This window comes from Deinococcus sp. Arct2-2, assembly GCF_004801315.1.
GTDB lineage: Bacteria > Deinococcota > Deinococci > Deinococcales > Deinococcaceae > Deinococcus.
The window spans coordinates 1-54,601 of the sequence record NZ_SSNW01000028.1 but is presented as its reverse complement, the minus strand read 5'-3'; the positions used below and the strand labels follow the sequence as shown (position 1 = coordinate 54,601).

Annotated in this window: 41 protein-coding genes and 5 pseudogenes; 30 read left to right on the top strand and 16 right to left on the bottom strand. The window is 63.2% G+C overall.

Going from position 1 to position 54,601, the window contains the following annotated elements; translation table 11 throughout:
* Nucleotides 1-307 precede the first annotated feature (307 nt).
* From E7T06_RS21830 to E7T06_RS12615, 8 genes and pseudogenes are all read left to right on the top strand, one after another.
* Nucleotides 308-532 (top strand): hypothetical protein, encoded by a 225-nt coding sequence (locus E7T06_RS21830; protein ID WP_240741043.1) that lies wholly within the window; start codon nt 308-310, stop codon nt 530-532.
* A 498-nt stretch (nt 533-1,030) separates the two neighbouring features.
* Nucleotides 1,031-1,654, top strand: a complete 624-nt coding sequence (locus E7T06_RS12640) for a metallophosphatase domain-containing protein (protein WP_136366141.1) — start codon at nt 1,031-1,033, stop codon at nt 1,652-1,654.
* Nucleotides 1,655-1,707: 53 nt separating this feature from the next.
* Nucleotides 1,708-3,954 carry a 3'-5' exonuclease gene (locus E7T06_RS12635; RefSeq protein ID WP_136366140.1) on the top strand — a complete coding sequence of 749 codons (2,247 nt, stop codon included), beginning with the start codon at nt 1,708-1,710 and terminating at the stop codon, nt 3,952-3,954.
* A 452-nt stretch (nt 3,955-4,406) separates the two neighbouring features.
* Nucleotides 4,407-4,706 (top strand): annotated as a pseudogene (locus E7T06_RS21825) (endonuclease NucS); the annotation flags it as partial.
* A 299-nt stretch (nt 4,707-5,005) separates the two neighbouring features.
* Nucleotides 5,006-5,158 carry an endonuclease NucS domain-containing protein gene (locus E7T06_RS21820; RefSeq protein ID WP_346763208.1) on the top strand — a complete coding sequence of 51 codons (153 nt, stop codon included), beginning with the start codon at nt 5,006-5,008 and terminating at the stop codon, nt 5,156-5,158.
* 148 nt (nt 5,159-5,306) lie between these two features.
* Nucleotides 5,307-7,442 carry a protein kinase gene (locus E7T06_RS12625; RefSeq protein ID WP_136366139.1) on the top strand — a complete coding sequence of 712 codons (2,136 nt, stop codon included), beginning with the start codon at nt 5,307-5,309 and terminating at the stop codon, nt 7,440-7,442.
* Between the two features lie 606 nt (nt 7,443-8,048).
* The gene (locus tag E7T06_RS12620; RefSeq protein WP_136366138.1) at nt 8,049-10,349 is read left to right on the top strand and encodes a WG repeat-containing protein; all 2,301 of its coding nucleotides are present in this window, start codon (nt 8,049-8,051) and stop codon (nt 10,347-10,349) included.
* A gap of 196 nt (nt 10,350-10,545) precedes the next feature.
* A pseudogene (locus tag E7T06_RS12615) lies at nt 10,546-11,246 on the top strand (IS6 family transposase).
* A 302-nt stretch (nt 11,247-11,548) separates the two neighbouring features.
* Here E7T06_RS12615 and E7T06_RS12610 read toward each other — a convergent pair.
* The 4 genes from E7T06_RS12610 to E7T06_RS12595 all read right to left on the bottom strand — a co-directional run bounded on the left by E7T06_RS12610 (nt 11,549) and on the right by E7T06_RS12595 (nt 12,961).
* Nucleotides 11,549-12,013 carry a hypothetical protein gene (locus E7T06_RS12610; protein ID WP_136366137.1) on the bottom strand — a complete coding sequence of 155 codons (465 nt, stop codon included), beginning with the start codon at nt 12,011-12,013 and terminating at the stop codon, nt 11,549-11,551.
* Between the two features lie 172 nt (nt 12,014-12,185).
* Nucleotides 12,186-12,395 (bottom strand): hypothetical protein, encoded by a 210-nt coding sequence (locus E7T06_RS12605; protein WP_136366136.1) that lies wholly within the window; start codon nt 12,393-12,395, stop codon nt 12,186-12,188.
* A 63-nt stretch (nt 12,396-12,458) separates the two neighbouring features.
* A complete protein-coding gene (locus E7T06_RS12600; protein ID WP_136366135.1) occupies nt 12,459-12,656 on the bottom strand; it encodes a hypothetical protein in 198 nt (65 codons plus the stop codon).
* A 68-nt stretch (nt 12,657-12,724) separates the two neighbouring features.
* Complete coding sequence (locus E7T06_RS12595; RefSeq protein ID WP_136366134.1) at nt 12,725-12,961, bottom strand: hypothetical protein; 237 nt, start codon at nt 12,959-12,961, stop codon at nt 12,725-12,727.
* A gap of 558 nt (nt 12,962-13,519) precedes the next feature.
* Between E7T06_RS12595 and E7T06_RS12590 the strand changes: the two genes are divergently transcribed.
* Nucleotides 13,520-14,179, top strand: a complete 660-nt coding sequence (locus E7T06_RS12590; protein ID WP_168733519.1) for a hypothetical protein — start codon at nt 13,520-13,522, stop codon at nt 14,177-14,179.
* 269 nt (nt 14,180-14,448) lie between these two features.
* Here the strand turns inward: E7T06_RS12590 and E7T06_RS12585 are convergent, their stop codons facing one another.
* From E7T06_RS12585 to E7T06_RS21810, 11 genes and pseudogenes are all read right to left on the bottom strand, one after another.
* The gene (locus tag E7T06_RS12585) at nt 14,449-14,697 is read right to left on the bottom strand and encodes a hypothetical protein (protein ID WP_136366132.1); all 249 of its coding nucleotides are present in this window, start codon (nt 14,695-14,697) and stop codon (nt 14,449-14,451) included.
* A 122-nt stretch (nt 14,698-14,819) separates the two neighbouring features.
* Nucleotides 14,820-15,935: a hypothetical protein gene (locus E7T06_RS12580; protein ID WP_136366131.1), complete on the bottom strand. Its 1,116-nt coding sequence runs from the start codon at nt 15,933-15,935 to the stop codon at nt 14,820-14,822.
* 103 nt (nt 15,936-16,038) lie between these two features.
* Nucleotides 16,039-17,145 (bottom strand): hypothetical protein, encoded by a 1,107-nt coding sequence (locus E7T06_RS12575; protein WP_136366130.1) that lies wholly within the window; start codon nt 17,143-17,145, stop codon nt 16,039-16,041.
* Between the two features lie 98 nt (nt 17,146-17,243).
* A complete protein-coding gene (locus tag E7T06_RS12570; protein WP_168733518.1) occupies nt 17,244-19,034 on the bottom strand; it encodes an HSP90 family protein in 1,791 nt (596 codons plus the stop codon).
* Between the two features lie 503 nt (nt 19,035-19,537).
* Nucleotides 19,538-19,702 (bottom strand): annotated as a pseudogene (locus tag E7T06_RS21815) (transposase); the annotation flags it as partial.
* Nucleotides 19,703-19,870: 168 nt separating this feature from the next.
* On the bottom strand, nt 19,871-20,155 hold the full coding sequence (locus E7T06_RS12560) for a DUF72 domain-containing protein (RefSeq protein WP_240741042.1): 285 nt from the start codon (nt 20,153-20,155) through the stop codon (nt 19,871-19,873).
* 19 nt (nt 20,156-20,174) lie between these two features.
* The gene (locus tag E7T06_RS12555; RefSeq protein ID WP_136366128.1) at nt 20,175-20,603 is read right to left on the bottom strand and encodes a hypothetical protein; all 429 of its coding nucleotides are present in this window, start codon (nt 20,601-20,603) and stop codon (nt 20,175-20,177) included.
* Between the two features lie 8 nt (nt 20,604-20,611).
* Nucleotides 20,612-23,491, bottom strand: coding sequence for a DUF4157 domain-containing protein (locus E7T06_RS12550; protein WP_240741041.1), 2,880 nt, complete (start codon nt 23,489-23,491; stop codon nt 20,612-20,614).
* 1,504 nt (nt 23,492-24,995) lie between these two features.
* A complete protein-coding gene (locus tag E7T06_RS12545) occupies nt 24,996-25,295 on the bottom strand; it encodes a hypothetical protein (RefSeq protein ID WP_136366126.1) in 300 nt (99 codons plus the stop codon).
* A complete protein-coding gene (locus tag E7T06_RS12540) occupies nt 25,295-25,888 on the bottom strand; it encodes a ParA family protein (RefSeq protein WP_136366125.1) in 594 nt (197 codons plus the stop codon). The genes E7T06_RS12545 and E7T06_RS12540 overlap by 1 nt, the downstream gene beginning before the upstream one ends.
* 752 nt (nt 25,889-26,640) lie before the next feature.
* Nucleotides 26,641-26,859 (bottom strand): annotated as a pseudogene (locus E7T06_RS21810) (alpha/beta hydrolase); the annotation flags it as partial.
* Nucleotides 26,860-27,152: 293 nt separating this feature from the next.
* On the opposite strand from E7T06_RS21810, the gene E7T06_RS12530 reads away from it, so the two are divergent.
* The 11 genes and pseudogenes from E7T06_RS12530 (at nt 27,153) to E7T06_RS12480 (ending at nt 43,215) form a co-directional block, all read left to right on the top strand.
* Complete coding sequence (locus E7T06_RS12530) at nt 27,153-28,511, top strand: SWIM zinc finger family protein (RefSeq protein ID WP_136366124.1); 1,359 nt, start codon at nt 27,153-27,155, stop codon at nt 28,509-28,511.
* Entirely contained in the window at nt 28,508-30,004 is a 1,497-nt protein-coding gene (locus E7T06_RS12525; RefSeq protein ID WP_136366123.1) for a DUF5691 domain-containing protein, read from the top strand. The genes E7T06_RS12530 and E7T06_RS12525 overlap by 4 nt, the downstream gene beginning before the upstream one ends.
* Nucleotides 30,001-31,083, top strand: a complete 1,083-nt coding sequence (locus E7T06_RS12520) for an AAA family ATPase (RefSeq protein WP_136366122.1) — start codon at nt 30,001-30,003, stop codon at nt 31,081-31,083. The genes E7T06_RS12525 and E7T06_RS12520 overlap by 4 nt, the downstream gene beginning before the upstream one ends.
* Entirely contained in the window at nt 31,084-31,464 is a 381-nt protein-coding gene (locus E7T06_RS12515) for a hypothetical protein (RefSeq protein WP_136366121.1), read from the top strand.
* Entirely contained in the window at nt 31,461-33,716 is a 2,256-nt protein-coding gene (locus E7T06_RS12510) for a DUF5682 family protein (protein ID WP_168733516.1), read from the top strand. The genes E7T06_RS12515 and E7T06_RS12510 overlap by 4 nt, the downstream gene beginning before the upstream one ends.
* On the top strand, nt 33,716-34,978 hold the full coding sequence (locus tag E7T06_RS12505) for a VWA domain-containing protein (RefSeq protein ID WP_136366120.1): 1,263 nt from the start codon (nt 33,716-33,718) through the stop codon (nt 34,976-34,978). The genes E7T06_RS12510 and E7T06_RS12505 overlap by 1 nt, the downstream gene beginning before the upstream one ends.
* Before the next feature lie 257 nt (nt 34,979-35,235).
* Nucleotides 35,236-35,920 (top strand): annotated as a pseudogene (locus tag E7T06_RS12500) (DDE-type integrase/transposase/recombinase).
* Between the two features lie 244 nt (nt 35,921-36,164).
* Nucleotides 36,165-39,320 carry a hypothetical protein gene (locus tag E7T06_RS12495; RefSeq protein WP_136366119.1) on the top strand — a complete coding sequence of 1,052 codons (3,156 nt, stop codon included), beginning with the start codon at nt 36,165-36,167 and terminating at the stop codon, nt 39,318-39,320.
* A gap of 206 nt (nt 39,321-39,526) precedes the next feature.
* The gene (locus E7T06_RS12490) at nt 39,527-40,777 is read left to right on the top strand and encodes a styrene monooxygenase/indole monooxygenase family protein (RefSeq protein WP_205750919.1); all 1,251 of its coding nucleotides are present in this window, start codon (nt 39,527-39,529) and stop codon (nt 40,775-40,777) included.
* 30 nt (nt 40,778-40,807) lie between these two features.
* A complete protein-coding gene (locus E7T06_RS12485; RefSeq protein WP_136366117.1) occupies nt 40,808-41,857 on the top strand; it encodes a M23 family metallopeptidase in 1,050 nt (349 codons plus the stop codon).
* Nucleotides 41,858-42,807: 950 nt separating this feature from the next.
* Nucleotides 42,808-43,215 carry a site-specific integrase gene (locus E7T06_RS12480; RefSeq protein WP_136366116.1) on the top strand — a complete coding sequence of 136 codons (408 nt, stop codon included), beginning with the start codon at nt 42,808-42,810 and terminating at the stop codon, nt 43,213-43,215.
* Nucleotides 43,216-43,741: 526 nt separating this feature from the next.
* On the opposite strand, the gene E7T06_RS12475 is transcribed toward E7T06_RS12480, so the two are convergent.
* Nucleotides 43,742-44,473 carry a hypothetical protein gene (locus E7T06_RS12475; RefSeq protein ID WP_240741040.1) on the bottom strand — a complete coding sequence of 244 codons (732 nt, stop codon included), beginning with the start codon at nt 44,471-44,473 and terminating at the stop codon, nt 43,742-43,744.
* Between the two features lie 281 nt (nt 44,474-44,754).
* Here E7T06_RS12475 and E7T06_RS12470 point away from each other — a divergent pair, with 281 nt between their 5' ends.
* From E7T06_RS12470 to E7T06_RS12425, 10 genes are all read left to right on the top strand, one after another.
* On the top strand, nt 44,755-45,420 hold the full coding sequence (locus tag E7T06_RS12470) for a phosphatase PAP2 family protein (protein ID WP_240741039.1): 666 nt from the start codon (nt 44,755-44,757) through the stop codon (nt 45,418-45,420).
* On the top strand, nt 45,417-46,097 hold the full coding sequence (locus E7T06_RS12465) for a response regulator transcription factor (protein ID WP_136366114.1): 681 nt from the start codon (nt 45,417-45,419) through the stop codon (nt 46,095-46,097). Before E7T06_RS12470 ends, E7T06_RS12465 begins: the two co-directional genes overlap by 4 nt.
* Nucleotides 46,094-47,407 carry a HAMP domain-containing sensor histidine kinase gene (locus E7T06_RS12460; RefSeq protein ID WP_240741038.1) on the top strand — a complete coding sequence of 438 codons (1,314 nt, stop codon included), beginning with the start codon at nt 46,094-46,096 and terminating at the stop codon, nt 47,405-47,407. Before E7T06_RS12465 ends, E7T06_RS12460 begins: the two co-directional genes overlap by 4 nt.
* 186 nt (nt 47,408-47,593) lie before the next feature.
* Nucleotides 47,594-48,385 (top strand): alkaline phosphatase family protein, encoded by a 792-nt coding sequence (locus E7T06_RS12455; RefSeq protein ID WP_168733515.1) that lies wholly within the window; start codon nt 47,594-47,596, stop codon nt 48,383-48,385.
* A 172-nt stretch (nt 48,386-48,557) separates the two neighbouring features.
* On the top strand, nt 48,558-48,947 hold the full coding sequence (locus tag E7T06_RS12450; RefSeq protein WP_136366112.1) for a hypothetical protein: 390 nt from the start codon (nt 48,558-48,560) through the stop codon (nt 48,945-48,947).
* A gap of 252 nt (nt 48,948-49,199) precedes the next feature.
* A complete protein-coding gene (locus E7T06_RS12445) occupies nt 49,200-49,862 on the top strand; it encodes an ATP-binding cassette domain-containing protein (protein ID WP_136366111.1) in 663 nt (220 codons plus the stop codon).
* On the top strand, nt 49,859-50,653 hold the full coding sequence (gene fetB, locus E7T06_RS12440; protein ID WP_136366110.1) for an iron export ABC transporter permease subunit FetB: 795 nt from the start codon (nt 49,859-49,861) through the stop codon (nt 50,651-50,653). The genes E7T06_RS12445 and fetB overlap by 4 nt, the downstream gene beginning before the upstream one ends.
* Nucleotides 50,654-50,747: 94 nt before the next feature.
* Complete coding sequence (locus tag E7T06_RS12435) at nt 50,748-51,746, top strand: HD-GYP domain-containing protein (protein WP_136366109.1); 999 nt, start codon at nt 50,748-50,750, stop codon at nt 51,744-51,746.
* Between the two features lie 431 nt (nt 51,747-52,177).
* A complete protein-coding gene (locus E7T06_RS12430) occupies nt 52,178-53,287 on the top strand; it encodes an EAL domain-containing protein (protein WP_240741037.1) in 1,110 nt (369 codons plus the stop codon).
* Nucleotides 53,284-54,129 (top strand): GGDEF domain-containing protein, encoded by an 846-nt coding sequence (locus tag E7T06_RS12425; RefSeq protein ID WP_136366108.1) that lies wholly within the window; start codon nt 53,284-53,286, stop codon nt 54,127-54,129. Before E7T06_RS12430 ends, E7T06_RS12425 begins: the two co-directional genes overlap by 4 nt.
* The last annotated feature ends 472 nt before the right edge of the window (nt 54,130-54,601 follow it).

Sequence of the window (54,601 nt, the reverse complement as noted above, 5' to 3'; positions counted from 1 at the left end):
CGCTGACTGGGGCGAAGTGTCTTGGCCTGTGGTTCTGTCAGAGGGGGTCACTCCATTGTTGAAAGGGATGGAGCGATACTTCTGAGGGATTGGCGAGATAGAACTGAGGTGTTGAGGAGACACAACTGAGGGATTGGCGAGATAGAACTGAGGTGTTGGCGAGATAGAACTGAGAAGAATCTGGCGTGTAAAAGCTTGACATTCGTGCGCTTCCTTGACCCTCTTTCAGGGCTGCGCCATGCTGAAGGGGATGACGGCCGTCTCCCAACCTCCCCCTTCCAGTTGCACAACCAGCAGGCCTTCGAGAATGGCGACGACGTTGCAAGTGCTGTCGGCGGTGAAATTTATACCAGCGCTGCACCATACGCAGCCGACTCTGGAGACGTTATTGGCGTTGAGCATCGAACTGGATCGGCATCCGGGGGAGATTGCAGCGCTGGCGGGGGAACGATTCTTGGACTTGCCTGCTTTGGGGCAAGGCTGGTACGAGCGCCTAGCCGCCGAACGGAATGAACCGCTGCAAGCGGCGTAGCACGCGCTGCACTCGGCGGCGTATTTGGGCCTGGCGGGTGGGTCAACAACGGCGCTGCTGCTCTCAGAGGTGAGCTATGCGCTTCGGTGCTGGCGCAGCAGCAAGACCGACTCATAATTGAGCTGCAGAACCTCTCCCCTCCTGCCATCAAAGGCATCTAATCTCGAAAGACAAGTAATGATTAACCACATGTTCCGCTCAACAGTGCTGCTGACCTTCACGGGTCATCGGCTCAGGCGGAAGCAGTTCAGCTTCCTCGAAAAGTTCTGATCGGAGTGAGCATTCCTGAGTTGTGCGCGCCCCCAGCACAGGGAGAATGGTGAGTAGGATATGGCGCATCGGGGAGCCTCCAAACACGTAGATTTGCGACCATGGTAGGACAGATGGCCCGAGCAGATGGACAAGATTACACGGAGACGGTTTTCCCTCTCGCTCTCCTCCTGGCCTACGGGCCCTAACCAGCACAGATTCAGAGCAGCATCTTGAACAGGAGTTCTCTTGAAGATCGTCTGCATTTCCGATACCCATAATCTTCATGACACCGTGGTTGTCCCTGACGGTGACGTCCTCGTCCACGCGGGCGACTATTCGATGCAGGGTCACGTCGCTGAGACGCAAGCCTTCCTGACTTGGTTCGCCTCCCAACCGCACCGGCACAAGGTGTTCGTGGCAGGAAACCACGATTTTATCTTCGAAAAGCGGGAGCAACAAGCCCGGGCCATGGTGCCGCCGGGAGTGATCTATCTCGACGACGAGGGGATGACCCTCGAAGGGGTGCGCTTCTGGGGCAGTCCTGTCACGCCGTTCTTTCACCACTGGGCCTTCAACCGCCATCCAAGCTCCATCGGCAGGTCGTGGGACCTCATTCCGGACGACACGGACGTATTGATCACCCACGGACCACCCTCCGGGAGGCTCGACCGGTTGGCCTCTGGTCAGACCGTCGGCTGTCCCCAGTTGTGGGAGGCACTCGAGACCCGGCTGCGCCCCAGGCTGCATGTGTTTGGGCACATTCATGAGGGGTACGGGCAGGTCAGTGGGGGCGGACGCACCTCGGTCAACGCCTCCATTGTGGACGAGTACTACCGGCCAGCGAATGCCCCGGTGGTGGTGACCCTGTAGAGCGGAGGCGAGATCACCGCGTTCCCTCCCGGCCCTTACACTGAGGCCCCGACATGACCGTCCCGGATCCCCTGCTCTTCGGCCACGATGCCACCCCCGGCATCGTGGCAGTCCATGCCGACCTCTCTGGCCGCGCCCTGGTGTGGCGCCGAGCAGGGGACGACGTGACGCTGGAACAGGCCCGCTTCCGGTCGTGGCTGTATGCCCGTGATCTCGCTGACGTCGAACACTTGGGGGGTCGCCTCGCTTGGGACAATGATCAAGCGCCACTCGGCGTGCGGGAGCTGTCGGGCGCGCCTGGAAGCCTCCGCTATCTCCTCACGGCTGCTGACGGGCGACAGCTGCGTCACAGCGTGTTGAGGGGCGCGTCGCACCGTCTGGGGCGTCCCATCACCAGCCTGCATGACCTGCGCGGCTACTACAGCGTGGGGGCCGTGGAGCAGTACCTGATGGCGTCTGGCCGGACCTACTTCGGCGGCATGGCCTTCAACGACCCCCACCGCCTGCAGTTCGACCTCGAAACCACCAGTCTTACCCCGGACACTGGCCGCATCTTCATGGTTGCCCTCCGGGACAACCGTGGGTTTGAACAGGTGCTGGAAGCCCGGCAGGCCCATCAAGAACCGGCCCTGATCCACGGGCTGCTGGCGGTGATCGCCGCGCGGGATCCGGACATCCTGGAAAACCACAACCTGATGGGTTTTGACCTGCCCTTCCTGATGGGCCGCGCTGAGAAGCATAGGATCGCTCTGACTCTGGGCCGTTCAGGCGGCCCCCCCGGGGTCTGGCGGGTTCAGGACGGCCGATCCTCGCCCCATTGGGCCTGTGCCGGGCGGGAGTTGGTCGACACCATCGACGCGGTGCGGCGCCTGGATCTGCCCAGCGCCAGTCTGAAAGTCGTGTCCCAGCTGTTCGGCATTGCGCCGGAAGGGCGGGTGTACATCGAGGGCGCGCAGGTGGCCGAGACCTACCGGACGAATCCAGCGCTGGTGCGCCGCTACGCCCTCCAAGATGTCGAGGAAGTCGAAGCCCTGGCCCGGCGGGTGCTGGCCCCGTCGTTTGCCCTGGCGAAAATGGCTCCCCGGCCCTACCACCGACTGCCCTATGCAGGCACCGCGACCGGCATGCTCGAACCCATGCTGGTGCGGGCCTACCTGCAGGCTGGGCACGCGTTGCCGGGTGAGATCGCTGGGCATGACGTCCCCCACCAGGGCGGCACAGTGCACCTGTACGCTCAGGGGGTGATTCCCCGGGTGGTGAAAGCCGACGTGGCGAGCATGTACCCCAGCCTGATCCGCCATGACCGCATCGGCCCGGCCTGTGATCCACTGGGCGTGTTCCTGCACCTGATGGATCAGTTGACGGCCCTGAGGTTGCATCACAAGGCGGCCGCCAAACGGGGCGACCCAGGGGAGCATGAGGCCATGCAGAGCGCCATGAAACTGGTCGTGAACTCGGGCTACGGCTACCTGGGGGCTGGGCGAATGGCGCTGTTCCAAGACCGGGACGCGGCCGACCGGGTCACCCGCCGGGGCCGGGAAGTGCTGGCGCAGGTGGTCGGTGCCCTGCGGGGCCGGGGCATGACCTTGATCGAAGCGGACACGGACGGCGTGTTCTTCTCCACCCCCGAAGGCTGGACGGAAGTGCAGGAACGTCAGCTGATCGCGGAGGTGGACGCATTGCTTCCCGAAGGGGTCTCGCTGGAGTTCGATGGACGGGCCCAGGCCATGCTCAGTCATGAGATCAAAAACTACGTCTTGCTGCGTGGTGACGGCCGGCTGGAACTGCGCGGGGCGGCCTTCGAGTCCAGCCGCACCGAGGCGTATGGCCGGGAATTTTTGCAGCGGGCCCTGCGGTGTTTGCTCTCTGGGGACGTGCCGGGCGTCCGTGACGCGTACCTGCAGTCCCTCCACGCTCTCGATACCCGGAAATGCACCAACGCGGAGGTGGCCAGCCGGGTGCGCCTCACGAAATCGCCCGAACAGTACGAAGCCACACGCCCGGCGCGTCAGGAAGCAGCATATGAAGCACTGCACCGGTTGGGCCGGAGCTGGCGGGCTGGAGAAAAGGTCTGGCTCTACCAGCGGGCGGGACAGGGCCTGACGCCGCTCGACGTGAACCCGGACGGGCGGGACTACGACGTGAAGCATTACGCCGCGGCGCTGGTGAGTGGCTACGCGTCGCGGCTGCGCAAGGGCCTGACCCCGGAAGATTTCCGGCAAGTCTTTGACCGCTCCCAGCAACCTGGACTGTTTGACCGGCCGTTCGGGGCCATGCAACCGGTGTGGGAGCCAGTCTGAAGTCCTGCATGATGCGTCCAGGGGCAGCGCGTACAGGAAGACATCGAGCTATTAAGACATCAAGCTATTCATGGGCGAGATTCTCGCGCGGTGACAGCGCGCCTGACGCACTCACGGCCGTCTCCAAGGTGGTAAATACTTATATGAGCCAATACTTATTTACGCCGTCGAGGAGGTAAGCGCTGGCTGACCCGCTCAGCTAAAACAGGGTCAACCTGCAGCTCGGCCATCAGCACCCGCATGACTCCGGCCTTGCTGACCTACCGTCAAAATAATTGAGAACTCTACTTGTGGGTCATCCAGACCCACGGACAGACGGGTCATGCCGCCTTCGCTGCTCGTTGTTCTGGCGTGATGGGGTGAGGACTTCTGCCCGGCGAACCCCTGGGACGACTTGGACGGTTCGCCTCCTGGACGGCGCGCCGCGCCGTGCACTTCCCTATGCTGCGCCCATGATCCGCGAGCAGCTTCTCTCGCTGCCTGCTCTGGACGTGCGGGCGTTCCTCATGCGTGTCCTGCGCCCCCGCGACTGCTTGGTGATGGTCGGCGGGCTGGCGGAAGTGAACTACCGGGGCCGGGCAGCCAGTACCGACGTCGGGTCTTACCTGGTGATGATCAAGCAGGACGGCAGCCTGCAAGTTCACGCGTCCAAAGACGTCAAACCCATCAACTGGCAGCCCAAGACCGACGAGATCACGGCCGTGCTGGAAGACAACCTGCGCGTGCTGCTGGCCTCGCGCCGCAGTCCGTCCGAACTGATCCGGGTCACGTTCCTGGACGTGCAGTTGGCGCAGACGCTGGAACTCCATGTGGAAGCGGGTTTTGTGCTCACGGGCTTGGAAGCGCAGATGCAAGACACCCTGGCCGCTCACCCGGAGCTGATCGAGCCGGGCCTGCGGGTGCTGGATCGTAAGTGCTGGTGGACGCGGGCGGCAGCGATCTGTACGCGCAGGATGCCCAGGGCCGCTTCGTGGTGGGGGAGCTCAAACGCAGCCGCGCGACGCAGGAGGCGGTCTTTCCATTGGCGCGGTACGTTGGTTCGGTCTAGCGGGTGGTGGGGACGGGCCAGGTGCGGGGCATTCTGGCCGCGCCGTCGATCACGGGGGCTGCCCGGAAGGAGTTGGAACGTCACGGATTGGAATTCGCGGAACTCACCGCCCTCCCACCACCAGAGCGCGGGAACATGCAGCCCAGCTTGTTCTGAGCCGTGCCCGGGCAAGAAATGGGGGACGGGCCAGACGCAAAGACCGCACACACTCTGCCGCCCGCCGTGGATTTTGGTCTACCTTGAGGTATGAATGCGCCCGCCGTCCCGTCAGAAGGTCTAGCCTTCTGAGCGTCTGGTGCCCGGCATGATCTGTCCCATCTGCAACAGCCCGGTGGCGCACCAGCCCCTGAGCTGCCCGGTCTGCGGCTGCCCGCTGACAGGAATGCTGAGCAGCGGCGGCGACGCCCTGCCCGCAGGAACCCTGCTGCGGCACGGACAATTCCGGCTGGAAGGCGAACTTGGTCAGGGCGGCTTCGGCATCACATACCTGGCCCGCGATCAGACGCTTCACCGGCAGGTGGCCATCAAGGAACTGTTCCTGAGCGACTGGAAACGCATTCAGCAGGCCGTGCAGCAGCCCGGCAAACTGAGTGACGCGGAATTTCAGGACATCAAGATCAAGTTCCTGGCCGAAGCGCGCGTGCTGGCCGGGTTCAACGACCCGAGTATCGTGCGGGTCTACGACCAGTTCAGCGAGAACAACACCGCCTACTTGGTCATGGAATACCTGCAGGGCGAGACGCTCGAGGAGCGCCTGACCCGGGAACTCACCTTGCCCGCAGCCGACGTGGTCTCACTCGCGGAGCGGGTGCTGGCGGGCCTGCGACTCCTGCACCGCCAGGGCCTGCTGCACCGGGACATCAAACCCGGCAACATCTTCTTGGAGCACACCGGCCGGGTGGTGCTGATCGACTTCGGGTCCGCGCGGGCCTTTCAGGCGGGCAAGACGACCGCCATGACCCAGCACCTGACGCCCGGGTACGCACCGCTCGAGCAGTACGCCGCTCAGGGCAAGGTCGGTCCGCCCAGCGACCTGTACTCGCTGGGCGCCACGATGTTTCACGCGCTGAAAGGCCAGATGCCGCCCGCCGCGTCTCAACTGGCCCTGGGCACGGCGCTGCCTGCCCTGCCTGCGGGCGTGCCCGCTGCCCTGGCACAGGTGATCCGGTCGGCCATGAAGGTCCGGATGGATGAGCGCCCACAGGGTGTGGACGAGTTCCTGAACGGGTTGACGAAACCGCCGCCCGCGCCCCGACCTCCGGCACCCCCACCGCCCGCCCCACCTCAATTTCCCGGTCCGAAACCCGCGCTGGACTACCTGAAGTTCATGCGCCTGACCCCCACGCAGCTGCAGGAACGGCTGACGAGCGGCGCGGTTCAGGTGAGTGCCCTGCCCCCAGAAGTGCGCCGTCACCTGGTCACCATGGGCTGGCTGGACGCCCAAGGCCGCCTGACGTTTCAGGACAACAGTCCGCCCGCCCCGCCTGCAGCGCCCCGGCCGTCCCCAGCGCCGCCCGCTCCCGCCCGGCCGCCGAGACCCACGCCTGCACCGGTTCCACCGCCGCCCCTCCCCCTGCCTGCCCTGCCCGACCCAGCGGACATCCGGCAGCTCTGGGCCGCCATCGAACAGGTGCCCCGGCCCGGCCCAGCCCCGCTGAACGTGCCCGTCCTGTCGCCGGTGAAGCCCGCGAACGCGCGGAGCGGCTGCGGCACCGCCGGTGGGGTGGTCGCGTTGGTGGTGCTGGCCGCCCTGATCCTGCCGTTCGCAGGCTTTATCGGGACGGGCGTGCTGTTCGTGATCGCCCTAGCCGTGCTGTTCGGGTCAGCGGCCGGCGGCCTGGGCAAGGCGTCACCGGCCGTCGCCGCGTTGGATCTGCGGATCGGCCAACTGCAGGCCCGGTTTCAGACGGCTCCGTTGGGTCAGGCCGAGTTCGACACGCTATATCAGGAACTGGAGCGCATCCACCAGGTGGTGCTGGCCCCGGCAGATCTGGTGCGGCAACGGCAACGGGAGGCCCGCCAGACCCTGCTCGCGCAGTATCTGGACGCGGAACTGCGCCGCTACCCGCTGGAACCGGGCACGGTCTCCGGGATCGGGGTGCAGCGCGTGAAATCCCTGCAGCAGCACGGCATCCGCACCGCCTACGACGTGACCGCGTCGCGGCTGCGGCGGGTCTCCGGGTTCGGAGAGAAGATCACCCGGGATCTGCTGGCCTGGCGGCGAAGCCTGGAGCGGCACGTGGAAACCACCATGCAGCGGCTCCCGGACGACCTGCAGGTCACCCAGCGGGCAGGAGACGAAATGTGGGCGCTGCGCGAGCAGTTGGCTCAGGGAGAGCAGGCGCTGCAGCAGGTGCTGGTCAACGCGGCCGCAGAACGTGACCGGGCCCAGCGGGATCTGAACGCCGCCGTGCAGCAACGCGAAACACTCAACCAGTAAGGGCCGTCATTTTCCAAAGAGACCGGTGTACGTCACGGCGTGCGTGAGACCCCAGTACGCGCAGGCCCCGCAGAACAAGACCGCGCTGACAGGATTGAGGCGGGAAAGGAGAGGCTGCGGCGCCAGGCCGTAGACCAATGTTCAGGACCAGTCCGGTCAGGACAGCGGGGAGAATCAGGTTCTGCAGGTCCAGGCGCGTTTTGATGGCCTGCGGCAGGTATGGGAAAACTGCGGGCATGCCAGACGCTGATCAGGGTCAGTCCCATCCTCACGAGGCCCACGGGCCGAGGGCGAGGTCCGTGGTGGGGCAGGGGAAGATGTGCTGCCCGGTGCGGGGCATGAACTGGTGTACGGTCCATCCCAGCTGAATGAGGCACACACCACGTCGGAATGACAGCCGATCCATCTCCTCCTGTAGGGGAAGCCTGGGCCCCGGCGGCACTCTTGCCCCCGCATTGACCGAAGTTACCCTCGAGTGCCCCGAACCCGGCCAGGTGGCCAAGTTCCGGCAACACAGCGCCGCGCAACCGTTAATGTCATGCCGATGGACCTCAAACGACAGACCGCTCCCGAACCCACCCGGATCACGACAGGCCGGCAAACCACATGAAGTGGCTGATGGGAATGCTGCTGGTGCTGATGACGGGACAGCTGGCCCTAACGGCGCCAGCCGTTGTGGTACGGACGAAGCTCGTGCCGGTCTGCGTGACTGCGCTCTATCAGGGGTGTGGTCTGGTGGACCGGGAGGGCAACTGGAGGGTCAGGCCCTGGTACAGCGAAATTCATCCCAATGGCGAAGGCTGGACCGTACGAAGGCATTCGGGGCTGACCGGATGGCTTGACGCCGACGGGAGAGTCGTCATCACGCCACGGTTTGAGTCCATCGCCGCGTTTGTCGGTGGGTTGGCACCCGCCAAGCTGTACGGCGAGGACGCGAAGTACGGTTATATCGACGCCTCGGGCCGCTGGGTCATTCAGCCAAGGTTCGATCAGGCTGAAAAATTCAGTGAAGGCCTGGCGAGTGTGCGCTGGACCGAAGGGGGACGCGAGCGCTCCGGCTACCTGAATCCGCAGGGTCAACTGATGTTCTCAACCCCAGAAGCGACCGATCAACCATTCGTGGATGGACGCACCACGGTGATGGGCCGAACGTCCGATGCTGCCCCGACGATCTGCAAAGGGATTGACCGCACAGGCCGTGAACTGATCCGGATCACTGGCCAGGACAGCTGCAACGTGACCGTCGTGGCAGGTGGCGGGTGGATTCTGGACAGCGACGATAGCGCCCGTCTGGTCGACCGCCACCTCAAGACGCTGCTCAAGGTACAGGGTGAGGAGGCGCACATTCACGGTGACCCGGAAGGCCGCCCTGCGACTGGCCTGGGTGTCTTCGGGACAGGCTCAGGTGAAGGCTTGATCGACCTGCGGACAGGCCGGGTGCTTATCGCGCCGCGCCAAGGGCAATTCTTGGGGTTTCACGGAGAAGGCCGCGTGTCTTATCAGGAAGACAGGAACGGAGAGACGGTGTACGGTTTTCTGGATTATTCAGGGCGTCCGGTCATCCCGGCGCAGTATGCCAGCTCGGATCAATTTTGGTCCGGCCGCGCGGTGGTGACCACAGCCGACGAAGCGCCGGTGGTGCTGAACCTGAAGGGAGAGGAACTCTCCAGCTTCAAAGTGCTCCGCCCAGTAAGTATCGACCTTGATCCCTGGAAGGATGACGTCCAGAGCCCGGTGCGCCGCGACGTGGCCCAGGTCATCACCGATGAGCAGGAAGACGTGTGGACTGACCTTGATGGACGTCCGTTTCTGCGGGTGCGCGGCAGCAAGCGCTGTGCCATTGACGAGGTATTCAACCAAAAGGGACAGCAGATCTGGCCGGCAGACAGTGCCGCCGTCTGCCGGGTCAATGGGGCGGGACTGACAGAGCATGACAAGCTGAGCGGGACAGAAAAAGCTTTACTGGCACACAAGCATGCTTTTGAACATGAGCGCCTGGATGATGAGGCGCTGCTGCACAAGCAGGGCAAGGTTCCCGTGTTTGAGCGGATGATGCCCCCCGAACAACGGCGAATGGGAATGCTGGTTCGGAACGCCGCTTGGCTGGATGGCCCACGTGAACTCTCCCTGGGTCAGGGCGTGCGCCTGTCGCTGCCTGCGGGTCACCGGTACCTGCCGCCGGAGGCTGTGCTGGCGCTGAGACGCGGGCTGAGAGCAGAAGCTTCACCTGCTGCCCCGGAAGCTGCACAAGGAGAGCGTGTTGTGAGCACCGCTTGGATCCTCGGTCCACATGAACACTGGCGCACGGAGGTCTCTGTGGTGGGGCGAGGGTATCTGGCTCTGGACGCAGCGCTGCCAAGCCCGGACGAGTTGCTGGACACCATGAAGCTCTATACCACCGGAAGGTGGGCCGATGGCGCCAGCAGTTCTGTTTTCCAGTCGCTGAGCTGGCTGCGCCTTCCTGAGCTTGACAGGGCGCGGGCACGTCTCACCTACGGCTTCAGTGACAGCGACCTTGAAGCGGGCGGACGGCAGGACACCCTGAATGTGGCGCTGTTCGGGCGCAGTCAAGTGGTGGTTCTCTCCACGGTGTGGCACTCTCCCTTTCAGCTCCAGCATTTCGAGCTTTTTCAGGGCGACGTTCTGAAATTCAGTACGCAGATCCAGTTTTTACCCGGGCACCGCCACCAGGACTACCAGCAAGGGGACGCTGTAGCCCCTGTGGCTCTAGAGACCCTGATCACTGGCCCCCAGCCGGAACACCTGTCCAGGCTGGGGGAGAGCATCGGCCGCCTCGAGCAAAAGCGTCAGAACCGGATCAATGGAAGACTGCTCGGGCTGCTGGTGATCCTTGTTGCAGCAGCCTTGATGTTGACCACGAGGTTCAGTCGCCGCCGCTTGCCGTAGAACGGATCCAGTGCTCTTCCGTTGATCCATGGCATGGTTCTGGCAGCTGAACCGCAGTGGGCCGCCCCTCTGGGGGTCACTTCAAGATCGAATTGACCCCCCTTGTGGTAACGCGAATTCCCCGCAAAGGTTGCCGCTATTGAACTTTGTCTCCCTCGGAGGTTCTGGCAAGTTAACTTCGGTAGGCTGGTCAGCTGTGACTGACCGCAACCCCTACCGCCACCGTTTTCCCCTGAGCGTCATCGGTTATGCGCTGCGGTTGCACCACCGCTTCCCCTGAGTCAGCGTGACGTGCAAGAACTGCTCCACGAGCGCGGGATTCAGGTCAGCCACGAAACCCTACGGCAATGGAACATCAAGTTCGCCCCACTCCTCACCGAGGAACTGCGCCACCGGGAACCCCGGCGGGGTTCCCGGTGGTTTTTGGATGAGGTGTGCGTGGAGGTCGGTGGGATCAAGCATTGGCTCTGGAGGGCAGTGGATGAGTCCGGGGCTGTCCTAGACATTCTTCTTCAGGAGCACCGCGACACCGGAGCGGCCAAATCCTTTTTCGTCCGCTTGCTCGGGGAGTACGACGCTCCTGAGGTGATCTATACGGACAAACTCTGGAGCTATGGGGCGGCGATCCGAGAACTCCCCGTGCTCCACAGTGTGAAGCACGTCCAAGTCATCTCCACAGCCCGCTGCAACCATCTGGTTGAACCGTCCCATCGACCGACACGCCAGCAGGAACGGAGTCAGCTCGGCTTCAAACGCCGAAGACGGGCTCAAGAATTTCTAGCGTTACACGCTCGCGTTTCGAATCTTCACTGCCACACCCGAACGACCGTCCCCGCCCCCCTCCGACGAAGCAATCAAGATGCAGCGCTTCTCCGCTGGCGGGACGCCCTGCAGTAGGCGGCTTGATTCTCAAGCCGCCTACCGTCCTCCTGTGGCCCTCTGAAGTTAAGTTGCCAGAATCTCCCAAACAGACAAAATTTCTTCAGAAAGTCGCCGAAAGGCGGCTGTTTTGTTGAAAAACCTGGCTATTTCGGCGCCAAGAGGCCGCTTGGGGAGCATTTTCAACCCCAGTGGGGAGCTCTTGTCCTCAAGAGGGGGGGCTAGCAGGGCGACGGCAACTCTCTGCGCTTGAAGCGCAACGGCAGGACAGAGTGCCGGGGCTGGGAGCGGCTTCCCTCCAGCTCCAAGGTGGGCGTTCCTCAGAGCCCCAGGCGGTCTGCGGTGAGCCCAGAGGGCAGCAGCCACAGGCACACCTCGATCGGGCAGTCTTTGTCCGCTTGGAACAGCCCCACCGAGATCGTCCGGTCGGGCAACAGCCAGTTCACATGCCCTTTGGCCCTGGTGGGCTCCCTCAGAACCATCCTCGCCTCGGCCAGGATGGTGTCCATGACGGCGACGGCTTCCTCCCAGCGCTGGTCGATCACTGCGTAGGGGTCTTCGAGCTCCTCTTCGGTATAGTCGCCGCGCCCGTCGAGCAGCTCTTGGAAGTCCTCGGACTCGTGAAGCGTCATCTCCAGATAGAGCGTGCCGTCTGGCGCGTTGCTGCGCCGGAGGTGGGCGTCCTCAGGCAGCGTGACGCCCTCTTTGGGCAACGCATCCCAGGTGACGGGCAGGGCGAGGACGGCCGGCCACAGGGCCGTGCGGTTCGTCGGAGAGGTGGTCATCACCGCGTAGCCTAGGACACATCAGACAGCCTTCCCTGCAGCCCCAGGAGGGAAAAGAGCTGCCGCCGGAACGCACAGCGGTGGCCGTCGAGCTTTTCTCGCTCATCCCCACAGGTCGCGCCCGCTGTAACCCTCCCGCAGGCACGGCCGGGGAGACGATGAGCGGGCGAGACTACCGGGTTGCTTCCGGCATGGGGTCGCCCGGAGAGAGGGCCGCGAAGGCGCGGTAGAGGGTCACGCAGCCGTCGTAATGCCGCCGCCATTTGTGGTCGGGCTGGCCTTCCAGCATGTGGGTGACGGCCTCCCCTGCCTCGCGGGCCTCACGCAGGCTGTTTTCCTCAGAGGCGCGCCACTCCTCATAGGTCGGCATCGGGCTCAGCATGATCGTTTCATCATAAAGGCTGTCGGCCGGGGCGCAACACGCTCAGACGGCCTGTGCCATTCCCTACAGGACATCGACTTCCGGCACGCCGTGGGCCCGGGCCACGGCCACCAGCTCCTGATAGTTCACCACCCCCGGGGACAGCACCAGCGGTGAGGCGGTGGGCCGATGCATCAAGATCGGCCCACCCCAGCTGGAGCGCAAAATCACCCAGCCCGCCCCCTCTCCCTGCCAGACAAAGGCGTAGTCCAGCGGATTCACGCGCGTTCCCTCAGGCAGGGTGCGCGTGGCGGCGCCCGGCAAGAAGGCGTCGTGGTCGTAGTAGTGGTTCAGGCTAGCAATAGGAATTCAGGGGTATCCGGCCCTTCCGCGCGGGCGGCTTCCAGCACCTGCTGCACCAGATCCACCGTGAACGCCGCGCTGAGGCCGGGGAAGCGGAGCTCGACAGGTTGGCCAGCAGCGTCGAGGGCGAGGTGCTCGTCGTAAGCGCCACTGTCGAGCAGGAGGACGGCCGTGTCGGGCGTGAAGGCCACAACCTCATCCCGCGTGGGAAGGTACACCAGCACATGCCCGGGGATAAGGTCAGCCTGTCGCAGCAGTTCCGCTAGGGAGAGACGGCACGGCAGGCAGCAGCTGAAGGTGGGTCATCGCAGGTGAGCTTGGACTATAACGGGTTCAACCTCGGCTGAAGGGCGGGCCGCCATGTCTTGTCTCCTCCATCAGGTGACTTCTATATATAAGGCAAGCTTGCCCGCAAGAAGGGCAACCAGCTCCGGTCCTAGAACGAACTGTTGCTCAGCACGATCCTAAGCGTTCCGCTCCTGCTGATCGCGTTTGCCGCTGTACTAGGGAGCAGCGCTGCAGTTGCCCGCCGGGCTCTTGACCCGCTTGGCCGAGGCGAAGCCGGGCAGCCAGAAGAGGGAGCTGCGATCGGTGCCTCACGCAGACAGCGCCTTAACCACCGCGGAACGCGGGAGCCGGGCGGCATCTAGGCAAGCTCATCATCCAAACCCTAGGCCTCCACAAGGCAAGCTGCCCGAGCCTGGGTGTAACGCCCCGGACGTTAGGGTTGATGGATGAATGAACCTGCTAAAACAAACTGGACCCTACACATGCGCGCAGCTATGGAAGTGGACCCGCTGCACCATTTGCCCTGGCGTTTACGACGGGCGTTCTATGCCGATCTCGGAAGCGAGGCAGGTGGGCGGCGAGTCAAGGGATGGCTCGCCATCTTGAGTGCGCAACGGGTTCTACCGCTCGTGCTGAGCGCAACCCCTTGGGAGCCACAACCCCTTCAGGATCTAGATGCCGCTGTCCGATTTCTCCGAGGCTGGACTTACCCCATCCACGATGAGCCCGGATTCACACCGGAACGGGTGTCGCTGGCCAGTTACGACTCCGGAGAGGGAGGATACGACTTCTTTACGGATGAGTCCCGTGCGGATGTGCTGCGGGCAGCGGTCGCTGCAGGCAAAGCCCTACTGGAGGCGAGCAGTGACCGTGATCCCTTCGGAGGCGCAAGCAATATCCATCAACATGGCGAGAGCCTAACCTTCTCGTCGGTGAAGCAAGCGGATGAGGACATTGAGGGTGATGACGAAATGTTCAGTGTCTTGATCGCCGTTGGGGACGCGGCCGGAGCCGCAGCGGTGGCGTCGGCTTGCGGGCCGGAGACCTCAAGCTGTGACCCAGAACGCTTGGCAGCCTTCTGGACATGGTGGTTGGACGACGCCTTGCCCCTGGCTTTTAAGCTGGCAGACGTGGACTGGCTCCATCAGGGATAAGCGATCAACCAAGGGTAAGCGAACAACAAAACAACTCGTTACCGCCCTTCAGGTGTCCCCCAACGGCGCACGCTTCCAGAGGCAACTTTGCAAGGCTCTGCGCCGTTGCGCACGCGTTGCGCACGACGCCGGATCGGGGCTTTTGCTGACCGCAGAGACAAAAAGAAAAACCCCGTCACGGACGAGGTTTGTGGTGGTGTGCCTGAAGGGATTCGAACCCCTGGCCTTCTGATCCGTAGTCAGGAGTTCTCTCCTCCAAGAGTTTCCAATCAAGAAAATGCGTCGTGTAGAACGTTCATTTCAGGATTGAAATGGAAGAAAGCACGGTCAGCACAACACATTTCAGATTGACCGTGCAGGACACGGGTCGCAGTTAGGGGAAGAGAGAGTGCAGCGGAAACCTGAAGGGGAACGCAGCGCATCAGGAGCGTGGTGAGAACGGACGAGTAGCGTTCAAACGCGCTGACAGCGCGTTGTTCAGGATCACCCATTGTTGACGTACTGACCGCAGTTTTCATGCGCCGACCCTACTCTTTCGCCCGCCCAGACGTCTTGCCCAATCTTGTGGAAACTCTTGCTCCTCCCTTCGCAACTTCACCGAGACACGCGTGCTGAAGGCGCCTCACACGACGTCAATGGTCTATAGACCAACTTCTCCTGTGGTGCCTAACGTTCGCGCCAGCTTCTGGGTGTAATGGGGCGTGCCGTTGCGTTTGTCGAACTGTGTAGCTAAGGCTCTGGCTTTGGCCAGATGAGACTCCAGCCGACCAGAGACGGGGTATTTGCCGCTCTGCTGCCAGCCTTCCGCCTCAGGCGAAAGTGCCAGCGTCACCGCTTCCTCTTCCAGCCTGCTGAACAGCAACGCCGCCGCCCTGTGGTAGTCCATCTGGGAGCGCCGTTCGCGGGTCTGTTCGGCCCAGGGCAGATGGCGGGCATACCACTCCAGTCCGGTGGACATGTCCGTGAGGGCCAGGAACTCCAGATGCTCTGCCTGAGTGCTGAGGAAGTCGGGCGCACCCTCCACCAGTTCACGTCCCTTGACCGCGTACTGAAGAGCGAGGTCACGCTGACCCTGGCGCAGCAAAGGCTGTAACAGCGTGCCGTAGGTCAGGTGTGGTATTTCTCCGCAACTCATCTTCTTCTTGAGGATGAGCTGGCCCTGCTTGATGCAGGGCCCATCATCACCCATCAACACGTGATACTCCGCACGGGCCTGCGCTTCACAGGCCGAGCAATCGCTGAGCATGTCTTCTTTGGCAACCTGCCACACGTTAAAGGCCGGCTGCGCCGCGGCGGGATCACCCATGTGCATGGCCAGTTTCATCTGCAGGTAAGCACTACTGCGGGCCCCAGCCCCCAGCTTGCGGGCGTACTGCGCGTAACTCCCGTGCAGTTCGTGGATGCGGCTCAGCGGGAACTGTGGGAACTGGTGTGCTGCGCTCAACACCCACTTGTGATGCCAGGCCAGCGTATGGTCATCCACCTCATCCGGGTGTTGCGCTGCGTAGTGCTGGCACCAGGCGAACGCTGGGAACAGCTTTTCCGACTGCCCCGACATGGCTGCCGTTTCCATCAGGGCCATCCGCGCATCGTAGCTGGCCTGCCCGTCGCCGCTCAGGTCCGCGAGGCGTACTGCCTCCTCGGTGACGCCGACGCGTTCCGGGCCGTATTCCATATCTTCTTGCTGCTCCAAAAGATCGTAGGGGTTGCTCATGGGTGCGCCGCCTTCCTCGGTGTTGAGACCGAACCGTTCCAAATGATCGCTGTGTGAGACCAGAAACGCCTGGTCCCGATTCCGCTGAGAGCCTTGCCGGCATCCTTATGTTTCTGGGATTGGCCTGGCAACGGTGCAGTGTCGCTCACGCTCTTGCTGGAGACGGAATCAGTGCCAGTGCCAGAATCCTGTCTACCTCTTGCTGCTGCTGCGTGGTGCCGTTGCGCGCGTCGAACAAGCTGGCCAGGCGCTGCGCCTCGCCCATGTGACGGTACATGCGCTCCTCGGCACTGTACCGCCCAGCCTCCTGATAGCCGGCAACGGTGGGGGACAGCCGGATGGCATATGTTTTTGTCTTGCCGCCATTCCACAGAGTAAGGAACAGCATGGCGGCGGCAGCGTGGAAGCACTGGCTGACGGCCAGTTCCTTGGTCTGCTCGGCCCAGACGACGTGATGGGCGTACCACTTGAGGGCTGCACTGGGATTGACCAGCGCCAGGTATTCCAGGTGCCGTGCCTGTGCCCACAAGTAATCGGGTTGACCAGATACGTGCTGACGGCTGCGGGCGGCATGCTGTCCGGCCTCATCCCAGCGGCCCAGCCGCATCAGCGGAGCCAGGGCCAGGGCGTGTGTGTTGGCAGGGATATGGGCACAGGTCAGGCGCCTGTCCAGAATGTGCTGAATCTGCATCAGTGAGGCTTCGTCATCACCGCAGAACAGGTGATACTCCGCCTCAGTCTCGGCTTCACAGGCCTCGCAGGCGCTCAGGTCATCACGCTCGGTGCTGGTCAGTGTTTCAAAATGCGTCTTGGCTGCGGCTGCGTCTCCAGTGTGCATGGCGTACATCAGGCCCACAAACGCCTCATTGTGGCCGCTGAGCCCCAGTTCACGCATGCGGCGGGCATAGTCGTGATGCAGGGCCAGGATGCGCGGTGTGGGGATCTGAGGAAACGTGCGTCCAGCGTTCACCACCCAGCGGTGGTGCCACAGCAGATCTTGATGCTCATCTGCGTCCAGCGCCTCCGGGTGGCGGTCAGCGTAATCACGGCACCAACTGAAGGCCACCAGCATCTTCTCGCTTTGACCCAGGGCGTAGGCGCTGTTCATCAGCAGGCGGCGGGCGCGGTAGCCCTCGTTTTCATTCTGGGTCAGGTCAGTCAGGCGCACTGCCTCCTCAATCAGCGCCAGTTCCTCTGAGCAGAAGGGGAGGTTGTTGATACGGTCATACAGATCCTGGAGCTGTGAAGACATGTGGATATTCCTTTCGTCGAAATTGAGTTGAAGGCGGTTGACATCGGCTGGGGGAGGGACAGCATTTCGCGACAACGTGCGGAGTATTGAGCATCTGTTCAGTTCAGAGTTGAGATAACACTGGGCGCTCCACTTCCAGTCAGCGCGTCCCCGATCAGGTCAGCGAGGCCAGTGTTGAGCAGTGCCAGCTCGCGGGGCGTCAGGGGGTGCTGACCCAGCAGCAGGGCCTGGACATACAGCATGCCGAGCACACGCCGCAGCAACTGGGCGTCGGGCAGATGTGCGGCCTGCTGGATCAGCGGGTGGGCAATATTGAAATGCACCTCAACCGCCGCCTCTGTCCTCTCGGCCTCCAGATCTCCCAACAGGTCGGCCCACAGGCCCCCGCCCAGCTTCTCGCGGGTCCGGGCCAGATCTCGATGTGGCCGGGCAAAGGCCAGCGCAGGCAACGCCGCGGGGTTAAAGCGGCTCACACGGGCCTCGGCGTTCAGCGGCAGCAGGGTATCGCGGGCCACCTCACGCAGGACGGCAGTCTGAACCAGTTCCTGCGGCGTCAGGGCGCTGAACTCCTGTACCAAATCGTTGGGGGTCAATTGGGTCAGACGGACGCCCGGGTTCAGCGCGGCGTACTGGGACAGCAGCGTCGAGTCGTAGGTGTAGATGGCGCGAATGATCGGCGTCTGTCCTGGGAGGGCCAGTTGCGCGGCTTGACGGTACAGGTTCAGATCGCTGGAAAAGCGGATCTCAGGGTGGTCCTGGCTGCCCAGGGCCAGGTAATCGGGCAGAGTTAAAGAACCTGCGCTGGTCTCAAACGGCAACCACGGCGCGAAGAGTTGCAAGAAGGCGTCGTCCTCAGCGGCCAGCGCCTTGATGCTCAGAAAATGTAGCTCAATGAGACGGCGCAAGGCGGCAGGGTCACGCTGGGCCAGATCGACCAGATAGGCTTGAAGTTGCCCGGCGATTTCCTCTTGGGCGGCCCGCAGATTGACGTCATCGCGCAGGGCGTCGCGGGCGGCGTTGGGCCGCAGCGTCTGGGTGTCAAGCACGGCCCGAATGAAGAAGGCCCAGCGGGGAGTGAGTTCCTCTTCCTCGTTGGAGAGCAGCATGTGACGCACGTAGACACGGTGCTGCCCACGCCGCTCCAGCGTGGGCGTCCAGGGCAGGATAAATGCCACCCCGCGTACCTGCCCTGACTCAGTCTTGATGTCCACAAAATCCAGCGGGGGCAGCTCAAGGAGGTGTGCGCCGTAGGCCAGGGTGGCCGCGCGCCGCGCTTCCTCGCCCCTGGAGTCGTCCAGCCAGGGTGCGCCGTTTTCATTGACTGTCACGCCGTTCACCTTCACTGGGAAGGGCAGCAGCCCACCGAAATCGCCTGCCCACGCTGAGACCCGTTCAGGCAGCAGGTATTCGGCGCGGCCTTCCCGCGCCTTGAGCCTCACCTGGGTGCCGGTGGGCGTGTCGGCGGGTCCGTCTTCCAGCGTGTAAGATCCGTCGGCGTGGCCCAGCCAGCGCAGGGGCGGCGTACCGGAAGCGCTGCGGCTCACCAGTTCGATTTCCTCGCTGACCAGAAAGCAGGCCAGAAGGCCAATGCCGAATTGTCCTATCATCTCGATATTGCCGCGCTTGGAGCTGCGTCCGATGGTGGCCAGAAAGCTGTGAATATCATCTGGTGTCAGGCCCACACCATTGTCGGTAGAAATCAACGTGCTGTCGCTGGTTTCAAGGGTGAGGACGGGCACAAATTCCTCGCCATCCTGCTGTTGGCGGGTGCGGATGGCGTCTACGCCGTTTTGCATCAGCTCACGGAGATACACTTCAGGACCGCTGTACAGGTGTTCGCTCAACAAGTCAATAAGTCCGCCAAGATCCACGGAGAAGGAATGAGACATGAGCAGCATTGTGTCAGACCCACATTATTATGTCTATGGTTAAATGGATGACTGCAAGCAGGGGAAATTGCTTACAGATCATCTGGAGATGAGGGGAGCAGACTGATGATACAGGCCAGCTGAACCATCCCCAGAATGTTCCGCGCCTTAACCTCGTCTGTGTTCGCACTCACCGAAAGCCCTGAAGTCACGCCATGGTGCGCCGCACCTTCCAGCGCCGCTTGTGGCGTCGCAGTCATCTGCCCCAAGTAAGCGGCACTGGAATTCTCACACGCCCGAATAACACTATCGGAGATGCCTCCACGCTACCGCTCAGCCCAGTCTATGCCCCCGCTGAGGAGTCACAACAACCTTACCGTTCTCAGGGTGTAACTCTTCAGGAACACTCTAGACAGCGCTCAATTAATACAAATGTTTTCACAGTGTCGTCTGAGCGTCCGGCGGGCCACCGGAGTGGAGAACTGCCAGTTGAGGGTGATGCCAGCGCGTGAACGCGCTGCGACCCACGCCTCGACTTCGGAACGAAGCCGTTCCAGCGAAGGAATCCGCCGATTCAAGCACTGCCGCTGAAGAGCGCTGAATTCCAACTCCGCCATATTCAACCAAGAGGCATGTTTTGGCGTGTAGATCCACTCGAATCGGCCCACCAACCGGTGGGCTTGTTCTGGGGACGATTCTGGCAGGTTAACCGGTAGGGTAGGTCGGACTATGCGATCTTCCGTCCTTCGGACAGTTTCTGGTGGGTTCTAGGGAACCCTTCCGGAGCGGTCTCCACCGTGCAGTGGGGTAGACCGAGGAAGACCGACAGCAGGGGCTCACACCCCTGCAACCGGGCGTCATGGGTGATGGTTGATGGTTCGGGGGAGCTTGACACTGAACCTGAAGGCGTCCGGCACCGTGTCGGCCCAGCGTTGATAGGTGCTCTGGCGATGGGGGCGGTAGAACGAGGAGTTGATCTCGGCGGCGTTCAGGCGGGTGGCATAGCGCTGTAGCACGCTCTCGCCAGCACCAAAGCGGGAACGCTGGGCACTGGCGATGTGCCATCCGGGACAGCCGATGTAGAGGGGGATCTCCTGTCTTCCAGAGGCATCAGGTTCAACGCGCTGTTGATGGAGGCTCATAACGGACTCTCTTCTTGACTTACTGTTCTCTGGTGTCCGTTAGAGCAATGGTCAATTTTGTCTTGTAGCCCGCTTGATAGTCAGCGGAGCTGTCTGGGTCAGTAGCGAGCGAGTGAACCGTATACGAAATCCCGAAGTTCCCTTTATCCAGCACGGTAGTCCAAGAGCCGAAGTCAAGACGGAGTGACCTCTGTTGCTTAAATCCGGCTTTCACCAGTGCTTCCGCTATTTGCAGGGCCGTTTCATCTCTGGGAGCGCGGGACAGGTAGCAGCCCCCATTCTCTTTGAATTCAGCATAGACAGCCACACATTGGTTCTTCACCAGCATGAACTCAAACTTACTCAGTACGGCTTCAATCTCAGACATGACTTGGGTTGATGACATGGCTCCACCGTTCGCCTTAGGCGTGCAACTGGAAAGCAAGCTCAGCAGCATCACGGTTCTCAAGATGCTCCTCATCCCTTTATCCCCGCCCAGATGGCCTTCAATTGAATAAACTGTCCGCTTCGCAACTGTTCAGCGGGCACGAAAGCTCTCATTTCCTGTACGGGGATTTGAATGGTTTCAGGCAGCTTCATTCCCATGGCTTTTCCCATCTCCTGATCCTTCTGGGTCACACTTAAGGTGATCGGGCCATACGTCTTGTCTTCCAGAGCCATCAGCTTCAGGGCGCTCTTAATGAAGGCTGTATAAGATGCACTGTTCCTGGCCAGTGTGGTGAGGTGGTCGAGCAGGGTGTTGACGGGCAATTCATCGGTCAACAGGTCGCGGAATCCCACCGACCGGAGCATGGGAATACGGCTAGCAGTGGCTATTTTCTGCCAGTTCAGGGCATTGTCGCGGCCCCCCTCCGTGACCATGCGGGGATCATTGGCCGTGGTGTACTTGCCGCCGTACACCACCCGTGCGTCCAGTTGTTCGTTTTGTGGACGCGCCTTGCCATTGGCGAACTTCGGCTGTCCATTTTCATCCTGAATGCCTGCCGCCTTCAGCAGATTCAGGGCTGGATTCTTGGTGCTGAGGCCCTGGAGGTACGTGTTCAGAAGCGGAATGTTGTGGCCCTTGCTCGCCCGATCAGCAATGGTGCTGCCAAATGCCTGATTCGAGTTTTCCGGCTTCCACTGAGGATCGAAATAGTGGATTTGTCCCGGCACCGCGGCGTCCCCCGACGTCGGCACCACGTCGCCATCGGCACGGTAGTGGCGCGCTGTGATGGCCAGGGCTGGATTGTTCTGGTTGTACTTTACCAGTCGGTCAATATCCTTCTGATCGATGTTTGCGCCCTGAAACGTGACCACTGTGCGGGTGTACTGCGGATACATCGTGGCGGCCAACTGGGCCAATCCCCCACCCAGCGAGTGCCCCAGCATCAGCAGTGGGCCATGCGCGTGCGCCTTTGCCAACTGGTGGTCGATTATCGCTTTGTTCTGCAGGATCTGGTAATACCCGATGCTGCCCGGAGCAAAATCGCCGATTTTGGTGTCCACCGTTCCGGGTTTGTTGCTGCCCAAGTTGAACGCCACCCCTTCGGTGCCCCGCCAGGCGACGATCACGTCCTTGGATTTGGCCTTCCCTGGAATGGGCGTCAGGATACGGAATTCCAACCCCCACTTGCCCGCGATGACGTCGCTCGCCTTGTAGCCGAAGTAAGCCAGCAGGGGCGCGGGTTGCCCACCCCGGCGGGCGTCTTCATGAGGGGCCTTGCCTTCCAAGGCCTCACCAGCGGCTTCGTCATACACCATCCCAATAGCGACGTCCTCCAGAAATGCGTCGAACGTCAGCTGCTGTTCGCTGATGGGGAGGGGCAGAATGCTGAGTACCTTCTGCCGCAGTTCAGGACTCCGAATTTTTTCACCGAGTGTGGCATACAGCGATTTTCCGGTCTGCTGCTCATAGGCAGCCACGACTTTCGGAAGAGCGCCAGTGGCCTTGACCTGTCGTAATTCTTTGACCAGAGCCTCCACCACCTTGGGGTCAGTGATCACCTCATAGCGGTCAACCTCAATATTGCCTAGGGCGCCGCCCACCGGACGCACGCGGCTCAGCACAGCCCCAACAGGCCCTGGAAGCTGGACAGCAGGCTTGCCCAACTGACGCGTGGTGCCCATCAGCGGGTTAGACAGCAGGTTATCCGTTTTCCCAAAGCGGTCTAGGGCGTCGTTGCCCACCATCCAGAGGCTGCGGTCATGCTCCTCGATCATGGTGCTGAGGAGGCCCGCCCGCTGAGGTGAGGTCAGCCGCATCTCTGACCGGGAGACGTCCAGCGCTGTGAGTTGCGAACCGAAATCCTGCAGCAAGGTACGTTTGGTCGTCAGGCGGTAGGCGCTGTCTAAAGAACCGTAGCCAACCTTGTTCGTGAGCACCACCACAACGGACTGCAAATCCATCGTCGCGTTGAGCATCAGCTGATTGCGGCGCTCTTCACTGAGCTGGGTCAGGGCCATTTTCACGGTGGGAGCCGTGCGAATAGCATTCAGGACTTGTGCGGCTGACACCGCCAAAGCGGATGGAGCAGCTTCAGCGGCTGCCCTGCGCTGAATTCTGGTCGGGCCTTGAGGGGCCACAGGAGTAAGGGGCGCCTGTGGGGCAGAAAGCTTTGCTTTGCCCTGCACGCTACCTGCACTCAGCTTAGCCCCCATGCTGCGGGCCTCAGCTTCCAGTCCGCCATCTGGATCAACCCCTGTACCCACCCTGCCCTGACTTTGCTGAACAGCATGCGTGACCTCGTGCGCCAACAGTTCAAGGCCGCTCTGGGTATTGGGATTGAACTGCCCGCTCTGAAAGAAAATATCCGTGCCTGTGGTGAAGGCCAGGGCGTTGACTGACTTGCTGAGCTTGTTGGCTTCCGCATCGTTGTGAATGCGTACCCGGCTCAGATCATGGTTGAGGCCCTGTTCCAGGTGGCGCTGAATCGCCGCTGGAAGGGGATTCCCTGCACCCCGTTTGGCCGCAATCCGCTGCAGCACGGGCTGCAACGCTTCTTCGTCCAGTTCAGCTTTTTTTCGCTGCAGAGTTTGGCGTTGTAGGGCGACCTGCTCATAGCCGTTTTGCTCTGTTCGCCGTTGTAAGACCTCATCTACAGCCCGCTGCAAAGGCAGCCGTTCCCGCTGGGGAATCAGGCCCAAGACCACCCGTGAGACGGAGGCACTGTTGGGATGGCGTTGCAGCGTCGCCAGGTGTTCGCCGTACTGGGCATGTCGGGCGTCTGGAGCTTGACGGTCTTGCTGGAAGCCCTGCACCAGCGTTTGAGCCACCTGACGCTGAAGGGCGAGGAAGCCATCATGCTCCCGGCTGCTGAGGCGCTGACCATTGATCTGCTCAGCTCGCTGGCGCATCACGGTTACCCAGTCACCCGCCGAAACAGGACGTGCCGAGGGAGCTGCCGTTGTGGCAGACGAAGTCTGGTTCGCCTGTGGCAAAGCCGCAAGTTGTCTCTGAACAGTCTGAAGTGCGTGAGTCAGTCGCCCCTCTTCGGCACGTCGCAGATGGGCTGCCTCTAAAACCGGTTGAACCGCTTGCCGCTGAGCCACCACCGGAAGCGAGGTGAATTGACTCAGGTCAGCGGCCAGGGGTTGGAGGAGGGGCGGCTCCGGCGGCGTCCAAGTGGGCAGGGGAGCTGGAGCCCTGGGCCCTGTTTGCGGCAGGGCCATAGGACTGCTCCCTGCCTTGTTTCTCTTAGTGTATTCCGTCACCTGACCTCCGCGTCAGCCCATAGTAGCTGACAAGAGGTCACGGCGGGGATGAACCGCAGTCCACTGCCGGTGATCGGTCGTCCGCTCCCCAAGAGTGTTGCCGAGTCTAATCGTAGTTCCGCTTGTGCTGATGGGCTTGGTCAATCTCCCCAGCACTCGGAGGGATTCTGTTATTGATACCTGCGTAATCTGGGGACAGGGAAACCAATGAGGGGGAGTCAGTTTGATGTCTTACGTCTGAGGTTATCTTGCCTCTACTTGGTTCTCGGCACGCTGAGCGCAGGGGTGGCCTGAGGGTGAGACCACCCCTGCTGCGATCGCTGACCACGTCTGAAACGCACGTTGTTGATGCTGTCTTCTGATGGATGCTGCGACGGTCGTTCGGGACTGATGGTGGAGGTGGGCGATCCGGGCAGGAATGCGCAGGAATTCTTGAGCGCGTTGTTGTCGTTTGAAGCCCTGCTGACTCTGTTTCTGTCCACACGAACCCAACACAAATGGCGTGCGTTGGTCACGCCGCCCAGAATTGAACCGGGCATGCAGGCGGCACGTCGTCATCGTGTTCGGAAAGCGGTGATGCAAACCACAGCAGCGGGGGACTGGCGCACCCCGACCGTTGAGGCTGGCGCGAAAGTGTCAATGTTCTTCTGTATCAGCCCACCAATGTCTAAACCCGCGAGGAGTGTAAGGTCCAGAACCTCTTGGGCCTCGGCCACTCTCTTGCTGCGTCGAGTTTCTGGACGACTTCCGCCGTACTTATCCACGTATTTAAGTAAATACTCAAATGCGTTATGAATCATTTGCGTAGGTAAGTACTTAATAAGACTGAACCAGCAAACGAAATCCGCTGGAAAATACGGTATACACGCCGCTTCTTATAGCGCTGGCGGGGCGATTGTGGCCGAAGCTGATGTCACGGCAGCGCCCTAGGTCATGCCCAGACAAGCGGCCGAATGAGCAAGCGAATGTGCTGACGAAGTTTCGTGAGCGGCTCATTGGCTGGGTTATATGAGCCCCTGGTTCTTCCCCAACTGCTCCAGTCAGCGGTGCTAGGGGCAAAGGAGTGGCGAGGCGATTCCAGTCATCCTGAACGGTCTTGATCGCCTATCTCTGCTTTATCCTCGTATAATGGTAAATACGCTGATACTTATTTACGCCGCCGAGTAGGTAAGCGTTTGCTGACCCGCTCAGCTAAGGTGGGGTCGGCCTGCAACTCGGCCATCAGCGCGCGCATGACCTCAACCTTGCTGACTTTCTGGCGCATGGCGAAGATGGTCAGGAATTCGAATTGGGCGTCGTCCAGATCTACGGAGAGGCGGGTCATCACGCCTTCGCTGGCCGCTTCTGCCGAGGGAAGGGGAGCCTCCGGCTCTGTCCGTTCAATGGGAGCTGGTGTGGAGGCCAGACGCTGGAGCATGGCGCTGGGGCGTGCCGCTTTGCCCGCCATTACAGTTCTCCAAACACGGCGTCGTACTCGGTGCCTGCGTCGGGAACCAGGCCATAACTGTTGCCGAACTGTTCTCGCAGAGGAATCTCCGTATCCAAGACCGGGTAGCCCAATGCCTCAAGCGTAGCCCGCGCCTGCTTGGCACTGTTGGTGCCTTTGCGCACCCGCGTCAACAGCACCACGAAACCCACCGGGTTCTGCGCCTCGATTTCTTGCAGCAGGGTCAACGTGGAAGACAACCGGGCCACCTCCACCGTTGCGGGTGACAGCGGGATGATGACGGTCTCTACTGCCAGGAGGGCTGAGCGCACGATGTCTGGATACCCCGGCGGGGTGTCCACGATGATGTGATCGTACCCTTCTTGCTGCCCGAGCCGCTTGGGAAGATCCCGGACAGGCAGGCTGATGACCGTAAAGGGCAGAGCATCTCCGCTGCCCAGCCCGACTTCCTCACTCCACCCGAGGGCTGAACCTTGAGGATCAGCGTCGATCAACAGGACGCGAGCGCCGGTTCGGGCGAGTGACGTCGCCAGAAACATGGACGTGGTGGTCTTGGAAGCTCCACCCTTGAGGTTGGCAACAGCAATCTTCATCCGGCTCAGCTTAGCGGATCAAGCACTCAATTCATCAGTAGATCAACTGAGGATGCACCCAGTTGATCAGAAACGTATCGACTCATTTACTTAAATAAGTAGATCAGTCGATGAGTCGACGCCCTGTGTGAGCGCCTGACGACGCCTGTCGATCCACTCGACCTCGCCAGCGCCCAAAGCGCCCACCGCTTCCGTCTGTTGCGTGACACCTTTCACCGTTCTGATGAATCCGTGCAGGTCTCCCGCGTGCAGGAGCGGGACAACCCCGCCATGTGGCGCATTTTTATCTCGGGGGAAGACCGTTGCGGGGTGTCGGGTCTGGACACGTGGGCCGTAGAAGCGTGAAGGGGCGGCGGCCGGCCGCGCCGGTCGTTGCTTTCCCACTGACAGCCTGCACGTGGCCCAGTCCGCCGCCCCCCGAGCCGCTGGCGCACGCCTTCGCTCAGGCGTGGGTTGAGGACTCGGACGCCCAACACCACCTGCTGAGGCTTGACGGCGTGCCGGACGGGCCCTCAGGGAACTCCCGCGCTGGGGTCTCTTGATCGAAGAGACCGCACTCGCTGGCCGTCGACTGGCCAACGCCCGCGTCACCCCTCAGCGCCCGGGCCCCTGCCCGCGCTCTAGGGCAGAGCGTGCCCCGGGCTGACCCCCAACGTGCCGCTCGTGTCCCAGAGTCTGCCGCTCGTGGCTTCCGCTTTCGCACAGGGCCTCTGCCCCACCCCAGACGCCTCCACGTGAACAGGTCGAGTGCGACTGAGGTCGCCGCCGCGTAGATCAGGCGCGGTGATCCGGAAGCCTGCGCGGGCCAGTGGCCCACTCTGCCTCTCCCAGGCTTGCCAGAATTCAGGAAAGCCGTGGAGCAGGATGGGGGGGCCCTGGACTGGTGTTGCTGCTCCGTCCTGGAGCCGCACGTCACCTGCAGCGATGTGGTGATGGGTCAGGGGGACGCCTTGTTGGGACAGCTGGGCCATCTCGTCTCCCTGTCGGTGAGACCGCAGCTGAAGACCGGTCTTCTGGAGATGCGCCGTCCTGCGGAGCGGAGCATGGTTGTCCTCCGCTGCCCGGAAACCACTGTAACGTTCTCTCTGTTGGGCGTCCTCCGTAAAGGGCGCTGGTGGGTCAAGCGAATCGTGCGCTGCCTTCAGGCTGGCTCCGTGGCGGTGAGGAGAACGTGCAGCGTTCAGCGGAGTCGAGTAGCATTGCCAAGGAATATTCCATCTGTTACAATTACGCCGTAAACATAATGTGAAAAGGAGTTTATGCATTGTCTTCGATCATCGACCAATTGACCGCCGAGCTCGCCCTGGCCCTGGCACCCGACAGCAGCAGCGCCAAAGCGGCTCAGAAGCTCGCCCGCCCCGCCGGATGGCCCACGCTGGCGCGTGAGGGTGACGTCCTCTGGGGCGAATGCCAGGGCAGCGGGGCACATCCCTACCTGGTGGGTGTAGACGCGCGCAGCGACGTCATTGCCAGCAAGTGCAGCTGTCCCAGCCGCAAGTTTCCCTGCAAACATGCTCTGGGTTTGCTGCTGCTGCATGTAGCGCGGGCCGGGGACTGGAAAGATCTCCCTCCCCCTTCAGACCTCATCAAGTGGTTGGACGGCCGCGTGGCCCGCGCCGAGAAGCCTGCGCCGCTTCCCAGCGACGCCGCCGCTGCCGCTGATCCTGCTGCGCAGGCCAAGACCCAAGCCGCCCGCGCCCGCAAGAAGGCAGCGGGCCTCGAAGACCTCGAACTGTGGCTCAGTGACCTCGTGCGCGAGGGGTTGCTGGCGGCGCGTGCCCGCCCGTACGGCGACTGGGACCGGCAGGCGGCGAGATTGATCGACGCGCAGCTTCCAGGCGCGGCGCGGCAGGTCCGGCAGATTCCCGAGCTGCTGCACGACGAAACGGGCGAGGCCTTGACGGCGCACCTGGGGCGGTTGTGGCTGCTCACTCAGGGCTGGCGGCAGCGCGACGCTCTCAGTGAGGGCGAATGTGCCGATCTGCTCACCGCACTGGGCGCGCCGCTTGACCGCGCCAGCGTGCCTCCAGCCGCGCCGCAGGTCTGGCAGACCCTCGGGTCGGTGCAGGAGGAAGACGGCAAACTGAACGTGCGCCGAACCTGGCTGCTGGGGCAAAGAGAGGAGGTGGCTCTGCTGCTCGATTTCGCGCCCCAAGGGCGGGGCTTGCCTGTGCCGTTGCCTCAGGGGCGACCCTTCACGGCAGAGGTCGCCTTCGCGCCTTCGGCCTATGCTCAGCGGGCCATCGTGGTGGGGGACTTGGAAGCGGCCACCCCTGCGCTCGCCCTTCCCGGCGGCACGCTCGCGGACATGCAGCGCCAGTATGCAGCGGCTCTGGCCCTCAACCCCTGGCTGGAGCGGATCGGCGTGTTTGTCGGTCCGGCGTACCCTCACCTCGATCCGCCGCAGCTCTGCGACGCTGAGGGCCACGCTGTTCCGCTGAGTCTGAACGTGGCCCAGGCTGACCTCTGGGCGCTGCTTGTCCGCGCTGATACGCAGCTGCAAACTTATTTCGGCGAGTGGGACGGGCAGCGCTTCCTGCCGGTGGGGGCCCTTTCCGCGGACATCACCGGGGTTGCAACTGAACTTGCACAAGCGGCCACCGAAGCCGGAGTGTCCACATGACCCGTGACCTGCGCGACCTGGCCGTGGTGGCGACCCGTGGCACCAGCCGGGCCGACCTGCCCGCTCCTGCCGGCACACTGGCCCTGGCCCTGTCGAGCGTGCCCGGCGAGACGCCCGAGGCCCTGCTGCTCGGCCGCGCCGCCCTGCTGGGGCTGCACGCCCGTGCAGGGGCGCCGCTCCAGGACGCTGCTGGCCCGCCGCCCACACCGTTGCCCGCCCCTGAGCGTCCAGTGCCGCCTGCCCTGAGTGCCTTGTTGCCCGCACTGGTCCGGACGGACCCGGTGCTGACCACGCAGGCGCTCGGAGCCCTGACCGCGCGCGGCTGGACCCTGAACGCGGCGCAGATGCTGGCCCTGTATGGCCAGGACGCTGACCTCGCGCGCCCCCTGTGGGCCCTCGCTGACGTCCGGGCCCGGGCCATCCTCACCTCCCAGGCCCCCGCGCATTCCCTGTACAGGGAAGCGCAAAAGGCCGAGGAAGAAGCCCGGTGGGCGGCGCAGCTCGCAGCGCTGGCCGAGCTCCGTGGACGTGACCCCGCACAGGGCGCGCGGGCGTTGCAGGACCTGTGGGCCGGGCAGCCTGCCGACCAACGCAAAGAACTGCTGGACCTGGTGCGCCGCGACCTGCGGGCCGAAGACCGCCCGCTGCTGGAAGCGGCGACGCGTGACCGCTCGCCGGAAGTGCAAAAGAGCGTCCGGCAACTGCTCGGTCACCTGAGTGGTCCCCTGCAGGACGAACTGCTCGCGCTGCTGCCTCAAGCGGTGAAGGTCAGCGGCCTGCTGAAAAAGAAGATCTCCTTTGGCGCCTTCGACCTGCCCGCCGCGCTCGGTAAACCGCGGGCCGGACAGGACGACGACAGTGACCTGCACCGCCTGCTGGGGGCCTTGCCCACCCCGCTGATCCTGAACACCTTGAAGATCGGTTGGGACGTCCTGCACAAGGCGCTTCGGAACCAGCACTGGTCACTTGCGTACGAGCTGCAGGAGCCGCAGGCTCCGGTGCCGACCCCCCCCACTCCAGAAGCAGCCCGTGCCCGGTTGCGTGACCTCATGGGGCAGCCGAAGGTGGCATCTGAGCAGCTGCTGGACGCGGTGCAGGCGCTGGAGTCATCGCTGGAGTTGTCGCTCGAACCAGCGGACGTGCAAACGGCTCTGGCCACGCGCACGCTGGAGCTCTTCCAGTGGGAGGGCCAGAGTTGGCAGGCTGAGGAATTGGCCCTGGTGCTGCGGCGCAGCCTCTCACCCGATCTGACCGTGCCCGCGCCCACGCCGCTGCCCTTCGGGCTGCCGCCGCGCCCCAAAAAGCTGCCCTCCTGGCAGACGCCCGCCGATTGGGAAGAGGAGCAGCGCCGAGACCACGCTTACAGAGAAGACCGCGCCCTCCACACCTGGCGCGACCTCACCCACACCCTGCAGCTGCGGCGCGAATGGCGCGGCGCCCTGAGCACTCAGCCGTCCGAAGAACGAACGATCCAACCAAGGAGCACCTCATGACCACCCCTGAAGTCCTGCGCCAGCACGCCGAACACGCCTACGCCCACGAACTCGCTGCCCTGGCGGAGCATGACCGCTACCCGCGCCCACCGAAGTGGAACCTCAGCCCACGCGCGGTCCTGACCTACCTGATGGGCGGCTGGGCCGGCGAAACGGAAATTACACCGAAATATGTGGGCGAGGCGCGCCTGATGGAGATCGCGGTGGCGACCCTCGCCACCGACCGGGCGCTGCTGCTGCTCGGTGTGCCGGGCACGGCCAAAAGTTGGGTCAGCGAGCATCTGGCCGCCGCCGTCTCGGGTGACAGTACGCTGCTCGTCCAGGGCACAGCAGGCACCGACGAGAATGCCATCCGCTACGGCTGGAATTACGCCCGCCTGCTCGCCGATGGACCGAGCGAGGCCGCGCTGGTGGAAAGTCCGGTTCTGCACGCCATGCGCCAGGGCAAGATTGCGCGCCTCGAGGAGCTGACGCGCGTGCAGAGCGACGTGCAAGACACCCTGATTACCATCTTGTCAGAAAAGACCTTACCGGTCCCTGAACTGAATACCGAAGTTCAGGCGGTGCGCGGCTTTAACCTGATTGCCACGGCGAACAACCGCGACAAGGGTGTCAACGACTTGTCGAGCGCTCTCAAGCGCCGGTTCAATACCGTCATTCTGCCGGTGCCTGACAGCCTAGAAGATGAGCTCCTGATTGTGACCCGCCGGGTTGATTCGATGGGCCGCAGCTTGGGGTTGCCGGAGCTGCCTCCCGCTCTGGAGGAGATTCGGCGCATCGTGACGGTGTTCCGCGAGCTGCGGGCAGGCGTCACTGAGGACGGCAAGACCAAGCTCAAGAGCCCGAGCGGCAGCCTGAGCGTGGCCGAAGCCATCAGCGTGGTCAATCACGGGCTCGCGCTGGCCGCCCACTTCGGCAATGGCGAACTCAGCCCGCACGACACGGCCGCCAGCCTGGTGGGAGCGGTCATTAAGGATCCGGTGCAAGACGGCGTCATCTGGCGCGAGTACCTGGAAACGGTGGCCAAAAAGCGCGACGGCTGGAAAGTGTTCTACAACGCCTGCCGGGCGGTGAGCTGAGTGACGTCGCCTCCTGAGCTGTCCCAAGCACTGCGTGACCTGCTGGGTGACCTGCACGCCGTCAGTCAGGCTCACGGGGAACTCCACGACACCGAGTGCCGCGAGCGGCTTCTGGACGCGGTGTATTTGTCTTTCCTGCAGCCGCGCGCGGGCTACGAGTTGCCGCACGTTTTCGGCCTGTACGCCCCGGAGGGCAATGCGCAGGTCCGTCAGGCCCTGGCCCGTTACGTGCAGCGCGCCGGGCCCGCGGCCCGTCAGCAGCAGCTGTCGGCCCAGCAGCGGCTGGACGCGTTTCAGAACCCCCAGGTGCTCGACCCCGGAGGCAACAGCCCGGACGAGTACTTCGGCTGGCTCGAAGAACTGCCTGATGAGGCGACGTGAGCCAGCAGATCTATCCTATTCGCCATCACGGTCCCGGTTCGGCGCGCAGCGTGCAGCGGGCCCTGGAGGCCAATCCTCCGGCCACGCTCCTCATCGAGGGGCCGGTGGATGCCGACGTCCTGCTGCCGTTTCTGAACGACCCCGCCCTCACGCCTCCCGTCGCGGTCATGGCCCACGTGCAGGGCCAGCCTGAACGCTCGGTGTTCTATCCGCTTGCGGAATTCAGCCCTGAGTTCGTGGCGATTCGTTGGGCTCTGGCACGCGGCGTGCCGGTCGCCTTTATGGACCTGCCGGCCAGCGTGACCCTCGCGCCGAAAGAAGGAGACTCCCCCACCGGAGACGAGGCGGCCGGTGACGTCGCCGCTGAACCGGACGCCGGGGCCGCGCCCACGGCTCTTCCCTCGGCCGACGCCGTGCGGGCTGATCCTCTGGCCCTGCTGGCTCAGGCGGCTGGCTACAGCGATTTCGAGCGCTGGTGGGACGTCCTGGTGGAGTCGCGCGGCGACGGTGAGACGGTATTTAGCGCGGTCACCGAGGTGATGGCGGCGCTGCGTGAGGCAGAGGACGGCCAGACCTCGGCACGCGACCTGCTCCGCGAGGCGCAGATGCGCCAGACCATCCGTGCGGCGCTCAAGCGGGGCAGCGTGGCCATCGTCTGCGGCGCGTGGCACGCGCCGGCCCTGACGCCTGAGGTGCTCGCGCGCGAAGCGAAAGCGGATCTGGCGCGCCTCAAGAATCTCCCCAGAGTGAAGGTGGCCCTGACCATCACGCCCTGGACGCACGGACGGCTGACGCAGGCGAGCGGCTACGGCGCGGGCGTGACGTCGCCCGGCTGGTACGCGCACCTCTTCGCCACGCCCACGCAGGTCAGCGAGCGCTGGCTGACCCGGTCGGCGCGGCTGCTGCGCGGGCATGGACTGGACGCCTCAAGCGCTCAGGTCATCGACGCGGTGCGGCTGGCCGACGCCCTGGCCACCCTGCGCGGACGGCGACTCGCTGGCCTGGACGAACTGACTGACGCCACGCGGGCGGTCTTCGCCTGGGATTCGGACCTGCCGCTGCGCCTGCTCTCCGAGGACCTGTTCGTGGGTGAGGCGCTGGGCAGCGTGCCCTCCGGCGTGCCGGCCGTTCCGCTGGAGCAAGACCTCGCCGCAACGCTGGCCCGGCTGCGCCTGAAGCGCGAGGCGGCCACCCGCGAGCTCACCCTCGACCTGCGCGAAGACGCCGGACTGAACCGTTCGCAGCTCTTTCACCGCCTGAACCTGCTGGGCGTTCCGTGGGCCAACGCGGCGGCCAGCCGAGGAACGGGCACCTTCAAAGAAACGTGGACGCTGCGCTGGGATCCGGAATTCAGCGTGCGGATCGTCGAGGCCAGCCGTCACGGCAACACGCTGGTCCGCGCGGCTCACCTGGCGGTGATCTCTGGAGCGCGGCGGGCCCCGGATTTGGAGGCGCTCTCAGCGCTGCTGGAAGTCGCGCGCCTGTGCGGATTGCCGGCAGCTGCGGACGTGACGCTCGCCCGTCTGGATGTGCGCGCGGCCGATGCCGACACCGCCGCGCTGCTGCTGTCTCTTCCGCCTTTGGCGCGTCTGGCCCGGTACGGCGACGTCCGCCAGCGGGGAGGCGACGACCTGCGGCCTGTGTTCCGGACGCTGCTGATCCGCGCCGCTGCTGGACTGCTCAACGCGGCTCACGGGCTGGGCGAGGCCGCCGCGCAGACACTTCACAGCCAGATCGTGCAGGCCGACGCGGCGGTGCGCCTCCTCGACGACCCAGAAGCGAGTACCGAGTGGGTTTCGGCGCTACATGCACTGGACGCGCCGGGCACGGCGCCGCTGCTGCGCGGCGACGCTGTCAACCGCTTGCGTGACCGGGAGGTCTTGAACGCGGCGCAGGTGCAGGTGCGGCTGGCCGCGGCCCTCGCGCCCGGCGCGCCCCCGCTGGACGTGGCGGCGTGGCTGGTCGGCTTTATCGGTGAGGACGGTCAAACGCTGCGTCACGATCCGGCGGCGCTGGTTCTCCTGGACGCTTGGGTGGTGGGCCTCGGCCCGGACGCCTTCGGCGAAGTGCTGCCCGCCCTGCGCCGCGCCCTTTCCCGCTTGGAGCCGCACGCCCGCAGGCGTCTGGGCGAGGAGCTGCGCGGCTTGGAACGCGCCGAGCCGGCCGCGCAGCTCAACAGCGAGCTGGGGGCCGGGGTTGTGCCGGTCGTGTTGCGGCTGCTCGGTGTCGGCCTTCCTTCTGGAGACTCCTGATGACTGAATCCACCCCAACACCCCTGACCCCGGATCTGGAACGCCTGCGCCGCTGGCGCCTGCTGCTGGGCGGCGACACGGCCCAGGGAGAGCGCGCCGACGGCACCGGGCACGAGCTGGGCGACCACGACCGCCGCCTTGATGCGGCGCTGGCCTCCCTGTATGACGGCGTTCCCTTTACGGTGCACACCGACAAGCCCCAGAAAGGCCGCAAGTCGCACCGCAACGTGGGCTTCGGCACCAGTGCTCCGGCTGTCGCCGCGTGGCTGGGCGAGGTCCGTGACCTTTTCCCGCAGTCAGCGGTGCAGGTGATGCAGCAAGACGCTGTTGAGAAACTCAATCTGGGGATCATGCTGCTCGAACCGGAGCTGATGGAGCACCTTCAACCTGACGTGCACCTGGCAGCCACCCTGATCAGCCTCAAAGACGCCCTGCCTGATCAAGCCAAGGCGCTGGCCCGGCAGGTGGTCGCGCGGGTGGTCGACGACCTCCAGGCCCGCCTCGCCGAACCGCTCCGCAGCGCTGTGACTGGCAGCCTCAACCGCTCACAGCGTCAGCTGCGCCCCCGTCAGAATGAGGTGGACTGGGGCCGCACCCTGCTGAAGAACCTGCGAACGTACGACCCGGAGCGCCGCAGTGTGATTCCCGAACGACTGGTCGGCTATGGCCGCGCTCGGCGACAGCTGAAGGCCGTGACCCTGTGCGTGGACCAGTCGGGCAGCATGGCTTCCAGCATCGTGTACGCCGGGATTTTCGGGGCCGTGCTGGCCAGTCTTCCGGCCCTGAAGACGAACGTGGTCGTGTACGACACGGCAGTGGTCGATCTCACGGATCACCTCGCTGACCCGGTCGACGTTTTGTTCGGCGTGCAGCTCGGCGGCGGGAACGATACGCCGCTGGCTCTGCGCTATTGCCGCGGCCTCCTGACCACTCCCGAAGAGCACACCTTCGTTCTGATTTCTGACCTGTACGAGGGGTCGGGAAGCGCTGAGATGATCCGCCGTCTGAACGACTTCCGCGAGATGGGTGCCCGCGTGATCGTGCTGCTGGCTCTCGACGATGACGGCACACCGAGCTACGATCACGGCAACGCCGCCCGGCTGGCGGCGTTGGGAATTCCCGTCTTCGCCTGCACCCCAGACTTTTTTCCTGAACTGATGGCGACGGCCCTGCAAGGAGCGGACATTGCGGCTTGGGCAGCTTCTCGCGGCATTGTGACCGCGCGGGCTCAGGTGGAACCCGGTCCGCTGACCCGCCCCTGAGCTGCCAGGCGCTTCGGGCCGAGCGACGGAGCGGTCGATCAGCGTGGACGCCAGAATGTCCGGCTCTTCTTGCAGGCGAAGCGCAAGAACGCGCCCAGATTCTCTGAAAAGAATCTGGGTCAACTGTTGCGCTTCATTCGGGCTTTGACGCGCTCCAGCAGGCTGGGTTTGGGAGCAGGTACAGGCGCGGCTTTGGGCAGGCCCAGCAGGTGGAGGGGTGGTGTTGCCTTCACGGGACCGGGGGAGGCTGACCCGCCGTGACTGATCCGAAACCTTACCGCCACTGGTTCCCCCGTAACAACCCATCTAGCACGCGGTTTGGCTCTCCCACCGCTTTCCCCTCCGTGACCGTGAGGTGCAGGAAGTGCGCCACGTGCGCGGCCCAACAGGTCAGCGACGAGACCCTCCGCGAGTGGTGGATCAAGTTCGGACCCCTCTTCGGAGAAGAACTGCGCCACCCCGGTGAGGTCTGTACCAGCGTCGATGGTGTTCGCCACTGGGTCTGGAGAGCGGGAGACGAGCACGGCTCCGTGCAGGGCATCCTGCTCCAGCGGCACCGTGAGACCGGGGCCGCACCGACCGTCCTGACTCGCCTCCTGGGTGAAGACGATGTCCCAGAGGTCATTCATACCGGGTCAGCTGCGGGGTGACGGAGCGGCGATTCGGGAGATCCCGAGCCTGACTGACGTCGACCACCGGCAGGTGATCTCCACAGCCCGCTGTACTAGCTTGACCTTGCAATCACACCGTCCTACACGGTGTCAGGAACGCCAACTGCAAGGATTCAAACGGAGGAGACGTGCGCAAGCATTTCTTGACCTGCACGCCAGCACCACCACTCTTCACGGCTCTGCCCGTTCGGCCGTACCCGCTCGCGCCCGACGATCTACCCTGAGCAGCGCACGGCGAAGCTGGAAAACCGTCGTGCAGCAGGTGGCCTGAAGTTCAGGCCACCTGCTGCCGTTGCTCCTCGGGTCTGACTTGCCAGCAACACCTGTTCAGAACCCAACTGCGCGATCGGTCTTCCATCTGCGACATGACGGCCGCCTGCATGGGCGCTCAGTCATATGTATTAAGCTGGCACCAACTGTATTTTCCCTTACGCTCTGCCGGATAATGGAAGAAAGAAGTGCGACGCGGCTTGATCAACCGGAACCCACGGGTCAGTTGGGGCAAAGGACACTCTATGTCAGACAATCTCACCATCTTGCAGCAGCGTGTTGACCGGATCTGTTCACGAAGAGGTGGCCAAGCCATTGCCGTGGTGGGCGACGCTGGCATGGGCAAGACGCATCTGGGCCAGCAACTGCTCAGCGGCTGGTCGGGCGCCCACCTCCAGATGCACACCCGAACTGCCGAAATGGGGTTCGCGGCGCTTCTGGAGAACTCTGGCGTTCCATCTTGGGCCAGACAGACACTCGGGCGTCACCTCGGAGGTCAGCGGGAGGAGACGGAAGTCCTGGGTACGGCCATTAGCGCCTTACTCAGCCACGCGGCGCCCATCGTGGTCTGGGCTGAGGACTATCACGAAATCGCTGACCGCACGGCCCACTTCTGGTTGGCACTGGCCCGCTCACTTCCGCGGAACAAGGGAGTGGCGCTGGTGGTGACCAGTCGCACGGCGCTGCCTGAACCCTTCGCAGAACAGCGGCTCGCTCCCCTGAGTGCAGCGGCGGCGCGTGTGGTCTTGGAACACCAGCTTCAGGGACCCTTGCCGGAAGCGGCGTTGTTCTGGCTGGAGCCCCGGTGTCAGGGCAACCCGCTCTTCATGTTGGAGTTCGTCCGTCATCTGACCCGCAGTGGTGCTCTGTATCTGGATGGTGATCGCTGGCGCTGGAGAGAGCCGGCGGCGTCCACCCTTCCGACGAGTGTCGAGGCCCTGATCGCAGACCAGTTGAATGTGGTGCACTCGCCTTCTGGTTCTCCAGCGGATGGTCAGCGCCTGCTGGGTCTCTGGGCCATGTGGGACACCGCTTTGCCGGACCTCCAGCTGGATATCGAAACGGCAGGCGCGCTCGGTGACCTTGAGGCAGACACCGCCGCCTCTCTCGTTCGGGATGCTCAGGCGAGTGGCCTGCTGGTCGGCCACCGCTTCGGTCATCCTCTGTTCCGGGAAGTCGCTCTCAAGGAGACGCCCTACCGTCAGCGCCGTGATGTGGCGCGGCGCTGTGTGGCGTTGCTGAACACTCAACCGGAGCACGCGGCCCGCTTTTTGCCCTGGGCCGAGCTTCCAGCCGCTGAGGCCGTGCAGGTGCTGGAACAGGCGCTCGTGTCAGCGCAGGCTCAGGGAGTGGCGGCTGCCTGTGCCGATCTCCTGGATCAGTTGGCCGACCTCGTTCCTCTTCATGAACGGGCCGCCACGGCACTTCAGGCGGCACAGGCGCTGGCGCCTTTACAACTGGAACGGGCCCTGCACAGGGCCACACAGGCCTGTTCGCTGGACCCGCTCGGTTCCGAAGCCCTATACCTGTGTGCGGGGCTGCTGGCCCGCTCCGGTCGGGGGCAGGAGGCTGAGCGCCTCCTGGAGAACGCGCCAGGGGCCCTGCGCGAGCGGCCTGACTTTTGGGCCTGCTGGCTGGAGACCCGGGTGGGCGCCTCCGACTTTACGGGAGCGCTGGAGATCTGGACCCAGCATCAAAACGAGTTGGACGGCTTTCCCCAGGTGCCTGCTCAGGTGGCGATGGCCCAGTTGCGGACTGGTCAGGCAGATCAGGCGGAGACCAGCATCCGGCGGGCGCTGGGCCGGAATCCTGAACCCGCCGAGCGCGCCGCGCTTCTTCATGCCCTGGGCCGAATTCAGATTGCACAGGCGAATCCACACATGTTTGCCACTCTCGGAGAGGCCATTGAGGTCAGTGCTCATGCCGGCGCGTTCAGTCTTCAAGCTGGGCTGCTCCTCGAGCGCGCCCGCGTCCTCAGCTGGGCCCTGCAAGTGCACGCGGCAACGGCAGACGCACAGCAGGCGGTGCGACTGGCCGACGCGCAGGGCGACCCCCGCCTCCTGGCCCGGGCCCAGGGCGAACTGGCCAGTTGCCTGATGATTCAGGGCGATTTTGAGGGAGCTCAAGATCTGCTGCTGGCCGCCCAGGAACTGCTGAGCGGAGACCAGGCCTCGATGTACACCATCCTGACCCAACTGTACCTGTGCAATCTGTCCCTGGAATGGGCGCGGCCTCAAGACGGTCTCCTGGCTGTGAGGCACGCACGTCAGGGCCTGCGCCTCACGCAGGAGGTCCAGGACAAGAGTTTGCTGACCTGGGTGATGAGTATCAGTGCGTGGGCCGAGAGCGCACACGGCGATCTGGTGCGGGCGCAGCAGCAGATTGACGGGGGGGAGGCCATCATCCGGGCCACCGGGCAAACCGCCACTGCACCGTTCTACCGCTTTGCCCGGGGGTTTTTGCTTGAACGTCAGGGACAGACCGCCGCCGCGATTCAAGCGTTCGAGGAGGCGTGCGCGCTGGGGCGAACCATGAAGATGGCGGCTTACGCGGAGCGCTTCGGGCTGGAAGCAGACCGTCTGCGTGGTGACCGGCAGGCCGCAGAGCGGCGCCTGGCTTTTTTCAGGCAGCATCACTTTTCCAGCTTCGCCTACCGGACACTACAAATCTTTCCGCCGCAAGAAGGCGGAGATGAGGTGGACGCGCCCCTGGAACCAGCCCTCTCTGAGCCGACCTCCACGCCTGACCTGCTCCAGTTGAATGTCCTGGGCCCGGTGCAGATGATGCAGGACGGCGAAGTCCTGGCAGAGCGGTCCGCCAAGGGATTCAGGCTGCTCATCTGCCTGCTCGAGAACCGTCTGGCCGGGCGACCAGGCGTGACCCCAGATGAGCTGCTGGAAATCCTGGCCCCGGATGACGATCCGCAGCAGGCCATGGGGCGGCTGAGGCAACAAATTCGTCGCCTGCGCGCCACGTACGGTGCCGCCTGTGTGGTGCGCACCGACTACGGCTACGCCCTAGGCGCGGAGGTCATGAGCGATGCGGAACTCTTTTTGAAAACGCAGCAGACCTCGTTGTGGCGCGGCGCCTATGCCGCTGACGTTCCTGACTTTCTGTCGAGCGCGCGGGACGTTCTGGCTTACGGATTGCGGCTGGCGGCCTACGCTGCCGAACCACAGGATCCGGCAGAGGCTGCCCGTCTGGGGCAGATTCTCCTGGCGATGGATCCGTTTGACTGGCCGGCCCTGTCGCTGACTCTGCGGTGCCTGCGCGAAGGCGGTGAGGTGATGACTCTGGTGTCGGTCTACACCCAGATCCGTCAGCAGTGCGCGCTGGTGGGTGAACCCCTGCCAGGGACATGGGAAGATTTCTTGGCATCTCAAGATATGAGCATAGGATGAGAAACTAGTACGCTGATGTTTTACTTGGCCGAAAAGCCTGTCTGAGACGGCATTCCTCTTTCAGCGATCAAACGTCACGCCCATGTCACGGCCTGCTCCTAAGCTTCGCTCAGGTTCACAAGCGACGACCAGAGGCCAACGCCACAGGCTGTGGCCAGGACCTGGCGCATGTGCGCCTGAACGGAGGATGAATGAGGCGAATAGCGATGATCGGTGCTGGCCAGGCAGGACTCCAACTGGCTCTGGGTCTACAGCATCACGGGTATCAGGTAACGCTGGTGACGGACCGGACACCAGAGCAGGTCGAGTCGGGCCGGGTGATGAGTACGCAGGCGCTGTTTCACGACGCCTGTGAAACCGAGCGGCAGCTCAACCTGAACTTCTGGGACGAGCTTTGCCCCCCGGTCGAGGGCATTGCCTTCAGCGTGCCGCACCCTGAGCTGCCCGGGCACAAGGCCATGTCTTTCGAAGCTCGGCTGGATCATCCGGCCTACAGCCTCGATCAACGCGTCAAGTTCGCGCACTGGCAGCGCACGTTTGCGGAGCGGGGGGGGCAGGTGGTGACCCAGCACGCGGATGTGACGGCCGCCGAGCGCCTGAGCGATACCCATGACCTTGTGCTGGTCGCTACCGGTAAGGGCGCTCTGGGCCAGATCTTTGAACGAGACGCGCCGCGCAGTCCGTATGACGTGCCACAACGCCACCTGGCGCTGGCCTATCTCACAGGCGTCAGGCCGCGCTCTGGTCACAGTGCCGTGACCTTCAATCTGATTCCTGGAGTCGGCGAGGTCTTTTTGCTGCCTGGTTTGACCCGCACGGCGGACGGCGCGTGGCTGCCCTATGAGAACGTGCTGATCGAGGCCATCCCGGGAGGACCACTGGACGTCTTCGGGGACGTCCAGGACGCCGCGGAACAGGTTCAACGCATGCTGGCGCTGATGGCGACTTTCGTTCCCTGGGAATACGACCGGGTCCAGGACGCCCAGTTGACCGACGCGATGGCAACCCTCATAGGGCGAGTCACCCCACAGGTCCGGCATCCGGTGGCCACACTTCCGTCAGGCCGGCCCGTCCTGGGTCTGGGGGACGCCGTGGTGGTCAACGATCCCCTGACCGGTCAGGGGGCGGGCAGCGCCGCCCGCGCCGCCGCTGTCTATCTGGAACGCATTCTGTGGCAGGGTGACCGTCCATTTGACCGCAGCTGGATGCAGGACACCTTCGAAGATTACTGGGGCTACGCCCAGTACGTCACCGACTGGACAAACGCACTGCTCGGGCCACCGCCGCCACACGTGCTGGGCGTCTTGGACGCCGCGCAGCGCCATCCCAGTTTGGCCCACGCCTTCGTGAACGGCTTCAATCATCCGCCACAGTTTTTTCCCTGGTTGACCAGTCCGCAGGAAGCCGCCGCGCTCATGGCGCGCCACGGTGCCCCCTCCCCCGCCGCTCAGGCCTGACGCTCGTTCTCTTTGTCAAGGAGTCCACCCATGACCTCAACAACCCTGCTGGCCGCCCTCGTGATCGCTACGCTTCCTTGGACAGCCGCTGCTCTCACCCTGCCTCTCAGAGGGGACGACCTCAACGCAGGCGAGCGCTACAACGCGGGCGTTCACACGGGTGGGATTCAAGCGGAAGGCAAGGACATCGGCGCCCTGCGCCGCGTGTCCGACACCAATTGGTCCAGGATGAAAGCCGGCACCACCGACACCACAGTCAACAGCAACTGGATTGTGTACGGCAAGCCCTTCTACGCTATGGCGGCCGGCACGGTCGTGGGCTGCTGGCGCAACGCCCCTGACAATATTCCGGGATCCTTGCACCCCCTGTACAAGCCCGGCCTGAAGTTCGCCGGCGGCGGCAACCACCTGTGGATTTTGCAAGACGACGGCTCTCAAGCCCTGTATGCCCACGCTCAACCCGGGAGCATTCCTGCCGCGCTGTGCCCCCACAATGCCCAGGTGTTCACGGGCACGAATGGCAAGAGCGACAGCACAGGGATCGAACAAGAGGTGCGGGTCACCGCTGGTGCCCGGGTCAATGCCGGGCAGTTCCTGGGGCGCATCGGCAACTCCGGGGCCTCTTCCGCCCCCCACCTCCATGTGCATCTACAGAAGGGGGGTCAGCCGATCCCCATGACGTTCGGGCGGGGGCTCACCACGCCGTTTACCGGCGGGAAAGCCAGTCTGAATGGTCCCTGGACGCCGCTGGCCGGCAAGACCTTCCCCAATGCCTCGGTGCTGTTCTGGCCCCCCCGGCCCGCCGGAAACCTGACCTTTAACGGTACCGAAGGTGCCGATTATCAGCCCCTGGTTGACCACTTGGCCGATTCCAACATGATGCCGAACTTGATTACGTGCGCCTCGAACGGTTCCACCTATAACTCGACGTGGGTGCCGAGACAGGGCCAGTGGGCGTCGTTTCATGGCATGAACACTGCCCAGGCAGCGGAAAAACAGGCGAGCTATACCACTCAGGGCTATACGCGGACCTCTTCGTACACGTGCGGCTCAGTCACAGTGGCGGTCTGGCGAAAGTAGGTCTCCTGTCGGTCGGTGCTGGTCAGTTGTTGGCTCCAGGACGCGAAAGGCTCAGGAGATGACCACTTCAATTTAATTCCGTTTCAGATAGCAGACATCACCACCCGCCCCACCGAGCTCGGTGGGGCGGGTGGCAGCGCCGCTACCTCTTGAGCCTCTAGAGGTGGCGGCTTCACACTTCGGAGCGCATTCGCCTCGACCCAACGGGAGCAGCGTGACATTTTTATTCACGCCGCGAGCCGCTTGCTCAGCCTCACGCGCAGGAGGTGATGCCAACAATGGCGCGACCCAGCCGCTTCCCACCCTCCCGACGACTGTCGTGGAAGCAACGTGTGGGCAGAGTAATTATTTACTTATTTAAGTATCTAAGTAAATGCGTATTTAGATAGTTTTAACTGATTGGCGCCAATCAGTACTGAATCAACAAGCGGTATCTGCTGGAAAATACTGGAGTACGCGCCGTTTCTCACAGGCCAGTGGGGCGGCTTTGGCCACTGTCGGTGCGAAGGCAACACTCTCAGCCACTGTCAGACGGGCGACCAAAGGAGCGGACAGATGCTTCGGTAAATTTCCCGAACAATGGTCATTATCAGAGGAGAAGGATGCGGCGGAATGAGGTCAGCAGGAGAAAACTGTCTGTAAAGGGATTCCCTTATGACTCAGGGGGGTTACCGCGCCGAAAGCTACCCCTGGGCACAAGTCAAGCGGGAGAACCGTGCCGAACGCCTGCGCGAACCTGTCGCCGCACGGAACCTCGGTGCCCTGTGGGCCCTGTTGCGCCACCACCAAAATTTGCAGGGCAAACGCTCCGCCCTCACCCTGAGGGCGGAGAAGGCCAGCACCCGCGCAGACCTCACTTGGGCCTTGAACCGCGCCCCTGGACAACTCCTCGCCGCTGACCCGGACACGGGTACCGAGTCCCTCAGGTGCCTCGAGGCGCGTGGAGGCGCGTGGCCTCGCGCCGGCCAGTGTCAATGCCCACCGGGCAGCCGTGGTGGCCCTTTACTGGGCCTTCCACCGTCACCCCCGCCGAGCACGCCATGCTGCTCCTTATGGGCATGTGCGGGCTGCGCATCTCCGAAGCCGCCGCCCTCGACTGGCAAGATGTCCATCTGGGGGCCGGGGTTTTGACGGTGGTCAACGGGAAAGGCGGCAAGAAAGCGCGTGTGGCCGTGCCACCCCAGGTGGTTGAAGGACTTAAGGCGCTGGGGCCGAGCACCGGATTGGTACTGGGCTGGAAAGATCCCGTGACCCTCCGGCGGCGATTGAAAGCGCTCTGTGACCGGACTGGCATCCGGTACGACGGCCGGGAAGTCCACAGCTTGCGGCACACTGCCGGTCCCCTGATGTACGCCTGAACCAAGAACCTGCGGGTTGTCGCTCAGCACCTGCATCATGCCCAGCTCGACACCGCCGCCATCTACGCCGAAATGGACGACAGTGAAGTCCGGGCCGCCTTTGACGGCGTCACGTTGGCTTAAATGATCGCGGAATCTTGTGTTCGCCTATGGACAAGTCCGTGACCCCTACCACCCCAATCTAGACGGAGCCGTCACGGTCTATCCCGGTTCATCCCCAATCTGCGTCTGGGACACGCTCTTCGGACTCCCGTCATCCTGACCCATCCCCGATTATCCCCATCTATCCCGGCCCTGTAGCACGCGCGTAGCACATGGTGTCATGCCCAAAGAGTCCGAGTGGCGCGCGAAAACACGCCTCAGCAAGTCTGTAAAAACGCGGCATGGTCTCCGAAACTCAGCCAGCCTATGAAACGCCCCTGCTGCCCCAATCAGAGCTGGTAGGCCGTGCGCCTCAGGCTTCCAGACGCCTCCCCCACGCTACCGAAGGAACCGAACTTTTCGCTTTGCCCGCCGGTGCAGCGGCTCAACTGGCCTTGACGATCTGGGCCTGATCCCGGCGCGTGACCGTCAGAAAAGCGACCACCGCCAGAATCGAACATAGGAAGGCGGCGTTGAGGGGAGTGCTCCCCAGCCCCAGACCGCCCGCCTGATGGCCCTTCGAGAGGTAGTCGCCAATAGACGCCCCCAAGGGACGGGTCAGGATATAGGCGAGCCAGAAGGTCAAGACGCCGTCGAGGCGGGCGAAGACGTGAGCCAGCGCCACCGCGCCGATGACCCCGCCAAAGATCAGCGCTGACGGCAGATACCCCAGTTGCAATTGTTCGGCCATCAGGTCGCCCGCCGCCGTACCCAGTGCGAACGTGAAGAGGATCGCCAGCCAGTAGAACATCTCTCGCCTCGGCGTGAAGATGCTGTGGATGGAAAGAGTGCCTTCGCGGCGGTACCACAGGGCGAACGTGGCGATCAGGGCTACGCTGAATATCCCGGTACTCGTCCACAGGCTGACCCCGAAGTTGTCGCTGAGGTTATCGGTGATCAGCGTGCCCACGACGCTGATCAGGACGATGGACAGCCAGTACACGCTGGGCACATACCGCTTCAGGCGGAACTGGGCGGTCAGGGCCAACGCCAGCAGCAGGCCCATCAGCAGGGTGGTTCCCGTGAGGCCCAAGCGCAGGTTGGTGTTGAGATAGTCGGCAGCCGTCTCCCCCACCGTCGTCGCCATCACCTTGACGATCCAAAAGAAGACGGTCACCTCCGGAACTTTGCTCCACAAGGTCGGACCTAGGCTAGGAGTATCTGTGTTCAGGCGTGAGTTCATGTGTGCCTCATTCAGCGGCCCATGGTCTGCCCTGCATGTTGTGTTCTGAAGAGCAAGCCGCTGCGGAACACCTTAAAGTCGGAGGGTAAAATGCCGGTATAGAGCGCCACGTCTGGAGATCACAGGCCCGGAGGCGCAGTCTTTCTGAGCGGGTTTGGCCTGATGACCCCGGTTGGTATACCGCTTCTTTACCTTGTCCCGGCAGGCTAGGCGGCATGAGCACCCTCCTCTCTCACCGCCACCGAATCCGTCCCGTGGCCCTGTTGCGTCTGTTCCTCGGAATCCTGCTCCCCCTTCTCCTGGTCGGAGCGGTCGCTGAAGATCTCCTCGAAGGACAGAGCTTCGCTCCCGAGACACCCTTTCTGCTGTGGCTCCACCACTTCGCCACCCCGAGGCTAGACCGGATCGCGCTCCTGTTCACCACCATTGGCGGCGCACCCATTATCGCCCCGGTCAGCGCCCTCATTCTCGCCGTGCTGTGGTTCAGAGGCCACCGACTGGCGGCGTTCTGGAGCCTGAGCGTGGCGGGTGCGGCGGCCCTGAACATCGTCATGAAACTGCTCCTGCACCGCTCGCGCCCCGACTTGTGGCCCCGACTGGTGCAGGAGCACGACGCCAGTTTTCCCAGTGGGCATAGCATGTACAGCGCCGCCTTTGTCGCTGCGCTGATCTTGCTGGCTTGGCGCACGCCCTACCGCTGGCCCGCCCTCGTGCTGGGGGTAGCCTTTACCGGATTGGTCGGTATCTCGCGCCTATACTTGGGGGTGCATTATCCCACCGACGTCCTGTGCGGCTGGCTGACCGGCGCGGCGTGGGTGCTGGGCGTGTACGGCCTGCTACATCCCCTGACACCGCACGGCAGCAAGGAGAACGCCACATGAGGCTGCTGATCATCGAGGATGACCCACACATTGCCGAACTGCTCAGTGACGGCTTGACCGAGGAAGGCTACGAGTGCGACCGCGCCGGGAGCGCCGCAGAGGGCGGCGAACTCGCCCGGCTGTTTCCTTACGGCCTGATCCTGCTGGACGTGATGCTGCCCGAAGGCATTGACGCGGGCTACCAGTTGGGGCGTTCCCTCCGGGCGGGTGGCCTCACCACGCCGATTCTGTACCTGACGGCGCGGGGCACCGTGGAAGACCGGGTGGAAGGGCTGGAAGCAGGGGGAGACGATTATCTGCTCAAGCCCTTTGCCTTCAAGGAGTTGCGGGCGCGGGTGCGGGCCTTGCTGCGGCGGGCCAGCGGCAACGCACAAAATACGGTGTCTCTTCCCGGCGGCTGGGTGATGGATTTGGGGGGCCGGGAACTGTATGGCTCCGGCGTGCGGGCTGAACTGACCCGCCGCGAGTTTGCGCTGCTGGAATTGCTGGCGCTCCATTCGGGGCGCGCCTTTTCGCGCGACCACATCATCGAGCGGCTATGGGGCGGCGAGGGCGGATCCGTGGAGCCCAAAGTGATTGACGTGTATGTGTCTACGATCCGCCGTAAGACTGCCGACGCCCTGATCGACACCATTCGGGGCACCGGCTACCGATTGGGCCGGGGTGAGGCAGGGTGAAGTGGGCGAGGATAGAGGGCTGGAATCCGCAGGACTGGAGCCTGCGGGTCAAGCTCACGCTGGGGTACGCGCTGGTATTCGCAGTCACGGTCTTACTCGGCGCTGTGCTGGTGTACGTCTTGGCACGAAGCAGCCTGACCCATTCTCTGGACGCCACCTTGAGGGAAACCGCCAGCGTCGCTCAGGGCAGCATAGAGAAACAGGACGGGCGCTGGAAGTTTGCCCCCGAACTGAAACCTTCGGGCGACCTCTCTATCGAGCTGCTCTCCCCTACGGGTACGCGGCTGGCCCGCGCTGGTCAGGAGCAACACGACCAAGCCCTCACCCTGCGACCGGGGGTTCTCTCGGTGAATGAACGCCGCATACTGACCCTGCCTGTGGACGGCGGCCTGTTCCTGCGAATCTCCCGGCCCAGCGATACATTGGGAGAACTGCTGGAAACGCTGGCCCGTATCCTCATTGCAAGCAGCGTCCTGATGGTTGTGGTGGCCTGCGGAGCCGGGTACCTGCTGGCCGACCGTGCCCTGCGTCCAGTGGACGCGGTGGCCCGCACCGCCGAGGGCATTGCCCGGCGCGGCAGCTATCAGGAACGCGTTCCGGCGGCTCCGGGACGCGACGAGATGGCCCGCCTGACCTCCACCGTCAATGCCATGCTGGACGGACTGCAAGGCACCATCGAACGCGAGAAGGCCTTTGCCCGCACGGCTGCCCACGAACTGCGAACCCCACTGACGGTGCTGAGGGGCCGCCTCGACCTGACCTTAGAGCGCCCGCGCGAGGCGGCTGAATACGAACGCGCCCTGAGGGGGATGCAGGGCCGGGTTGAAGCTTTGGTGGGGCTTTCAGAAAGCCTGCTGGCTCTGGCACGCACCGACGCCCCCGTTCACCTGCAGCGGGTGGAACTGGCCGGGAGCGCTGTAGCCGCCGTAGATGCGCTTGATGAGGGAGCAGGGGGATCAGGTCAGCAGGTGCAACTCGACGTGCAGGAAAGCTGGGTGTACGCCGAGGAGGAAGGGGTGGGGCGAGCGTTGATCAACCTGATCGAGAACGCGCTCAAGTACGGTGCGGGAGGCGTGCTGGTGCGTGTTGAAGAGCGTGCAGTGACAGTACGCAGCCTGGGCGCTGGGCCAGACCAAGCCCACTGGCGGCGTCTTCTGGAGCCGTTTGAGCGCGGCTCAGGGGTTCAGGGCACACCCGGCAGCGGTCTGGGCCTTCCGTTGGTGGCCGCCTTGGCTCGGCGCTGGAACGCCGAACTCCTGCCGCATTGGGAGGCAGACGCTTTCGAGGTCTGCCTGCGCTTTCCGGCCTGACCTTCCCTAGCTCTCCCTTCTCTCTCCTTCCAGTATCCAGAGGTTTCCATGTCGAAGTTTGCCCTACTTCCTGAATCTCGCGCGCTGCGCCGCATACTTTCGGCGCGTTTCCTACTGTGGTTGGCCCCGTTACTGCTGTGTGCGGCGACTCCGCCCAACCCGCCGCCACCCTTCTCACATGTCTTCATGCTGGTCTTGGAGAACACTTCAGACAAAGGCGTCATCGGCAATCCCAACTTGCCCACCCTCAATGCGCTCGCGCAGCACTATGGTTTGGCCACCAACTACACGGGGGTGGCCCACCCCAGCCTGCCCAACTACGTAGCCCTGCTGTTCGGCAGCACCTTCGGCAGCCGCAGCGACGACCCCAGCCAGCGCTTCTCCGGCGATAACCTCGCCCTGCAACTGGAGCGCGTGGGCCTCACTTGGAAGGGCTACATGCAAGGTCTACCCCGCCCCGGCTGGGACGGCCCCTTTGCAGGCGTCTATGCCAAGAAGCACAATCCCCTGATGCTCTCTTCGGAGATCGCTGAAGATCCACGCCGGTCGCGGAACGTGGTGCCGCTGCAAGGGTTAGAGACCGACCTGCACGCCGGAACAGTTCCCACGTTCGCCCTGATCGTACCGGACTTGTGCCACGACCTCCACGGTGCCCTGACCTGTTGGCCGGGGGCACGGTTAGAGCAGACCGGGGACGCGTTTGTCCGGGAGTGGGCGAGAAAGATCATGACTTCCAATGCTTGGAAAAACCACGCCGCCCTGATCATTACCTTTGATGAGAGCGAGGGCACAGACCGGGCCGGGGGCGGGGGAAACGTCGTAACGGTCGTGGTGACCAGTGACGGCCCGCAAGGTATTCGGTCAAACCGCCCGTACAACCACTACAGTCTGCTGCGGACTCTTGAAGACGCTTGGGGCCTGCCTCCACTGCGAGAAGCGGCGCACGCGGGAGCGATGACCGACCTGTTTGGGCGCTGAGGCTGAAGAGCTAGGGGCAAGCACTTCCCCATGAGGAGGTGGTGGGGTGCGGCGTTTGGTGGCCCTGACTTTGCACGAATACCCCCCGCTATACCTCTTCTTTACCTTCCCGCCTTACGGTGCTGGTTGGCGCGCCACCTCCGGCAAGCAGGCCCTCTCAAGGAGCATCCGAATGCAAATCATGACACTGTTGCGGCACCACGGGCTGGGCCTGATTCTGCTGTTGGGGATCGGATGGATTCACTTCCGCGATATTCCCGACAAACTGGGGGAAACCCCATCTTTGGGCTGGCTGTACATCCTGTTGGTGGCTGGCTGCGCGGCAGCAGGCGCATGGTTGCTCAGTCATCAACACCGGATGGGGTACGTCTTAGGTGCGCTCATTTCGGCAGGAGCCATCCTCGGGTATGTCCTTACGCGCAGCACGGGACTGCCGGGGGCGAGGGGAGACATCGGAAACTGGGGCGAACCGGCTGGTGTCGTTTCTCTGGTACTCGAAGCAGCCTTCCTTGGGTTGGCGCTGTGGGCGCTTCAGGCCCGGCCTTCATCTATCTCCAGATGACCTTGCGGTTCAGACGGTCTTCCAGCTGATTCCAGCTCCTGCTCGCCTGCGGATGAACTCCGTGGTCAACCGTCCACTTTCTCAATTCCAGCAGTGCGAGCGAGTTGCTCAGAACACGGGGGCTGTCTGTGCCAGGTTTTGGGCCAGAGCTTTGGGCCGAGCTGATTCCGATCAGGCTGGAACTGCGTACACTGCAGGGCGGATCATCATGAGCCTGCTTTCCCCTCTCCCGGTATACGGGCCATTCTCCCCATGAGTGTGCGCCTGCTCACGGCCTCGGGCCTGCGCCGCACCCTAGGAGAACGGGTGCTGTGGCAGGACTTTGCCCTAAACGTAGAGGCGGGGGAACGGGCCGCCCTGATCGGCCCCTCCGGGAGTGGGAAAACGTTGCTGTTGCGCGCCCTCGCGGGACTTGATCCGCTGGAGGCAGGTGAGGTCTACTTTCAGGGCCGGGCACAACACGAGTGGCCTATGCCGAACTACCGCGCCCGCGTGATGTATCTTCCACAGCGCCCACCACCCGGAGAGGGCCGCGTGCTGGGCGAGCTGCGCCGTCCCTTCGCCCTGCGGATTCACCGGGACAAGGCGTTCGAGGTCTCGCAGGCCGCCGCACTCCTCGCCGCATTAGGGCGGGACGCGGCGTTTCTCGGCCTAGACGTGGCACGGCTCTCTGGCGGCGAAGCCCAACTGCTGGCACTGGTGCGGGCGCTGCTGCTCAACCCGGCTGTTCTGCTGCTTGACGAGGCGACGAGTGCTCTTGATCCGGACGCGACCCTGCTGGCCGAACGCTTGGTGTGCGCTTGGAGTGAGGCTGAACCCGGACGCGCCCTCGTATGGGTGAGCCACGACGCGGCGCAGCGTGGCCGGGTGGCGACGCGGGAAGTGGGGTTACAGACGGTTGAGATGACGCCGTGAGCGTAGCGCTCAGTTTCCACCAAGTCGCGCTCGCAGCGGCGCTGATGCTCGTCAACGCCCTGCTGTCCTGGCGATTGCAGCTGGGCCTGGGCCGCGAGATCGTTGTGGCAGGCGCACGCATGACGGTGCAACTCCTGCTCGTCGGACTGATCCTGGGATGGGTGTTCGCCCTGCGGCATCCTCTCACAGTCGTCGGTATCGGGTTGGTCATGACCCTGCTGGCTGCCCAGGCGGCGGTCGGGCGGGCGAGGCGGCGCTACGCCCGGATCTATCTGGATAGTTTCCTGTCGGTGTTCGGCAGTTCCTTTGTGCTCACGGGCCTCACGCTCGCGGGCATCTTGCAGGTTCATCCGTGGTTTGAACCCCAATATGCTGTGCCGATCCTGGGCATGGTGCTGGGCAACACCCTGACAGGCGTCTCGCTGTCTCTTGACCGCTTTACTTCGGACGTGGTGGCCCGCCGCTCCGAGATCGAGGGGCTGCTCGCGCTGGGAGCGACCCGCTGGGAGGCGGCGCACGCAGAAATCGCTTCGGCGGTGCAGACGGGCATGATTCCGACCCTCAACAGCATGGCGGTACTGGGAATCGTGAGCTTACCGGGCATGATGACCGGGCAAATCTTGGCAGGCGCGCCCCCGGACACCGCCGTGCGCTACCAAATCGTGATCATGTTCGTCCTCGCTGCCAGCAGCGCCCTAGGCAGCCTCACGGTGACCCTCCTGGCATTCCGGGCACTCTTCGATGCGCGTGACCGCCTGAGGGCTGAACGCCTGCGCGGGGTGAAGGGGTAAAGGCATGGCCAGAACACTCCAGATTCACACCCACATCCTTCCCTAGCACAGAAAACCCCATAAGACCAGTGAACAGCTCTTCATCACGCTGGGGATGATCCTCGACAATATCCGGCATCAGTTGGGTGCCGACGCCGCGACGGTGTTGCTGCTCAATGCCTCGACCCTCACGCTCGAGTACACCGCCGCGCGCGGCTTTACCACCGCGCTTCACGGGTTTACTGTCCGGTTAGGGGAAGAGTTGTCCGGCCGGGTCGCGCTGACCCGTCAACCGCTTAGCATCCCTGATTTACAGAACGTGCTGGTGTCTCAGCCCTGGCGCGAGATGTTAAACAAGCATCACCTGATGGCGTATTACGCGGCACCGATCATCGCCAACGGCAAGGTGCTGGGCGTGCTCGAAGTGCTCCACCGTCAGCCATTCGAACCGTCTTCAGTCTGGTTGGAAACCTTTGAGCTGCTGATCAGTCAGGCCGCCATCGCTGTTGACAATGCGGGCTTGTTTCGGGCGCTTGAACACACCACCTTGGAGTTACGTTTTGCCTATGAGGAAACCATTGAAGGCTGGGCGCGGGCCCTGGACCTGCGCGACTATGAAACAGAAGGCCACTCGAGGCGCGTGACCGATTTGACAGTCAGATTATGCCAGCACCTAGGCCTTCGTGCGCAGCAACTGGTCGATGTGCGCCGCGGGGCCCTGCTGCACGATATCGGCAAGATGGGCGTGCCGGACGCGATCCTGCTCAAGCCCGACAAGCTCACGCCGGAGGAGTGGGACAAGATGAAGCAGCATCCCCGCTTGGCGGTGGAGCTGCTCTCGTCCATCAAATTCCTGCGGCCGGCGTTGGATATCCCGCAGTATCACCATGAAAAATGGGATGGCAGCGGGTATCCGCTGGGCCTGAAGGGCAAGGACATCCCTTTGGCAGCACGGGCATTTGCGGTAGTGGACGTGTATGACGCCCTGACCAGTGACCGGCCTTACCGGAAAGCATGGACTCGGGAGCAGGCCGTCAATCACATCAGAGCAGAGGCGAATGTCCACTTCGACCCCAGTGTGGTCGAGGTGTTCATCCAACTCCTTCCGCTTTGAACACTCAGAATCCCTCCAGTGACGCGGCATGTTCCAACCGGACGATTCGTCGCTGGTTGCACGGTGATGATGAGGGGCTATTCCCTGATGGCCCCTTCGGATGACCGCAGTCTCTACGGCCATCCAGGAGTCAAACTCAAATTCGTCTAGGCCACTGAATTTCAGTTTCAAACTAGCCCGAAATTGTCCGAACCATTGCAGTTAACCGCCTGCCTGTGGGATGGCCCGCAGGGCCAACAATCTAGGCAAGAACCAATGACGGTTAAGCAGCAATCAATGTCGAATGTGATAATCAACCGCATTGCGCTGTATTAGTTGGCACTTAGATCACAATGTATTGCCCGTCAATGCTCTTGAATCTTTATTCATTTAATCCATTGACAAGCATTGCGAGATAGTTTTGAGATAGTCTTTCTTATTAACTATTGTTCATGTCCTCTTCGCTGCCCATTCAGCCTTCGCCTTCAGAACCCCCTGACCGCCCACAGCTGTGCGACTGTCAGGCGGTCGCGTCTTCCGTACCTGACGGTCTGATGGGCTTGGCCCTCCGCGCCCCTTCTGTCCATGTAGAGCGCAAGCTCGCGTTACTGCTGACTGCGTATGACCTCCCCGTGCACCTGCAACAGGGTGCGCTGTTGGTTCCTTGCTCAGCTTTCGAGAAGCTGCCTGCGCTGCTCGCCAGCTTCTCGCATACGGAACGCTTCCAGCTCCTTGCAACTGCTTGGAATGGAACGTCCTTAGATCCTTGGGGCCTGGCCCCCCTAGAACAGTGGGTCCAACGGTTGGGTAGCCCCTGGTTTCAAGAGGCCAGTGACCACTTGCACTTTCACTTTCAACCTATCGTTGACCTCCGCAGCGGTCAGGTCTACGGTTACGAAGCGTTGGTCCGGGCGCAGTGGGAGGGGCATTTTTTTGGAGCTGGTGCTTTACTGGAAGCGGCGGCCGCCCACGGGCAAGCGCGGGCGTTCGATGGACTGGCCCGGCGTCATGCGATCCTGCAAGGCTACCCCAAGCTGGGGCCAGAGCAGATTCTGTTTATCAACTTTGCGCCGGGTGTGATCTATAACCCCGATGTCTGCCTGCAAACGACTTACACCGCTTGCCGGGAAGTTGGGGCAGATCTTTCCCGCCTCCTGTTTGAAGTTACTGAGAGCGAAGCGTTCCCGGATCTCACGCTGCTGGGCCGAATTCTGGAGCGCTACCGGGCGGAAGGGGCGCAGGTGGCGCTGGACGATCTGGGTGCGGGTCATACCAGTTTGACTTACCTGACTGAACTCAAGCCCGATGTGGTGAAGCTCGACCAAGCGCTGATCTCCGGGTTGCATGGCAGCGATCCCCGCGTGCCGCTGGTCTCGGCTCTTGTCCATTACGCCCATGAGCTGGGCATCCGGGTGGTGGCTGAAGGCATCGAAACGGCGCAGGAACTGCAGTTGGTGATGGAATTGGGCGCAGACTTGGCCCAAGGGTACTATTTGGGCCGCCCCGTATCTGACGTGGCTGGTCTCTCGCCGCAAGCCCTCTCCCACTGGACACGCCCGTGAGTGTTCTGCAACCGCCAGATCTGCCGCATGAGGTGGTGTGGCAGGTGCTGAATACCGCTGACATCGGCCTCATCGTCACGGACGCGCAGCGGCGCATCCTGTACGTGAATGCCACATTTGTAGAAGAGACGGGCTACAGCGCAGATGAGGTTCGGGGCAAACCTTGCAACTTTTTGCAGGGGCCGGAGACGGATCCCGCCGATGTCGAAGCGATCCGTGAGGCCTTAGACCGGGCAGAATCCATCGAGCGGGTCATCCTCAACTACCGCAAAGACGGCAGTCCGTTGTGGTATAAGATCCGCATCCGGCCCCTCTATGTGGAGGGCGTGCTGCGGTACTTCGTTGGGGTTCAGGAAGACTTTACGCTGGCCCATACTGCACAGGTCGAGCTCAAGCGGCTGGCGTACCTTGACGGTCTCACCGAACTCGGCAATCGCCGCGCATTCGATCTTCAGGTGGCCGAATATATCCAGTTGCTCCAGCCCCTCACGCTGTTCGTCTTGGATCTCAATAATTTCAAGCAGGTGAATGACGAGCGGGGCCATCCGGCGGGTGACGCGCTGCTGGCTCAAGTTGGGGCCTGTCTCAAAGAGTTGGTTCAGAGTGTTGGACACGCCTACCGCTTAGGGGGAGACGAGTTCGCCATCCTGCTGCCCGGAACGGATCGAGAAGCGAAACTTTTTGAGTCACGCCTTCTTGAGGCTCTACAAGCTCTGGATGGCGGTACTCTGCGCGTCGGGTTGGGAGCGGCCAGCTTCCCCTCAGAAAACTCGGACGGCGCCGCTTGGCTGCGGTTAGCAGACCGCCGCATGTACGCGCACAAAGCGGCCAAACGGCAGTAAGGCCGAGCGTTCGGGGAGCATCCATGCTGCACCGAGTTGACCAACTCCAGATTCGTAGCCACTTGCAAGAAGTGCTGATTCAGTTTAAGGACGAGCTGGAGAGCCTCCAGTAAGAAACGTTTCCGTGTTTGGCTTGCTGTTGCCCATGACTCGCCTCATCGGGACAGTTTTGACCGCTCTTCGACTGAGCGAAGCTGACGTATCCCCAACACAAGCAACTCCGAATGTTGCCCTTGGCCGTGGTGGAAGCGATGTCTTGTGCCCGGATCATCCCCCACTGTCCTGGTACGACTCCGAGAGCCGTGTTCTGCTCCTGCTCTCTACTCCGCTGCGCAGAGCCGGCCGCTGGCCTCCGTTCCCCAACCGCTGCCCACGTGCGTCACCCCAGACCTGGCCCCGCTCCAGCGGCGGGCGCTGATACGGACTCCGATTAAAAAGAGTAGAGTGGGGGATCAACAAATTCTATTCCCCC

What these genes read in the sequence shown, in the direction of transcription:
- E7T06_RS21830 (WP_240741043.1), top strand. Translation starts at nt 308, where the DNA reads ATGGCGACGACGTTGCAAGTGCTGTCGGCGGTGAAATTTATACCAGCG.
- E7T06_RS12635 (WP_136366140.1), top strand. Translation starts at nt 1,708, where the DNA reads ATGACCGTCCCGGATCCCCTGCTCTTCGGCCACGATGCCACCCCCGGC.
- E7T06_RS12625 (WP_136366139.1), top strand. Translation starts at nt 5,307, where the DNA reads ATGATCTGTCCCATCTGCAACAGCCCGGTGGCGCACCAGCCCCTGAGC.
- E7T06_RS12620 (WP_136366138.1), top strand. Translation starts at nt 8,049, where the DNA reads ATGAAGTGGCTGATGGGAATGCTGCTGGTGCTGATGACGGGACAGCTG.
- E7T06_RS12610 (WP_136366137.1), bottom strand. Translation starts at nt 12,013, where the DNA reads ATGACCACCTCTCCGACGAACCGCACGGCCCTGTGGCCGGCCGTCCTC.
- E7T06_RS12605 (WP_136366136.1), bottom strand. Translation starts at nt 12,395, where the DNA reads ATGCTGAGCCCGATGCCGACCTATGAGGAGTGGCGCGCCTCTGAGGAA.
- E7T06_RS12590 (WP_168733519.1), top strand. Translation starts at nt 13,520, where the DNA reads ATGGAAGTGGACCCGCTGCACCATTTGCCCTGGCGTTTACGACGGGCG.
- E7T06_RS12585 (WP_136366132.1), bottom strand. Translation starts at nt 14,697, where the DNA reads ATGAAAACTGCGGTCAGTACGTCAACAATGGGTGATCCTGAACAACGC.
- E7T06_RS12575 (WP_136366130.1), bottom strand. Translation starts at nt 17,145, where the DNA reads ATGTCTTCACAGCTCCAGGATCTGTATGACCGTATCAACAACCTCCCC.
- E7T06_RS12570 (WP_168733518.1), bottom strand. Translation starts at nt 19,034, where the DNA reads ATGTCTCATTCCTTCTCCGTGGATCTTGGCGGACTTATTGACTTGTTG.
- E7T06_RS12560 (WP_240741042.1), bottom strand. Translation starts at nt 20,155, where the DNA reads ATGAGCCTCCATCAACAGCGCGTTGAACCTGATGCCTCTGGAAGACAG.
- E7T06_RS12550 (WP_240741041.1), bottom strand. Translation starts at nt 23,491, where the DNA reads ATGCGCCAGCGAGCTGAGCAGATCAATGGTCAGCGCCTCAGCAGCCGG.
- E7T06_RS12545 (WP_136366126.1), bottom strand. Translation starts at nt 25,295, where the DNA reads ATGGCGGGCAAAGCGGCACGCCCCAGCGCCATGCTCCAGCGTCTGGCC.
- E7T06_RS12540 (WP_136366125.1), bottom strand. Translation starts at nt 25,888, where the DNA reads ATGAAGATTGCTGTTGCCAACCTCAAGGGTGGAGCTTCCAAGACCACC.
- E7T06_RS12525 (WP_136366123.1), top strand. Translation starts at nt 28,508, where the DNA reads ATGACCCGTGACCTGCGCGACCTGGCCGTGGTGGCGACCCGTGGCACC.
- E7T06_RS12520 (WP_136366122.1), top strand. Translation starts at nt 30,001, where the DNA reads ATGACCACCCCTGAAGTCCTGCGCCAGCACGCCGAACACGCCTACGCC.
- E7T06_RS12505 (WP_136366120.1), top strand. Translation starts at nt 33,716, where the DNA reads ATGACTGAATCCACCCCAACACCCCTGACCCCGGATCTGGAACGCCTG.
- E7T06_RS12495 (WP_136366119.1), top strand. Translation starts at nt 36,165, where the DNA reads ATGTCAGACAATCTCACCATCTTGCAGCAGCGTGTTGACCGGATCTGT.
- E7T06_RS12490 (WP_205750919.1), top strand. Translation starts at nt 39,527, where the DNA reads ATGATCGGTGCTGGCCAGGCAGGACTCCAACTGGCTCTGGGTCTACAG.
- E7T06_RS12485 (WP_136366117.1), top strand. Translation starts at nt 40,808, where the DNA reads ATGACCTCAACAACCCTGCTGGCCGCCCTCGTGATCGCTACGCTTCCT.
- E7T06_RS12470 (WP_240741039.1), top strand. Translation starts at nt 44,755, where the DNA reads ATGAGCACCCTCCTCTCTCACCGCCACCGAATCCGTCCCGTGGCCCTG.
- E7T06_RS12465 (WP_136366114.1), top strand. Translation starts at nt 45,417, where the DNA reads ATGAGGCTGCTGATCATCGAGGATGACCCACACATTGCCGAACTGCTC.
- E7T06_RS12455 (WP_168733515.1), top strand. Translation starts at nt 47,594, where the DNA reads ATGCTGGTCTTGGAGAACACTTCAGACAAAGGCGTCATCGGCAATCCC.
- E7T06_RS12450 (WP_136366112.1), top strand. Translation starts at nt 48,558, where the DNA reads ATGCAAATCATGACACTGTTGCGGCACCACGGGCTGGGCCTGATTCTG.
- E7T06_RS12445 (WP_136366111.1), top strand. Translation starts at nt 49,200, where the DNA reads ATGAGTGTGCGCCTGCTCACGGCCTCGGGCCTGCGCCGCACCCTAGGA.
- E7T06_RS12435 (WP_136366109.1), top strand. Translation starts at nt 50,748, where the DNA reads ATGATCCTCGACAATATCCGGCATCAGTTGGGTGCCGACGCCGCGACG.
- E7T06_RS12430 (WP_240741037.1), top strand. Translation starts at nt 52,178, where the DNA reads ATGTCCTCTTCGCTGCCCATTCAGCCTTCGCCTTCAGAACCCCCTGAC.